Raw genomic sequence first — 57671 nt, forward strand, 5'->3', positions numbered from 1 at the left:
CCCGCCCGTCGAGACGACCCGGCCGTACCGGAGATCCCGCGGCCCTGAGCCGTCACCACCCACCCACCACGACGACCAGGTGCCGCCGAACACCCCGCGCCCCTGATCAATCGCCTCCCCACCCACCAAGACAACCCGGCGCCGCCAGACACCCCACCACGGCGAGCAGTCACCACCCCTCCCACCGGGACAGCCAGGCAGCGCCGAACGCCCCGCGCCCTTGAGCAATCGCCGCCCGCCCACCGAGACGACCCGACGGCAGCGGACGCCCCACGGCCCTGAGCCGTCGCCTCCCCCGCCCACCAAGGCGACCCGGGGTCACCGAACACCCCGCAACCTCGACCAGTCACCGCCCCGCCCGTCGAGACGACCCGGGGTCACCAGACATCTCGCCGCCGCGAGGTCACCACCCGACCCACCGAGACGACGGGCGCCGCCGAACACCCTCCAGCCTTGAGCCGCCACCTCCGCGCCCACCGAGGCACCCCGGCGGTACCGGACGCCCCATGGAGCAGTCACCACCTCGCCCACCAAGACGACCCGGGGTCACCGAACACCCCCCGCCCTTGAGCAATCACCCGCCTGCCCAACCGAGACAGCCCGGCGGCAGCGGACGCCCCCGGGCCCTGAGCAGCCGCCTCCCCGCTCACCAAGACGACCAGACGCCACCGAACACCCCGCAACCTCGACCAGTCACCGCCCCGCCCGTCGAGACGACCAGGGGTCACCGAACACCCCGCACCCCCGATCAATCGCCTCCCACCCACCAAGACGACCCGGCGCCGCCAGACACCCCACCACCGCGAGCGCCACCTCCCCGCCCTCACGGAGGCGACCGGCACTGTGAGGCGCCCTATGCCTTGGTGCCTCGCCTTGGTGCCAAGCGAGGCGGGTGGGTGGGTGGGCAAAGCGGGGGCGGACCCCAGGGGGGTCAGGGGGTTGATGTTGTCTCGGTGTTCTGGGGTGGCGTGTCGTCGGTGGAGGTGGACCAGATTCCGTAGCCGAGGGCGGCGACCAGGAGGGTGCCCGCGATTGTCAGGGTGAGTTTGCGGCGGCGGGCAGCCGCTCGGTGGCGGGCGGAGCCGGGGCGGGGGGAGCCGGAGGGGCGCGGGGCGCGAGCGGTTCCGTGGGCGCCGCCGGCGAGTTCGTCGGGGGCGGGGACGCGCATGGAGGTGTGGGTGTCGCGGTTGGAGTCGGGTCGAGAGCCGGGGACGAGGGAGACCGCGCCTCGGCGACGGACCGGGGAGGCGGCGGTGGGGAGCGGTTCCTCAGGGACCCCCTCCGCCTCCTCCGACTCCGGCTCGTCCACCTCCAGCGGGGGCAGCCCCGCCAGGGAGGGGAGCTGTTCGCGCAGGCGGGTGGCCAGTTCGGAGGCGCGGAGGCGGGACGCCGGGCCCTTGGCGAGGCACTGGACGATCAGTTGCCACAGTTCCTCGGGGATGCCGGGGAGCGGGACGACCGTCTCGGTGACATGGCGCCGCAGGACCGCACCGGGGTGTCCGCCACCGAAAGGAGTGAAACCCGCGAGGAGTTCGTAGAGCACGGTCGCCAGGGCGTAGATGTCGACGGCGGCGCGGGGCGGCAGCCCCTCGACGATCTCGGGTGCCAGATAGTCCGGCGTGCCGATGATCTTCGTGGCGCGGGTCCGCTTCGGGGTGTCGATGAGCTTGGCCACGCCGAAGTCGGTGAGCAGCGCGGGATGGGCGCCACCGGGTCCGAGGGGACCGCGCATGTCGAGGAGGATGTTCTCGGGCTTGACGTCGCGGTGGACGACACCCGCCGCGTGCGCGGCCGCGAGCCCGTCCGCCACGTCGGCGACGATCGCCACGGCCGCCTCGGGCGACAGGCGCCGTTCGCGCTCCAGACGGGTGCGCAGGTCCGTACCCCGGACGAGGTCCATGACCAGGGCGAGGTCGTTGCCGTCGACCACCAGGTCGCGCACGGTGACGATGTGCGGATGCTCAAGCCCGAGCAGTGCCGTGCGCTCCTGGACGAAGCGTCCGACCAGCTCCTGGTCCGACGCGAGGTCCTCGCGCAGCAACTTGATCGCGACGGGACCGTCCGGTCCCTCGCCCAGCCACACCGTCCCGGCGCTGCCCCGCCCCAGGATCTGGTTCGCGGTGTACCGGCTGCCGATCTTCCGTGCCAAGACTGCTCCTACAGACGCGCGTTGCCGCCGCCGCGGCATACCGGGACGCGGGGCACGCCGCGGCCCCGCCCCGGGCCCCCGGACGACACACGAGGACTCCAGAGCGACAAAACTACGCGTCCGACGGGCTCACCTTCACCGCGGAGCCGGAAATCACCCTCTGGATGTCGACAAGTCCCCAGAGTCGAGTGTCCGGAGTCACGTCCGGGCGGCTCAGTTGCCGCTGCCCGACGAACTGTCCGAGGAGCTGCCGAGGTTGCTCACCCAGTCGTAGGCGTTGCCCACCCAGTCGCTCAACTTGTGCCAATAGCCCTCGCCATTGCCGACCCACGTGTGCAACGGCGTCAGGTCCCAGATGAGCCAGCCCGCGACGAAGAGGATGACCAGCGTGAACAGGCAGCCCTTCAGGCAGCCCAGGCCGGGGATCTTCATGGGGTTGGCGCCGCGCTGTCGCGGTGCCCGGGGTTCGGCGGCGGGGCGCTGCGGAGCAGGCGGCGCGTAGCGCTGCTGGGGCTGCGGCGACGGGGCGTACTGCTGCGGCGGCGGGGCGTACTGCTGCGGCTGCGGCGTCTGGCGGCGCGGCTGCGGGCGCTGCTGCGGCTGCTGGACGGGGCGCGGCTGGTGCTGCGGGCGGGCGACCTGCCGCTGGGGGCGGCGGCGCAGCGGGTCCTCGTCGGGGTCGACGTACTGGATCTGGGTCTGCTCGTTGCGGTCCCGGGCGGCGCGCAACTGGGTCTGCCAGGGGTGCGGCTGGTCGGGCGGACCCTGCTGGTCCTGGCCGGGGTACTGGCCCGGCTGGTTCTGCGGCACCGGGGGCATGACCGCCGTCGGGTCGGCGGCGCCGGTGTGGGGCAGCGCGGTGGTGGGGTCGGCGGAGCCGGAGAAGCCGGTGTTCGGCAGGACGCTGGTGGCCGCGTTCGGGTCGTAGCCGCCGTACGGACCCTGGGCGGCGTTGGTCGGCAGCACCTGGGTCGGGTCGGCGGAGCCGGGCGCGCCGGGGACGGAGGCGGGTGCCGGGTCGGGGGCGAGCAGCGCGCCCACGCCCTCGGCGGCGGCGATCTGCGCGGGGTTGGCGTGCACCCCGACGCCCTCGGCGACGACGCGCAGCGCGCGGGCCAGGTTCTCGGCGCTGGGCCGCTCGGCGGGGTTCTTGCGCAGGCAGCGCTCTATGACCGTCCACAGCGGGTCCGGGACGGTGGAGGGGCGGCGCGGCTCGGCGCTCAGGTGCTGGTGGAGCACCTCAAGGGCGGTCGCGCCGGAGAACGGCGGGCGCCCGGTGAGCAGTTCGTAGAGCAGGATGCCCGCGCCGTAGATGTCGACGGCGGAGGTCTGCGGGCGCCCCTCGGCGGACTCGGGGGCGACGTACGCCGGGGTGCCGACGAACTCGTGGGTGCGGGTCAGTCCCGGGGAGTCGGCGAGGCGGGCGATGCCGAAGTCGGTCAGCATCGGGTGCATCTGCTGGTCGTACTGGCGCAGCAGCACGTTGGCGGGCTTGAGGTCGCGGTGGACCACCCCGTCGGCGTGGCTCGCGGCGAGCGCGTCGGCGACCTGCGCGGTGAGCAGAGCGGCGGCGACCGGGGAGAAGGGACCGTTCTCGCGCAGGTAGCGGTGCAGGTCGGGACCGTCCACCAGGTCCATGACGAGGGCGAGGAGGTCGCCCTCGACGACCAGGTCGCGGACCTGGACGATGTTGGGGTGGGTGAGCCGGAGCAGCACGGAACGCTCGCGCAGGAAGCGCATCACGATGTCCGGGTCGCTCGCCAGCTCCTCCTTGAGGACCTTGATGGCGACGGTCTCGCCGGGCGCGCCCGGCACAGCCGCCTCGGCGCCCGCGGTCTCCCTCTGCCGGGCACGCCAGACCGTGCCCGTGGCGCCGCGCCCGAGCGGCTCCTCAAGCAGGTATTTACTGCCGACTGGCCGCACGTCACGCGCTCCCTGCTGCTGGCTGGCTGCTTGCGCGCCGGTTCTCCCGGCGTTCCGACCCACTGTAGTGGGGCCCTCTGGGCAGTACGTGAGCGTTCCCGCCCATGTTCGGGGGAAAGACGCCCACCTCGGTCCTCCGGTTGCCCGGTCCTGGACGTGACCGATCTCAAGTGATCAACGAGGCGTTCCTGGTCAGGCACTTTTGGGGGCAGAGCTGACCAATCAAGATCACTTGGCGCCGGAGCGTGGGCGAGTGCCCGGCGACAGGTGCGAGGATGCCTCCAGTACTGGCCGAAGTGCCCGTGCGGGGGTGGGGGCGCCCGCGACGGGGCAGAAGGGACCGCTGACGGCGATGCAGATCCGGCTGACCGTCGTAGATCCGCTCGGCGCGTCCTCCCGGCGGGGCCGTGCCGCGAGCCGGGACGTGCTGGTCACGGCGCCCGTGGGCACCGACCTGGGCGCGGTCGCGCCCGCGCTGGCCGTGGCGGTCACCGGCGAGAGCGGCGCGGGCCGGGACGCGGGCGGCGCCCCGGTGGTGCTGTACGCGGGCGCGGAGCGCCTGGACACCCGCCGCCACACCCTGGGCGAGCCCCCGCTGGTCGACGGCGCCGTGCTCTCCCTGGGCGCCCCGGCGGCGACCGAGTCCGACCCCGAGCCGGACGGCGCGCCGACCCAGTTGCACGTGGTCGCGGGACCGGACGCGGGCGGGGTCCATCTGCTGCACGGCGGCCGGATAACGGTCGGCCGCTCCGCCGACGCCGATGTGCCCCTGGACGACCCGGACGTCTCCCGGCTGCACTGCGCGGTCACCGTCGCCGCCGACGGCCGGGTCTCGGTGACCGACCTCGGCTCCACCAACGGCACCACCCTGGACGGCACCCGGGTCACCGACCGTCCCCTGCGCTTCCCCGAGGGCGCCTTCCTGCGCCTGGGCGAGTCCGCGCTGCGCCTGACCCCGTCCGCGAGCACCGCCGCCCGGATACCGACGGTGCCGGACGGCGAGGGCTGCGTGCGCGTGCCGCTGGGCGCCGCGCGGGGGTCGAGCATCCCGGGCACGGGGTACGACGGCACGAACGCGCCCGCGTACGACGGCGCGGACACCGGCTACGGCACGGGCGGCGCCCCCCTCGCGGATGCCGCGCAGGACGCGCCCCACGGCCGCACCGAGCACGCCTACGGCGTCGCGCACCCGGTCGAACGGGAGCACCACCGCCCCGGACCGACCGTCCCGGAGCAGGCGGGCGCCCCGCGCATCGAGAGCCGCGACGAGGACCACCGCACCCACTACGCCACCGGCCCGCACGCCCCGGCGGCGTCCGGCACCCACGCCGGGCAGCACGGCGTCACGGAGCGGGCGGCGGACGAGGGACCGTACGACGCGCCGTACGACGACCCCTACGACGACGGTCCCACCCGCAAGAACACCCCGCTGCGCGGCACCGATCTGCCCCCGTCCGCCCGCCGCCGGGGCGGTATCGGCGCCTGGGCGCGCAAGCTGACCGGCGCACGCCCCGAGGAACAGCGGGCGGAGGAGGACGTGCGCGCCGTCCCCGACACGCTGGTCCAGGACACCCGGCGCCCCGAGACCTGGCCCGACCCCGCCGCGCTGCTGCTGACCGCGCTGGGTCCCGGACCCCGGCTGTGGGAGCGCGGTCCCGGGCACCCGGAGGCGCTGACCGTGCGGCTCGGCACGACCGACCGCCCCGCGCCGGACGGTGCCGGACGACTGCCCGCCGTACCGGTGACCGCCGCGCTGCGCGAGGCGGGCGCGCTGGGTCTCGCCGGACCGCGCCCCCGGCTCGCGGGACTCGCGCGCGCCGTGCTGGCGCAGCTCGCGGCGCTGCACTCGCCCGAGCTGCTGGAGATCGTGCTGATCAGCGCGGACCGCTCGCGCCCGCTGGAGGAGCGGCTCGCGGAGTGGGCGTGGCTGGGCTGGCTGCCGCACGTGCGTCCCGGTCATGGTCAGGACTGCCGGCTGCTGCTGGCGTACGACCGCGAGCAGGCGGCGGCGCGTACCGAGGAGCTGCTGCGCCGGGTGGAGGACCCGGCGGCGCCCGGACCCGTCGCGCACCCCGGTCCGTACACGGTGGTCGTGGTGGACGGCGACCCCGGCGGGGCGTCCCTGCGCGAGGCGGTGGCGCGGCTGGCCGTGACCGGTCCGCGCGCCGGGATCCATGTGGTGTGCCTGGCGGAGACGGCGGCGTGTTCGCCCGCCTCGCCGGTGGCGGGGACGTACGACGACGCGTGCGCGACGACGCCGACCTTCCGGCACTGCGGCGCGGTGGCGCTGCTCAGCGGGGACGTGGCGAGCGCGCTCAGGCTGATGCGGGTGGCGCCGGGCGGTCCGGTGGCGCCGGGCGCGGTGGCTGCCGTGGACGCGGTGTCGGCGGCGTGGGCGGAGCGGTTCGCGCGGGCGCTGGCGCCGCTGCGTCCGCAGGGTCCGGTGGGCGGTCCGCAGGCGCCGGTGGCCGTGCCGCTGCCCCGCTCCGCCCGGCTGCTGGACGAGCTGGGTCTGGCCCGCGCGACTCCCGCCTCGCTGATGGCGCGCTGGGCGGACGCGGCGGACGACACCGAGTCGCTGGGCGGGCGGGCGCGCGCGGTGCTCGGTGCCGGTCCGCACGGTCCGGTGACCGCCGACCTGGTGAGCGAGGGACCGCATCTGCTGATCGAGGGACCGCCCGGCAGCGGTCGTACCGAGCTGCTGCGGGCCGTGGTGGCGTCGCTGGCCGCCGCCGAACGCCCCGACCGGCTCGGGCTTGTGCTGATCGACGGGCGGGACGGCGTGGGCACCGGGGCGGGGCTCGGCGACGGGCTGCGGGTGTGCACCGACATCCCGCATGTGACGACCCATCTGCTGGCCAACGACCCCGTGCGGATGCGGGAGTTCGCGCAGTCGCTGAGCGCGGAGCTGAAGCGGCGCGCCGAGCTGGTGGGGACGGCGGACTTCGCGCACTGGCACGCGGGGCGCGCGGTGTCGGACCGGATGGTCGCGCAGCGCGCCCACGGCGGGCGCACCGGTGACCTGGAGTCGCCGCCGAGCACCACGCTGCGGCTGCGACCCGGCGCGGCGGCGCGGCAGCGGACCGAGGCGGCGCCCGCGCTGCCCCGGCTCGTGGTGGTCGTGGACGACCTGGACGCGCTGGTCTCCCCCGCGCTCGGCTCGCCGGGGCGCCCCGCCGCCGGTTCGGTGCTGCGCGCCCTGGAGGCGGTCGCCCGTGACGGCGAGCGGCTCGGCGTGCACCTGGTGGCGGCGACCGGCACCGACGGGCGTACGGCGCAGACGGAGCCGGTCCGCAGGGCTGCCCTGCGGGCGGTCCTCGACGCGCCGCCCTCCGAGCGCGGCGGGGACACCGGCGGGGAACCGGCGCCGGGGCGCGGCAGGCTGGCGTACCGGGACGGACGCGCGACCGGTTTCCAGGGCGGCCGGGTGACGGGACGCATCCCGCGCACCGCGACCCAGCGGCCGACCGTGCTGCCGCTGGAGTGGCAACGGATGGGCGATCCGCCCGCCCGCCGCCCGGTGCGCGAGCTGGGCAACGGTCCGACCGACCTCGCGCTCCTGGCGAGCGCGGTGGAGCGGGCGGCGCGGCAGGTCTCGGCGGAACAGGTGCCCTCGCTCCTCTAGCCCGCCCCGACTGGTCCGGTCCCGTGGTCCGCCCCCACTGGTGTGCCCTCGCGCGCATACCTCCACCGTCACGAGCCGGTCACGATGCGCGGCCGTACGGCGCACGCGCTCTTGCCGCTGCCGTACGGCCCGGCGTACACCGGAGCCCACGGGACCGTGTGCACGCGTGCACCGCGCGCGACGGCGGTCCGGCGTTCAACGGAGAACGACGAACGGGGAAGTGATGCGCCGCACGAGCGACACCAGCCGGACGAACCGGACCACGAACCGGGCCGCGAAGAGGATTCCCGCCGCGCTCGCCGCGCTGCTCGCGGGAGCCCTGGCGCTCACCGCCTGCTCCGGCGACGGCGGTGACAAGGACAAGGGGGAGAAGAGCGGCGGGTCCACCGGCTCCACCGTGACCCTGCCGAAGCTGGACGGCGCGCACCTGGAGGTCGCCGCCGTCTGGACCGGCACCGAGCAGAAGAACTTCAAGAAGGTCCTCGCGGAGTTCGAGAAGCGCACGGGCGCGAAGGTGACGTTCGTGCCCGCGCAGGACCCGATCATCAACTTCCTCGGCTCGAAGATCGCGGGCGGTCAGCCCCCGGACGTGGCGCTGCTGCCGCAGCCGGGCGCGATCAGGCAGGCGGTGGAGAAGAAGTGGGCCAAGCCGCTCGGTCCCGAGGCGCTGAAGGAGCTGTCGAAGAACTACTCCCAGGGCTGGCAGGACATCGGCAAGGTCGACGGCAAGAGCTACGGCGTCTACTACAAGGCAGCCAACAAGTCGCTGATCTGGTACAACGCGGCGGTCTTCGACAACGCGGGCGCGAAGGTCCCGAAGACCTGGCCGGAGCTGCTGACCAGCGCGCGGGCGGTCTACGACTCCGGGGTGACCCCGTTCTCGGTGGGCGGCGCGGACGGCTGGACGCTGACGGACTGGTTCGAGAACGTCTATCTCTCCCAGTCGGGTCCGGAGAAGTACGACCAGCTCGCCCAGCACAAGATCAAGTGGACCGACCCCTCGGTGAAGAAGGCGCTCACCACGCTCGCCGAGGTCTGGGGCAAGAAGGACTACGTGGCGGGCGGCGCGGACGGCGCGCTCCAGACGGAGTTCCCGGCGTCGGTGACGCAGACCTTCAGCGGCGGCGACCAGCCGAAGGCCGCGATGGTCTACGAGGGCGACTTCGCGCAGGTCAACATCGGTGAGACCAAGGCGAAGGTGGGCACGGACGCCAAGGTGTTCCCCTTCCCGGCGGTGGGCTCGACCGCGCCGGTGGTCTCCGGCGGCGACGCGGCGGTGATCCTGAAGGACTCCAAGGCGGCGCAGGCGCTGGCCACCTTCCTCGCCTCCCCGGACGCGGCGACCATCCAGGCGAAGCTCGGCGGCTATCTCTCCCCGAACAAGAACGTGCCGGACTCGGCATACCCGAACCAGGTGCAGCGCACCATCGCCAAGGCGCTGATCGCGTCCGGGGACGACTTCCGGTTCGACATGTCCGACCAGGCACCGCAGGCGTTCGGCGGCACTCCGGGCAAGGGCGAGTGGAAGGACCTCCAGGACTTCCTGAAGAACCCCAAGGACGTGGCGGGCACCCAGCGGCAACTGGAGAAGGACGCGGCGGCGGCGTACGGGAACGGGAGCTGACCGGTGACGACACCGGAAGCGGCGGCGGGAGCCCCGCCGGGCCCGGCCGTGTCCAAGGACAGGAGCAGCGGTCCGCGCAAGGGGCGCCGGAGCGTCACCGGCACCCGCAGAAGCGTCGCCGCCCTCTTCCTGCTCCCCGCGCTGGTGCTGCTCGGCGCGCTCGTGGTCTACCCCATCGGGTACTCGCTGGTCCGCAGCTTCTACGACGCCTCCGGCGACCACGCGGCGGGGTTCGACAACTACAAGGCGATCTTCACGGACGACGGCATCCGCACCGCCCTGAAGAACAACATCATCTGGGTGGTGTTCGCGCCCGCCGTTTCCACCGCGCTCGGTCTGGTCTTCGCGGTGCTGACCGAAAGGGTGCGCTGGGGAACGGCGTTCAAGCTGGTCGTCTTCATGCCGATGGCGATCTCGATGCTGGCCGCCGGGATCATCTTCCGCCTGGTGTACGACCAGGACCCGGACAAGGGGGTCGCCAACGCGGTCTGGGTGGGGGTGCACGACACCTTCGCGCAGTCCTCGGCGTTCCCGAAGGCGCACCCGGGGCGCGAGTCGCCGCTGGTCGCGCAGGGCGGCGGGTTCGTGACGAAGGACCCGGTGCGCGCGGGCACCCCGGTCTCCCTGCCGCTCGTCGGGGTCGCCCCGGACCAACTGCCGGACGACGTCAAGCGAGCCGTCGCCGCCCGCCCGGAGCCCGGTCGGGTCACCGGCACGACCTGGCAGGACTTCACCCGGGGCAAGGGCGTCGGGAAGCTCGGCGCGCCCGACCCCTCGGAGGTGGGGTACGCCGGGATGCGGATCGAGGCGGTGAAGGACGGCCGCGTGGTGGCGTCCACCAAGGCGGCAGCCGACGGCACCTTCAGCCTCCCCGCCGCCGCCGACGGAGCCCAACTAAGGCTTCCAGCAGGCAACTTCAAGGAGGCGTACAACGGCGTCGACTGGCTGGGACCGGCTCTCGTCACCCCGGCGATCATCGGCTCGTACGTGTGGATGTGGGCGGGCTTCGCGATGGTGCTCATCGCCGCCGGGCTCGCCGGTGTCCCGCGCGAACTCCTCGAAGCCGCCCGGGTGGACGGGGCGAGCGAGTGGCAGGTGTTCCGCAAGGTCACCGTGCCGCTCCTCGCACCGGTCCTGGCGGTGGTCACGGTCACGCTGATGATCAACGTGCTCAAGGTGTTCGACCTCGTCTACATCATCGCGCCGGGCTCGTCCCAGGACGACGCGAACGTGCTGGCCCTGGAGCTGTACCGCAAGGGCTTCGCGGAGGGGCAGCCGGGCATCGCGAGCGCCATCGCGGTGTTCCTGCTGCTCCTGGTGATCCCGGTGATGCTGTTCAACATCCGGCGGCTGCGGCGGGAGGAGCGGCGATGACGACGAGTGCCGAAAGCGTCCGGAAGTCCGCGGCGCCGGTCGCGGCGGCGCGGACCCCGCTCGGGGAGCGGCTCACCGCGCGGCTGGGCGGCTCTCTGGTGCGGGCGTTCCTGCTGGTGGTGGGCCTGTTCTGGCTGGTGCCGACCATCGGGCTGCTCATCTCCTCGCTGCGCTCGCCGGAGGACATGAGCGCGAGCGGCTGGTGGCAGGTGTTCGCCGAGCCCTCCCAGCTCACCGTGGACAGTTACCGCAGGCTGCTGGAGAACGGCGACATCACGCACTCGCTGGTCAACACCGTGCTGATCACGGTCCCGGCGACCGTCCTGGTGGTGCTGATCGGCTCACTCGCCGGGTACGCGTTCGCGTGGATGGAGTTCCCGGGGCGGGACTGGTGGTTCCTCGCCGTGGTGAGCCTGCTGGTGGTGCCGGTGCAGGTGGCGCTGATCCCGATCGCCGAACTCTTCGGCAAGATCGGTCTGTTCGGGTCGATCCTCGGGGTGATCCTGTTCCACGTCGGCTTCGGGCTGCCGTTCGCGGTGTTCCTGCTGCGGAACTTCTTCGCGGAGATCCCGCGCGAACTCCTGGAGGCGGCGCGGCTCGACGGTGCGGGTGAACTCCGGCTGTTCGCCCGGGTGGTGCTGCCGCTCGGGGGTCCGGCGATCGCGAGCCTCGGCATCTTCCAGTTCCTGTGGGTGTGGAACGACATGCTGGTGGCGCTGGTGTTCACCAAGTCCGGCTCGCAGCCGATCACGGTCGCCCTGCAGACGCAGGTACGGCAGTTCGGCAACAACATCGACGTGCTCGCGCCCGGCGCGTTCCTGTCGATGGTGATCCCGCTGGCCGTGTTCTTCGCGTTCCAGCGGCAGTTCGTGTCCGGCGTGATGGCGGGCGCGGTCAAGTAGCCGCGAGCAGAACGTTTTTGCGGAGCGGGGGCGGTCCGGTGCGGACCGCCCCCGTGACATGTCCCCCGTATGCCGTAGGGACCGTAACCAAGTCACCCGGACGGCCGTTGCCGCGGGCAGAAGGCCCGCGCCGAGCGACCCATGGATGTCCCTTGCCCAGGTTCAGCGTCATCGTCCCCGCGTACGAGGTCCAGGCGTATCTCTCCGAGTGCCTGGACTCGGTGCTCTCGCAGTCGTACGCCGATCTCGAACTGATCGCCGTGGACGACGGATCGCCGGACGCGTGCGGCACGATCATCGACGAGTACGCGGGGCGCGACGCCCGGGTGCGCCCCCTGCACCTCACCGCCAACCAGGGGCTGGGACCCGCCCGCAACGCGGGGATGGCGGGGGCGACCGGCGACTATCTGCTCTTCCTGGACGGCGACGACACCCTCACCCCGCACACCCTGCGCGCGGTCGCGGACCGGATCAGCCAGACCGGCGACCCGGACGTGCTGGTCTTCGACTACGCGCGCACCTACGGCGACGGGCGCGAGGTCCGCAACCGGGAGGCGGCGCGGCTGGCCGAGCGCGGTCCTGCCCCCTTCCGCCTGGTGGAGCGCCCCGGGCTGCTGCGGGTGCTGATGGTGGCGTGGAACAAGGCGTACCGGCGGGACTTCGTGGAGCACGGCGAGCTGGTCTTCCCGCCGGGCTACTACGAGGACACCCCCTGGACCTTCCCGGTGCTGATGTCGGCGGACACCATCGCCACCCTTGACCGGGTGTGCGTGCACTACCGCCAGCGCCACACCGGCTCCATCCTGCGCACCACCAGCGACCGGCACTTCGACGTCCTCGACCAGTACGAGCGGGTCTTCGCCTACGTCGACACCCGTCCCGAACTGGACTGCTGGCGACCTGAGTTGTTCAACAAGATGGTCGAGCACTACGCGACCGTCTTCAGCCGCCCCGACCGGCTGCCGCGCCGCAGCCGTCCCCGCTTCCTGCGCCGCGCCCGCGCCCACTACCGCCGCTACCGGGTACCGGCTCCCCGCCCCTCCCGGCGCGCCCGGGTGCGGCACGCGCTGGTCCGCTTCGGGCTGCACCGCACCTACCGCACCCTGCTGCTGGTCTCGGCGGTGCGCCGCCGCACCCGCGCCTGCGCCGCCGACCGGGTGCGGGCGCTGCGGGCCGCCGCGCTGCGGCTGCACTACCGGGTCCAGTTGCGGCTGCCGCTGCGCGAGGACGACGCGGTGTTCGCCGACTCCGGCGGCACGGGCGGCGACCCGGCGGCGCTCGCGGAGGCGCTGCACCGGCACGCCCCGCACATCCGCACCGCGTGGATCGCGCACCCGGGGCAGTCCTGTCCCGGCGGAACGCGACCGCTGCGCCCCGGCTCCGCCGCCTGCTGGAGCGCGCTGGCCCGCTCCAAGTACCTGATCAGCAACGGGGTGTTCGCGCCCGGCGTCCGCAAACGCCCCGGGCAGGTCTTCCTCCAGACCGGCGACACCGCCCCCTGGACGGCTCCCCCCGGCACCGGACCCGCGTCCGAGACCCGCCGCCCGCACACCCCGGCGCCCTGGGACTACGCCCTCTCCCCCGGCCCGCACACCGCCCCGCCCGCCGAGCGGACGCAGCCGGACCCCTGCACGACCCTGGTGTACGGGCGCCCGCGCAACGACGTGCTCCAGCGGGCGACTCCGGCCGACGTGACCCGGCTGCGCACCGCGCTCGGCATCCCCGAGGGCACGGTCGCGATCCTCTACGCCCCCGCCCGCCGGGACCATCCGTTCACCCGGCGTCCCGTCCTCGACCTGGAGCGGCTGGCCCGCGAGCTGGGTCCGCGCTTCGTCGTGCTGGTCCGCGCCGGTCGGGCACCGGTGCTCTGGCGCCGCGAGATCCCGGGCGTGCTCGACGTCTCCGCGCATCCGAGCGCGGCCGAGCTGTGCCTGGCGTCGGACGCGCTGCTCACCGACGGCGCGCCGCTGATGTTCGACTACGCGGGTCTGGACCGCCCGATCGTCGTGCACGCCGGGGACGGCTTCCCCGACGCCCCCGGCGAGGTCGCGCGGGGCGAGGACGAGGTGATCGGTCTGTTCGTCTCCGGCCGCTGGCGCGACCCCGGCGCGGCAGGACCCCGGGCGGCGTTCCGGGAGCGGTTCTGTCCGCTGGACGACGGGCGCGCCGCGGAGCGGATCGTGCGGCACGTGATGCTCGGCCGGGCGGACGGGCTGCCCGAGGTGATCCCGGTCGTGGACCGGCGCCCGGTGCCCTCCGCCGCCGCGCGCGCCCTCGCGCCACCGGTGACGGTGCCGGAACCCTCCGGTCCCGTCACCGACGGCCGCTGAACACCGTTGGATCTTCCGGGAGTTCCGATGCCCCGCTCCACGACCCGGCCCACCCCGAGCCGACCGTCCACCTGGCGCCCCGCAGGACGCCCCGGCCGCGCCCACCGCCCGACGGACCGCGCCCGCAGGACGCCAGCCCGCAGCCGCAGGACGACAAGCCGCCGCCCGAGGACGACAGCCCGCAGCCGGGGGACGACTGGCCGCCCCCCACCGGCCGACCGCCCGCCTCCACCAGGCGACCGGCCGCGTCCGCAAGACGACAGAGAGAACAGAATGCCCCGCTTCAGCATCATCGTCCCCTCGCACGGGGTCCCGGGCCGGCTGTCCCAGGCCCTGGACTCGGTCCTCGCCCAGTCCTTCGACGACCTGGAGCTGATCCCGGTCTGCGACGACGCCGAGTCCCCCGCCGCCCACGTCGCGGCCGAGTACGCCCGGCGCGATCCCCGGGTGCGCCCGGTGTACTCGCCGCCGTCCGCGGGGCTGAGCGGCGCCCGCAACACCGGGACGCGGGCGGCGACCGGGGCGTACGTGCTGTTCCTGGACGGCGACGACCTGCTGCTGCCCGGCGCGCTCGCGGCGGCGGACGCCCGGCTGACGGAGACCGCCGGGGTGGACGTGCTGCACGGCGAGTACGAGCGCGTGCCCTGGTGGGAGGGCGATCCTGCGAACCCGGCCGCCCCGCTGCTGGCCAAGGCGCCGAAGGGTGCCTACGACCCCGCGATGGTGGCAGAGCCGTTCGGTACGCGGCTGCCCGCCTGGAGCGCGGTGTACCGGCGCGCCTTCCTCACCGAGCACGAACTCGCCTTCCCCGAGGGTCACTTCACCGATCTCGGCTGGGCCGGGCTGGTGGCGGTGGCCGCGCGCCGGGCGGCCGTGCTGCGCCGTCCGCTCGTGCGGCACCGGGCGCGCCGCCAGGGCAGCAGGCTGAACCTGCCGGGCGCGCACCAGCACACCCTGCTGGACCAGGTGGAGCTGGTGCTGACCCGCGCCGCCGGGGCGGGGCTGCCCGCCGCGCGGGTGCGGGCGCTCTTCGACCAGCTCTTCACCGAGGTCCTGAAGACGGCTTCCCGCCCGCACCGGCTCCCCTCAGGACACCGCAGGTTCTTCCGCCGGGCCGCCCGCCTCTACCGCCGTCACCGCCCCGCCGGGCACCGCTTCCCCGAGGGCAGCCTCGGAGTGCAGCACCGGCTGCTCGCGGCGGGCGCGTACAGCGCGTTCCGGGCGCTGCGCGGCGCCAACCGCGCCGCCGCCGGAGTCCTCGCCCGGCTGCCCCGCCCCCGTATGGCGCGCACCCGGCTGCGCTATGCCCGCGCCCTGCGCCGCCCGCTGGACCCCAACCTGGCGGTGTACTGCGCTTATTGGGGCCGGGGCTACGCCTGCAACCCGGCGGCGATCCACGCCAAGGCGCGTGAACTCGCCCCGCACATCAGGTCGGTGTTCCTGGTGGAGGCGGGGCAGGAGCACACGCTGCCCAACGGTGTCGAGCACGCGGTGATCGGCTCGCACCGTTCCTGGGAGCTGCTGGCCCGCGCCAAGTACCTGGTGAACAACGCCAACTTCGCCGAGGGAGTCGTCAAGCGCCCCGGCAGCGTCCACCTCCAGACCCAGCACGGCACCCCGCTGAAGACGATGGGCGTGGACCAGTCGACGTACCCGGTGGTGGCGTCGCGCTCGGGGAGCTTCACCAAGCTGCTCGGGCGGGTGGACCGCTGGGACTTCAACCTGTCGTCCAACGCGCACTCCACCCAGATGTGGGAGCGCGCCTTCCCGGGCTCCTACGAGCAGTTGGAGTACGGCTATCCGCGCAACGACGTGTACTGCACGGCGACTTCGCAGGACGTGGCCCGCGTCCGCCGTGAGCTGGGCGTGCCCGAGGGCAGTACCGCCGTGCTGTACGCGCCGACCCACCGCGACTGGTCCGACGGCTTCGAAACCGGTCTGGATCTGGAGGAGTTCTGCCGCGCGGCGGGTGACGAGGTGGTGGTGCTGCTGCGCGCCCACTACTTCTACGACCGCGGCACCGCCCGGAGTTCGGACCGGATCATCGACGTGACCGCGCACCGCTCGGCGGAGGACGTGTGCCTGGCGGCGGACGCGCTGATCACGGACTACTCCTCGATCATGTTCGACTACGCCAACCTGGACCGTCCGGTCGTGATCTACGCCGACGACTGGGAGGTCTACCGCGAGACCCGGGGCGTCTACTTCGACCTGATGTCCGCCCCGCCGGGCCCGGTCGCCCGGACCCCGCAGGAACTGGCCCGGATCTTCCGCGAGGGCGAGTACGCGGGACCGGAGTCCCGGGAGCTGCGGGCTCGGTTCCGGGAGCGGTTCTGCCAGTTCGACGACGGGCGCGCCGCCGAGCGTGTCGTACGCCGGGTGCTGCTCGAAGAGCCGCCGGAGGCGCTTCCCCCGGTGATCCCGCTCGCGGAGCGTGTTCCCGCCCCCGCCGCCGCGACCCTCGTGAGGAGCTGACCCGCCGTGCCCCGCTTCAGTGTGATCGTGCCCTGCTTCAAGGTGCAGGGCTTCCTGCGCGAGTGTCTGGACTCGGTGCTCGGCCAGTCGTACGCCGACCTCGAAGTCATCGCCGTGGACGACCGCTCGCCGGACGGCTGCGGCGCGATCCTGGACGAGTACGCCGCCCGCGACCCGCGCGTCACGGTGCTGCACCTGCCGGAGAACGTGGGTCTGGGCCGCGCCCGCAACGCCGGGATGCCGCACGCCACCGGCGACTACCTCCTCTTCCTGGACAGCGACGACACGCTGACCCCGGGCGCACTCAAGGCGGTCGCGAACCGGCTGGACGAGACCGCGGACCCGGACGTGCTGGTCTTCGACTACGCGCGCACCTACTGGTGGGGCGGCACCCGGCGCAACGTCCTCGCCCATGTGCTGGCGGAGTCCGGACCCGGCACCTTCACGGCGGCAACGCGCCCGGAGATCCTCGACCTGCTGATGGTGGTGTGGAACAAGGTCTACCGGCGCGACTTCGTGACCGAGCACGGCTTCGCCTTCCCGCCCGGCTACTACGAGGACACCCCCTGGACCTTCCCGGTGCTGCTGAGCGCCGGGCGGATCGCCGCCCTGGACCGGATCTGCGTGAACTACCGGCAGCGCAGGCAGGGCAACATCCTGTCCACCACGAGCCGCAAGCACTTCGACGTCCACGACCAGTACGAGCGGGTCTTCGCGTTCGTGGCGGCGCATCCGGAGCTGTGGGTGTGGCGCCCGTATCTGCACCGCAAGATGGGCGAGCACTGCCTGGACATCCTGTCCAAGCCGGACCGGCTGCCGCCCGCCGACAAGGCGGAGTTCTTCCACCGCACCGCCGAGCTGTTCCGCGCGCACCGCCCCGAGGGCGCCGAGGTGACGGGCGAGACCGCGGTGCTGACCGGCGGCTACCGGGCGTATCTGCTGCGCCGTCAGGCGGTGCGGGCGGCACGGGAGGCGCGGCGGCGGGCGGGTCGGGTGCGCGGCGCGGCGGCCGTACGGTCCCGGCGCACCTGGACGGCGCTGCACGCGCGGCGCCCGCTCGACCCCGACCTGGTGGTGTACTCGGCGTCCTCGCACCGGGGGATGCTGGGCGACCCGGCGGCGGTGTACCGCGCGGCGGAGGTGATCGCGCCCCGGTTGCGCGGGGTGTGGGTGGTCCGGGACGAGGAGACGGCGGCGGGGCTGCCGGAGGGCACCGAGTACGCCGTCGTCGGCTCCCGGCGCTACGGCGAGGTCACCGCGCGCGCGACGTTCTTCGTCAACGACGTCAACTGGCCCGGCGATCTGGCCAAGCGGGACGGCGCCGTGCACATCCACACCCACCAGTGCACCCCGCTGAAGCTCCTGGGCGCCGATCTGCTGGACCGCCCGGGCGCCCGGCTCGGCTTCGACGTGCCGAGGATGCTGCGCCGCGCCGACCGCTGGGACCACAGCCTGGTCGCGAGCCGGTACGCGGAGCTGGTGTGGGAGCGCGCCTACCCCTGCCACTTCGCCTCGGCGCGCACCGGCAGCCCGCGCAACGACGTGCTGGTGCGCTCGGGCGCGCTGCGCGGCGCGGACTTCCGGCTGCGGCACGGCATTCCCGAGGACCACACGGTGGTGCTGTACGCCCCGACCCGGCGCGACTACCAGCGCAGTGGTCACGTGGACCGCCTGGACCTGGCGCGGTTCGCGGCCGGTCTGGGCGCGGGGCACACCCTGGTGGTCCGGCTGCATCCGACGCTCGCCGCCGGTCCGGCGCGCGGAATGGGGCTCGCGGAGCTGGCCCGGCGCGGGGTCGTGGTGGACGCAACCGACGAGCCGGACGCGGCGGAGGTGCTGCTCGCGGCGGACGCGCTGGTGACGGACTACTCGTCGATCATGTTCGACTACGCCAACCTGGACCGCCCGATCGTGCTGTTCGCGGACGACCTGGCCACGTTCGCCGCGAGCCGGGGCACCTACTTCGACGTCACGGCGGAGCCGCCGGGGCATGTGGCGTACACGGAACACGACTTGGTCCGGCTGTTCGCGTCCGGCTCGTGGCGGGACGCGGACGCGGCGGCGCTGCGGGGCGCCTTCCGGGCGCGGTTCTGTGCGTACGAGGACGGCAGGGCCGCCGAGCGCGTGGTGCGCACGCTGCTGCTCGGCGAGCCCATGCCGGATGCCCCGGCGGCGCGTGTCCCCCGTCCGGCGATGGGCGACGGGGTGCTCACGCCGTCGTCCTGAGACCGGAGGTCAGCGGAGTTCACCGGAGTGCACCGAGGTTCACTCGACGACGAGGTCGACCTCGATGTTGCCGCGGGTGGCGTTGGAGTACGGGCAGACCTGGTGGGCGGTCTCGACCAGCTTGCGTCCGGTCGCGGCGTCCACGGTGTCGGGCAGCTCGACGCGCAGCGTCACCTTCAGGCCGAAGCCCTCGCCCTGCTTGCCGATGCCGACCTCGGCGGTGACGGCGGCGTCGCTGACGTCCACCTTGGCCTGCTTGCCGACCAGCCCGAGCGCGCTGCCGAAGCAGGCGGCGTACCCGGCGGCGAAGAGCTGCTCGGGGTTGGTGCCCTGGCCGTTGCCGCCCAGTTCCGCCGGCGCGGCCAGGGCGAGGTCGAGCCGGCCGTCGGAGGAGACGGCGCGGCCCTCGCGGCCGTGGGTGGCAGTGGCGACGGCGGTGTAGAGCGCGTCCATGGGGACCATCCCTCTCAGGAGTCGGGTGCGGCGGCGGTCCGCCGCCCTCACGGTTTCGAGTAGAGCACGCAATTAAATTGTGCGCAACCGAATGACGTCTGCCCGGCTATCCTGGTCCCATGACCGCCTCGCCCACCCCGCCCGCAGGCAACGCGCCGAGCGCCGACACCGCCCCGCCCGCCGCCGAGGCGGACTGGCTCCGGCTCGACCGGCAGATCTGCTTCTCCCTGCACGCCGCGTCCCGCGCGTTCAACGGCGTCTACCGGGTCCTGCTGAAGGACCTCGGGCTCACCTACCCGCAGTACCTCGTGATGCTCGTGCTGTGGGAGCGCGGGGATCTGCCGGTCAAGGCGCTCGGGGAGCATCTGCGGCTCGACTCGGGCACGCTGTCCCCGCTGGTCAAACGGCTGGAGTCGGCCGGTCTGGTCCGCCGGGAGCGCAGCGCGCTGGACGAGCGCTCGGTGCGGGTGCGGCTCACCGGGGAGGGCGCGGCGCTGCGCGAGCGGGCGCTGGAGGTGCCCCGCCGGATCGCGGTCGCGACCGGTGCCGACCCGGCGGAGATCGGCGAGCTGCGCGACCGCCTCGACCGTCTCACCTCGGCACTGGACGCGGCGGTAAGGGACCTGGAGGCGTCCCCGGAGCCCCGCTGACCCCGGTCCGCCGCACGTACAGCCGCACGCTCGCGTCCGGACTCAGCGACTCCTCGACGGGCGTGAACTCCGTGGCCAGCAGCGCCATCTTGGCCCGCTCGGCGGCTCCGGCCGGGCTCCAGCGCCCCTCCATCAGATCCCGGTCGGCCACGACCCACACCCGGTCCAGCCGCGCCAGCCGCGCCCGCAGCAGCGCCGGGTCCGCCTCCTGTCCGTACAGCGTGCCGGAGGCGGCGACCGGCGACATCAGCGCCACGTCCCGTACGCCCCGGAAGGCGTCCGGGTAGGCGAGGGCGGCGTTGCGGGCCTGCGCGGGCAGGAACAGCACCGGCTGTCCGGGGCGCACCGCGTGCTCGGCGACCCGGGCGACGGCGCCGAGGTCGTCGGGGCGGTTCGCCGGGTCGCGGTCGGCGCGCAGCAGCGGAAGCTGGCAGGAGTAGCCGAGCGCGACGAGGGCGACGCCGAACGCGGCGACGAGGGAGGACCGCCACCGTCCGCCGCCCGTGGGCAGCGCCCGCCGCGCGAGCCGGACCACCGTGTCCGCCCCCGCCGCCACCAGCAGCGGCGCCCCCGACAGGGCGTAGAGCACATACCGGTCGACGTACAGCGGGGACAGTTGCGAGGCCAGCATCAGGGCGGCGGGCGGCACCACGGTCAGGGGCAGGCACAGGCGCGCGAGGGTGAGCCGTCCGCGCGGTGCGGTCAGTCCCCCGAGACCGAGCAGGGCGAGCGGCAGGCAGGTCCAGTAGAGCGGGTCGCTCTCGCCGAGGAAGGCCCGCAGCAGACCCTGGGCGGTGTGCCAGGTCGGCGGTCCGAGCCACGCCAACTGGGCCGACTGGGCGTGCGAGACCAGCGCCATCGGCAGCAGCGCGAGGACGACCGCGCCCGCCGCGCGCCCCCAGCCCCGCCAGACCCGTCTCTCCGCGCGGGCCAGCGCCAGCGAGACCCCGTGGGCGAGCAGGAGCAGGACCGCGAACTCGTGCAGCCAGCAGGTGAGTCCGAGCAGCAGACCGTAGGAGCGCCAGGAGCCGGTGCCGACCGCGCGGGTCAGGAGCAGGGTGGCGCCGGTGGCACCGGCGGCGACGAGGGCGTAGGAGCGACCCTCCTGCGCGTAGTGCCCGGCCATCGGCGTGATGGCGTACAGCAGTCCGGCCCACAGCCCGACGCGCGGACCCGCGAGGCGGGCGCCGAGCGCGCCGACCAGGGCGGCGGTCACCGTCGCCGCGCACACCGAGGGCAGCCGCAGCAGGACCTCGTCGGGGCGGACGGCGAGGACGGCGTGCATGAGCAGGTAGTAGAGCCCGTGCACGGCGTCCACGCTGTGCAGCAGCCGCCAGATGTCGGGCACCCCGCGCCGCGCGACCTGGAGGGTGACGGCTTCGTCGCGCCACATCCCGCCCCGGTCCACGCCCCACAGCCCGAGCGCGAGCATCACCGCCGCGGGCACGAGCGCGGCGGCGGTCCGCGCGCCGCGCCCCGGCGTCCGGACGACCGCGCGCCGCGCCAACCGCACCGGTGCGGCAGCCGCTGATCCAGCCGCGTCGAGCGGCTGCGGTTCCACAAGAGGCCCGACGTTCACCACGGCCCGATCTTTTGCGATGAGACAACCTTTTATGACCATTGACGGCGTATCGGCGCGGATACACCATCCACCCGGATTACGCTCCCCCCTCGATGAAGCGCCTTGGTGTCACCCCCGGACCGTTCCTCGCCCTCACCGCCGCCTGGCTCGCCACCCGCGCCCTGATGCTGTGGCTGCTGGCCCACTCCGCCGCGCCCCTGCTGGGCGGGGGCTCGGTGACGCGGGAGGTGTCGCGGCTGTACTTCCACTGGTACGGCGTGCTGTCCAACGGCGCGTTCCCCACCCAGGACACGATGTGGCAGTACCCGCCGGGCGCCGGAGCGGTGCTGCTGGCCCCCGGCGCGCTGCCCGGACTCGACTATCTCCAGGGGTTCGTGACCCTCACCCTCGCCACGGACGCGCTGATCACCGCGCTGCTGGTCGCCGCCGCCCGCCGCCCGGGGCGGAGTCTGAAGGGCGCCGCCCTGTGGACCGGCGGCGTACCGCTGCTCCTGCACATCCCGCTCTGCCGCTACGACGTGCAGGTCACCGCGCTCGCCGTGCTCTGCCTGCTGACCCTGAACCGGTCCCCGCGCCTGGGCGGGGTGTTCGGGGCGCTGGGCGCGCTGGTGAAGGTGTGGCCCGCGCTCGCGCTGCTCGGTGTGCCGAGGGGACGGGCGACCCGGACGGCGTGGGTCTGGTCGGTGGGCGCCGGATGCGCTGCCCTCGCGCTGCTGGCGGTGTTCTTCAGCGACCCGCTCTCCTTCCTGGGCGAGCAGAGCGGGCGGGGTGTGCAGATCGAGTCGCTCGGCGGCACCCTGCTGAACCTGGCCCGGCACGCGGGCTGGCCAGGGCGGGTCCGCTACCAGTACGGCGCGACGGAACTGGTCGGACCCGGGGTGCGCGCCGTCGCCGGTGTCTCGCTGGCGCTCACGGCGAGCGCGTTCGCCCTGCTGCTGCTGTGGCGGTGGAAAGCCCGGCGCTGGAACCCGGCGACGCCCTACGACACCGCGCTCGCGGCGGTGCTGCTGTTCACCGTGACCAGCCGGGTGATCAGCCCGCAGTACCTGGTCTGGCTGCTCGGTCTCGCCGCCGTCTGCCTGACCTCCCGGCACACCTCCCAGCGCCCGGTGGCGGTGCTGGTCCTCGCGGCGAGCGCGCTCAGCAGCCTGGTCTTCCCGGTGTTCTACGGTGAGGTGACCGGCGGAAGCTGGGCCGGCGGTCTGCTGGCGCTGGCCCGCGTCGGGCTGCTGGTCGCCGCGGCGGCGCTGTCCTTCGTCCGGCTGTGGCGCTCCACGCGCCCGGCACCGGGACCGTCCGTGCCGCCGCCCGCCCCCGCGACGGCACCGTCCGCGACGGAACCGCGAGCCGATTCCGACCGTCTTCCGGAACGACCACTGAGTATCTCTTAACAGGGTATTACTGAATATTCCTACGCTCCCGGCTCATGGACCTCATGCTTCCAGCACCGCAGGACCCGCATCCCGCGCCCCGGGTCGCCGTCGTCGTCATCGGGTACGACGACGCCGCCCATGTGGCCGACGCCGTGCGTTCGGCGCTCCGTCAGGGACCCGCCGTCGGTGAGGTGATCGCCGTGGACGACTGCTCCACGGACGGCAGCGCCGAGCTGCTGGAGCGGCTGGCCGGGCACGACCCCCGGCTGCGTGTCGTACACCGGAGCGAGAACAGCGGCGGCTGCGGCACCCCGCGCAACACCGGGATCGACGCGGTGACGCTGCCGTACGTGATGTTCCTGGACAGCGACGACGTGCTCCCCGCGGGTGCGGTGGACACGCTGCTGCGGGCGGCGGTCGCGGCGGACGCCGAGGTGACGTCCGGGCTGTGCGTGCGCCGGGAGCTGCCCTCGGGGCGCGAACAGCCCTGGCAGCCGACGCTCTACGCGGCGCCCGCCGTCTTCGCGCGCCCCTCCGAGCGCCCCCGGCTGGTGGACGACACGCTGTGCGTCAACAAGCTGTATCTGACCTCGTTCCTGCGCGAGCACGGCATCCGCTTCCCCGAAGGGCGGTTCCTCTACGAGGACTTCGTCTTCACCGCGCGGGTGCTGGCCGCCGCGCCGCGCGTCGCGCTCGTCCCGGACCGGGTCTACACATGGAACGTGCGCCGCTCCGCCGACCGGCTCTCGCTCTCCCTGGACCGTGACGGCATCGACAACTGGCGCTCCCGCACCCGCGCCTGCGCCCTGGCGCACGAGATCCTGCTGAGCGCGGGCCAGAAGGTGCTGGCGCGAGCCGCCCGGGTGAAGTTCCTCGACCACGAACTGCGGATGTACGTCCGCGAGTTGCACCTGCGCAGTCCGGAGTACCGGCGCGCCTGGTGGGAGCACACGCGGGAGTTCCTCGGGCACTACGACGCCGCCGACTGGGAGCCGAACCCCGCGGCGCCGGGCCGCCTGATCGGCCGAGTGATCATGGAGTGCCCGGAGCCCGCCGACCTGCCCCGCCTCCGGGAGCTGGCGGCGCGTCCGGCGCGCCTGCTGCCGCCGTACGTCCGCGCCGCCGACGGCACGCCCATCTGGTCGGCCGCGCTGCCGCAGGTGAACCTGGCTTCGCTGCTGACCCGTCCGGCGAGCGGACTCCCCGTCGCGGTGGACGCCGAACTCCTGGTCCGCACGCGCACGTCCCGGCTGCGGCTGCGCCTGCACGAGCTGTACGGCAGGGTCGCCGCGGCGGAGCCGCTCGCGGTGACCGTGGAGTGGCGCTTCCGCCCGACGGGCCGCGTCGCACGGCGCGCCACGGTCCCCTTCGCGCCCACGGCACCCGAGCTGTGGACCGCCGAGACCCCGGTGGACCTGACCGCGCTGGGCGCGGGCGTCTGGGACCTCTGCCTCACCCTGCACTTCAAGGACGGCACCAGCCGCGAGGCGACCGCCCACGCCCGCAGCTCCCCGCACCTGCGCCGCCGCGCCCTGCCCAACCCGCACCATCTGCTGCTGCTCGCCCACCCCTACGCCACCCACTCCGGCGCCCTGGCGCTGCGCGTGGCCACGGGTCCGCTGGGGGCGGCGCGGGTCGCCAAGGGCAGGCTCCAGCGCCTACTGCGCTGACCGCGCGCGCCGCGCCCCGCCCCCGGAGCACCGCGCCGCGCCCTCAGAGCGCCTTGAGCGCCCCGGCCGTGGCGCGGGCCAGGCTCGCCAGATAGCCCTTGGGCAGCTTCGGCGTGCGGATGACCACAGCGCGCCAGTACAGCGGACCGGAGATCAGGTCCAGGACCAGGTCCGGGTCGATGCCCGGAGCGACCTCGCCGCGCTCCTGCGCCGCCGCGAGGATCCGGCTGGCGACGCTCTCCTGGCTGTCCCGCAGCGCCTTCTGGAAGGCGTCGGCCATCTCGGGCGTCCGCGCCGCCTCCGCCTGGAGGTCGGGGATGATCTGCGAGACCACGGGGTGGCGCAGCGCGCGCGAGGTGACCTCGTACAGCAGCCGCAGGTCGCCCTCCAGGGAGCCGGTGTCCGGGACCGGCAGGCCGAGGACGGCCATCGCGGAGACCACGTCGAGCACCAGGTGCAGCTTGGAGCGCCAGCGCCGGTAGACGGCCGTCTTGCCGACTCCGGCCCGCCGGGCGATGCCCTCGATGGACATGCGGGCGTACCCGACGGCCGCCAGCTCCTCGAAGACGGCGGCGCGGATGGCCTCGGTCACGTCCTCCCGGAGCACGGCGGCCCCGGCCGGAGCCCGGCGGCGCGGGCGCGCCGGGGGTTCGTCGGCGTTGGTGGTCATGCGTCCAGCATAGGGCGTGACGACGAAACGGTTGCGTTGCGACGTCGCTTGGGCCTACTCTCGCGTTGCGACGATACGGTCCCGTTCCGACGTAAGAGAACGTGAAGAGAAGCGTAGGGAAACGCCGGGCGACGACCACGCCCCGGCGCGGGCCGGGCGAGCGCACCCCCCTCCCCCCGAGCGAAAGCAGCGGATGTGAGCCAGGTCCTCGACACACCGCCCCCGACGCGGGTCCCGGCCGACGACACCGACCTCGCGGCCCTGGCCGCCCGGCACGGCCTCACGGTCAGCGGCGCCCGCCCCTCCGTCCCCGCCTACGTCCGCCAGTTGTGGGCGCGGCGCCACTTCATCACCGCGTTCGCCACCGCCAAGCTCACCGCCCAGTACAGCCAGGCGAAGCTCGGCCAGGTCTGGCAGGTGATGACCCCGCTGCTGAACGCGGCGGTCTACTACTTCATCTTCGGCGTGCTGCTCGGCACCAAGCACGGCGTCCCGGACTACATCCCGTTCCTGGTCACCGGCGTGTTCGTGTGGACGTTCACGCAGAGCTCGATCATGGCGGGCACCCGGGCCATCTCCGGCAACCTCGGTCTGGTCCGCGCCCTGCACTTCCCGCGCGCCGCGCTGCCGATCTCGTTCTGCCTCCAGCAGTTGCAGCAGTTGCTGTTCTCCATGGCCGCGCTGCTGGTCATCCTGCTGTGCGCGGGTGTGCCGGTGTCGCTGTCCTGGCTGCTCGCGATCCCCGCGCTGTGCCTGCAGTTCACGTTCAACGCGGGCGTGGCGATGGCCATGGCCCGGCTCGGCGCGAAGACCCCGGACATCGCCCAGTTGATGCCGTTCGTGCTGCGCACGTGGATGTACGTCTCCGGCGTGATGTGGAGCATCAGCAGGCTCACCGAGGACAAGGGGCTGCCGCACTGGCTCGTCGTCGCGCTGGAGACCAACCCGTCCGCCGTCTACATCGACCTCATGCGGTTCGCGCTGATCGACAGCTTCCACTCCAGCCAGCTCCCGCCGCACGTGTGGGCGGCGGCGATCGGGTGGGCCGTGGTCGCCGGGATCGGCGGATTCATCTACTTCTGGAAGGCTGAGGAGACCTACGGCCGTGGCTGAGCAGACCGACGCGCAGGAGCAGGTCTCCGCGCACAGCGAGAAGATCCCCACCGTCGTCGCCGACCGGGTGGACATCGTCTACCGGGTCAACGGCACCGGCGCGGGCCGTGGTTCGGCCACCGCCGCCCTCAACCGCATCCTGCGCCGCGAGCAGGCGGAGAAGGCGGCGGGCGTGCGCCGCGTCCACGCGGTCAAGAAGGTGTCCTTCGTCGCGTACCGGGGCGAGGCCATCGGTCTGATCGGCACCAACGGCTCGGGCAAGTCCACCCTGCTCAAGGCGGTCGCGGGACTGCTCCCGGTGGAGAACGGACACATCTACACCGGCGGCCAGCCCTCCCTGCTCGGCGTCAACGCCGCCCTGATGAACGACCTGACCGGCGAGCGCAACGTGCACCTCGGCGGACTGGCGATGGGCATGTCGCGCGAGCAGGTCCGGGAGCGCTACCAGGACATCGTCGACTTCTCCGGGATCAACGAGAAGGGCGACTTCATCACGCTCCCGATGCGGACGTACTCCTCCGGCATGGCCGCCCGGCTGCGCTTCTCCATCGCCGCCGCCAAGGACCACGACGTGCTGCTGATCGACGAGGCGCTGGCCACCGGCGACCGCTCCTTCCAGAAGCGCTCCGAGGCGCGCATCCGCGAGCTGCGCAAGCACGCGGGCACGGTCTTCCTGGTCAGCCACAACAACAAGTCCATCCGCGACACCTGCGAACGGGTGCTCTGGCTGGAACGCGGCGAGCTGCGCATGGACGGACCCACCGAGGAGGTACTCAAGGAGTACGAGGCTTTCACGGGTGACAAGGGCGACAAGAAGGCGAAGAAGCCCGCGCCCAAACCCGCTCCCGCGAAACCATAGGCACCGGGAAGCCGTCTTCCGGGGTAAGAGGGGGTGAAGGCGCCGCGCCTCCGTTGACCCCGGTCGCGATTATCCCTTTCATCGCTCTAATGACAGTATGTTATGAAAGGTGCCCTCTCTGAGACGACGAGCCGAAGGAGTCCTCCGCGATGCCTCACCTCAGCCTGATCGTCTACGGGCCGAACACCCAGGGGCATCTGACGGAGCTGCTCGACTCGCTGGCGACCCACCCGCTCCCGGACGCCGAGGTGATCGTCGCCGCCGTCGGTGACTGGGCCCGGGAGACCGCCGAGGGGCACACCCCCGAGACGGTCACCGTGCCGCTGCCCGAGGGCACCACCGACGCGGCGGCCCGGGCGGCGGGCGCCGCGCGGGCGCGGGGACGCTGGCTGCAGTTCGTGCACGCCAAAGACGGCGTACCCGCCGGAACGCCCCGGCTGGTCGCCGAACGCACCGCCGAACTCGACCGCAGCGGCGAACACGCCGACGTCCTGCTCCTCGACCACGTCACCACCACCTGGCGCACCACCGCCGCCCCCTCCCGCGACGGCCGCGTCCTGGCCGCCGCCGGGCGCTCCGTCCTCACCCTGGACGAGAACCCCGCTCTGCTGCGCCTGGAGCCCCTGCTCGGCACCCACGTGCTCAGCGCCGCGTTCTGGCGGGCCCACGAGGACGCCCTCACCGCCGACGACGAGGCACGCGCCGCCCACACCGCCCTGCTCCGCGCCGACCGTGTCGCCTGCCTCAACCAGGTGGCGTACGAGAACCGCGAGCTGCGCCCGGAGAGCCTGCCGCCGCTCGCCCCCGAGTCCCGGCTCGCGCTGGTCGACCGCTACGAGTCGCTGCTCCCGCTCACCGAGGGGCGCCGCGCCGTCCGCGCGGTGCTCTACGACCTGATGGTCCGTGACCTGCTGCGCACCTTCGCCCGCGAGGACATGCCCGAGCCGATCGCGCGCGCCTTCTTCGCCCGCGCCTCGCAGGCAGCCGTCCGCTGGCGCCCCGAGGGCCACCGGCGCCCGAGCGGTCTTGAGGGCGTACGCCACACGCTGCTCGAAGAGGGCGCCTACACCCGCTACCGCGCCTTCCAGGCAGCCAACCGCACCCGGCGCGCCGCCAAGAAAGCCGTCCGCGCCCGCAAGCGCCAGGCGGGCGCCAAGCTCCGCGACCACTACTACCGCAGGGCGCTCGCCCGCCCCGTCGACCCCGACCTGGCCGTCTTCTCGGCGTACTGGGACCGGGGCGTGGCCTGCAACCCTGCCGCCATCGCCGCCAAGCTCGCCGAACTCGCCCCGCACATCCGCCCGGTGTGGGTGGTGAGCAAGGAGAACGAAGCCCTGCTGCCCGCCGGCACCGACCACGTCATCCCCGGCACCCGGAGCTACTGGGAGACGCTGGCCACCGCCAAGTACCTGGTCAACAACGTCAACTTCCCCAACGCGGTGGTCAAACGACCCGACGCGATCCACCTCCAGACCCACCACGGCACCCCGCTCAAGCGCATGGGCCTGGACCAGCGCGACCACCCGGCCGCCGCCCAGGGTCTGGACTTCGCCGCCCTGCTGTCCCGCATCGACAAGTGGGACTACAGCGTCAGCGCCAACAGCCACACCACCCGCATGTGGGAGCGCGCCTACCCGGCCCGCTACACCTCGCTGGACCACGGCTATCCGCGCAACGACGTCTTCTACACCGCGACCGCCGCCGACGTGCGCGCCGCCCGCGAACGCCTCGGCATCCCGCCCGGCCGCACCGCCGTCCTCTACGCGCCCACCCACCGCGACTACGAAGCCGGGTTCACCCCCCGCCTCGACCTCGCCACCCTGGCCGACCGGCTCGGCGAGGACACCGTCCTGCTGGTGCGCGCCCACTACTTCTACGGAGGCGCCGCCTCCCCGCTCAGCGGACTGCGCCGCTCGGGGCGGATCATCGACGTCTCCTCCTACGACCCGGTCGAGGAGCTGTGCCTCGCGGCGGACGCGCTGGTCACGGACTACTCCTCGATCATGTTCGACTACGCCAACCTGGACCGCCCGGTCGTCGTCTACGCCGACGACTGGGAGACCTACCGCACCACGCGCGGCGTCTACTTCGACCTGATGGCCGAGGCGCCGGGGCACGTCGCCCGCACCCAGGAGGAGCTGACCGAGATCCTCACCTCCGGCGCCTGGCGCGACGAGAACGCGGCGAAGGCACGCACCGCCTTCCGGCGCCGGTTCTGCGAGTTCGACGACGGCCGCGCCGCCGAGCGCGTCGTGCGCCGGGTGTTCCTCGGCGAACCCGAGGAGGCGCTCCCGCCCGTGCTCCCGCTGGAGGAACGCACCCCCGCCCCGACCCCCGAGGAGGCCCAAGGATGACGACCCCCGATGTCACGGTCACCGTCATCAGCTACAACGACGCGGCCCGGCTGCCCCGCGCGGTCGCCTCCCTGCGCGCCCAGACCCACCGGAACATCGAGATCGTCATCAGCGACGACCACTCCACCGACGACACCCCCGAGGTGGCCAGGCGGCTCGCCGCCGAGGACTCCCGCGTCCGCTATCTGCGGCTGCCCGAGAACAGCGGCGGCTGCAGCGCCCCGCGCAACCGCGCCATCGACATCGCCCGCGCCCCCTATCTGATGTTCCTCGACAGCGACGACGAACTCCCGCCCCGCGCGGTCGAGTCGCTCCTCGCCGCGCACCGCGAACGCGAGGTCGACTTCACCATGGGCGCGGTGACCCGGGTCCGCGTGGACAGCGGACGGCGCACCACCTGGATGCCCCACCTGGTCGGCGAGCGCCGCACCCTGGACGGCATCACCGCCGACCCCCGGCTGCTCTTCGAGCACCTGTCGACCAGCAAGATGTACGCCCGCGCCTTCCTCGACCGGCACCAACTGCGCTTCCCCGAGGGCATCCACTACGAGGACCAGCTCTTCTCCGCGCAGGCGTACTGCCTGGCCGAGGCGTTCACGATCATCCCGGACCCGGTCTACACCTGGTACATCGAGCCGTACGCCGCCGCCGCCTCCGCCTCCATCTCCAACCAGCGGCACAAGATCTCCAACGTGGCCGACCGGGTGCACGTCCAGCGCCTGATCGACGACTTCCTGGTGGAGAGCGGGCACGCGGGGCTGCGCGAGGACAAGGACTACAAGTTCCTCAAGCACGACTTCCGGATGTACGCGGGCGACCTGCCCTACCGCGACGACGCGTGGCTCTCCGCCTTCGCCGAGATCATGAACCCGTACCTCGACAGCCTCGCCGACGGCGCCTTCACCCGGCTCCCCCGGCCCGAACGGGTCGTCCTGGAGCTGCTGCGCGAGGGACGCCTGGATGACCTCCGGCTCGCCGCGCGCGGGCTGGGCCAGCCGGTGGCGCCGAGGGAGGTCACCACCGACGACACCGGCACCTACTGGGGCGGTGCGGTGCCGTCCTCCGCGCGGGGGCGGCGCGAGCTGGACGTGTCCGACCTGGACCTGGAGACCCGGCCGTTCCCCAGCGCGTACTTCCGCCACGAGATCACCGAGCTGACACCCGGTCCCGGCGCGACGCTCACCCTCACCGTGCGGACCTACGACCCCGGACTGCGGCTGCCCGTCGGACCGCAGCGGGCGGGACTGCTGCTGACGCCGGGAAAGCGGCGGATGACGGTGCCGTTCCGGCTCGATCCGGTCCGGCCCGGTGTCTTCGAGGGACGGGTGCGGGTGGATCTGAGCGAGGCGCGACTGCCGGTGCAGGGCTTCGCGGGGGTACGGCATCCGCTGGTCCGGCTGCAGCAGCAGGGGCTCGCCAACGGGGGGCTGCTGCTGGCTCCGCTGTCTTTTCCCTCGTTGACGGCTCGGGTGGAGTACCGGTCGGGTGCGGCGCCGCACGAGGTGGTCGTGGAGCCGGAGGGGCGGGGGGCGGGGCGGTTGCAGGTGCGGTGGCGTCCGGTGGGGGCGTCGTTGCTGTTGCGGCGCGTTGTGCGGCGGGTTGATCATCCCCGGGTTCGGGGGGCGGCGCGGCTTGTGTCGAGTGTGCTGCGGTGAGTTTTCGGGCGCGGGTGCGTTGTGGCTGGTCGCGCAGTTCCCCGCGCCCCTAAAAGACTCACGGCTTCCCCTCGTATCAAGGCTCGACCTTGTACAGGACCTGGTCTCCCGGTCCTCTCGTCACCTCTTTCAGCCAGGGTTCCGCCGTGTCCGGTGAGCCGATCACCCAGTGGACTCCGTACCGGCGGGCTATGGCCAGGCGGGTCGCGGAGTCGGTGGTGGGGGCGTAGTAGCGGGTGACCGCCTGGTCGCGACCCGTTTCGTCCGGGAGGAAGAAGTCGGGGTAGCCGGGGGCGACGGTGTAGGGGCCGTAGGCGGGGATCTGGCGGGACGGGGTGGTGCGGGCCATCACCACGTCGCCGTAGCGGACCCAGGGGGTGATCCAGTGGTAACCGACCCACGGGGTGCGGTACTTGGCGGCGACGGGAGCCGGGAGGTCGTTCCGGTCGATCACATAGCCGAGCGTGCCCGCCTGCGCCCACGCGCCGACCGCGAGGGCGATGCCCAGCAGGCACGCCCAGAGCAGCCGTACCCCCCGGCGTGACGCGGAGACCGTCTCCAGCGCTGCCGCGAGCTGGGCCGGGATCAGGGCGGCGGGCAGGGCGCGTCCCCAGGAGTAGTGGCCGGTGAGACCGCCCGCCGCGAAGAGCAGCGCGCCGAGGACGAAGAAGAGGACCAGGACGTCCCGGTGGTCGCGGCGCCAGCGGAACACCAGGGCGACCACGCCGAGCAGGACCAGTCCGAAGCGGGGCAGCAGGTCGCTGTAGAGGGGGCGGTGGATCGCCTCCAGGTCGGCGCCCGCCGAGAACAGGGCGAAGAAGTCGTAGTACGGCCAGAGCGCGAGCAGCAGGACGCCCGCCACCAGTGCCGCGCCGAGGCGCAGCAGGGTCGCGCGGGCGGGGCGCGCCGCGAGGACCACGGCGAGGGCGCCGAGGGAGGCGACCACGCCGGAGAACTGGTGGCACAGCAGGATCAGCGCCCACAGGAGCCCGAGTCCGATCCAGGCGGGCCACCCGGTGTCGGCGCGCAGCGCCCGGGTGAGCCACGCCCAGAAGTGGAAGGAGAGCCCGAGCGCGAGCACGCTGGGGTACGAGACCGTCAGGGCAAGGGAGTTGAGTCCGAGGAAGCCGCTCCAGTTGAAGACGTCCGGACCCCACAGGAAGACCACGCAGAGGATCGCGAGCGCGGGGGCGGCGCGGTGGGCGCTCAGGGTGCGGACGTAGCTCCAGACGCCGGTGAAGAGCAGCGCGAGTCCGACGAGGGCGCCGATGCGGAGCACCACGAACACCGACAGACCCGTGACACGGGCGAGGAGCCCGAGCAGCAGCATCCACGGCGAGTAGTAGGGGCTCGGGGTGTCGGCGTCGACCAGCGGGTTGCCCGGGTTGAGCAGGCTGTGGCGCAGCCGCTGCACGGTCGCCGCGTGCATCCCGAGGTCACCGGCCCAGGGCAGCCGGACGATCACCAGGAGCATCAGCACGGTGACGAGCGCGGCGGCGGCCCAGGGCAGCGCGCGCCCCGCGCTCGCCGGGCTAGGCGGGGCGGCGCGCATCGGGCCGGGCCTCGGTGCGGTTCAAGGTCACAGGCACGAGCCAGACCCTATCCGAAAGGGACCGATTAGCAGGAAACGGTAAATACGCCACAGGTTTTTCCCTAGGCGGAGGCAAGAACCCGAGCGGGGCGGAGACCCGGATGCGGGGCGGAACACGGGTGCGCCGCGGAAACAAGGATGCCCCGGAACCGTTTCTCCGGTTCCGGGGCATCCTGTGTCTCCTCGCGTCAGGAGTGCGTGCGCAGCAGCGTCCGCATCGTGCGCATCGCCACCGAGAGGTTGGCGAGGTCGAACGCGTCCGAGCTACGGATCTCCTCCAGGGTGGAGCGCGCCCGGCTCAGGATCGGCGCGTTCTTCTCCTCCCACGCCTTGAAGCGCTGCTCGGGCGTCGAGGTGCCGTTGCCCACCGCGAGCACGTCCGCCGTGAGGGCGGCGTGGGCCGCGTAGAGGTCCTCACGGATGGAGGCGCGGGCCATGGACTGCCAGCGGTCCGCGCGGGGCAGCTCGATGATGCGGTCCATGAGCTGCGTGATGTACAGCCGGTCCGCGAGGTCGTAGTAGACCTCGGCGACGTCGAGCGGCTCCTTGCCCATGCGGTCGGCCACCGAGACGATGTCCAGCGCCGGGAAGGCGGAGGAGAACCCGGCGACCCGCGTGGCGAGTTCGTCCGGGACACCGGCCGCGGACAGCTCGTCGTACACGTGCTGGTACCACTCCAGGTCCGCGCCGCGCAGCAGCTTCGGCATCTGCTGCCAGACCTGCTCGACGCGCGCCGCGAAGAACTCGACGGTCTCGGCGAGCTGGAGCGGCTGCGGGCGGTTGTTGAGCAGCCAGCGGGTGCCGCGCTCGACGAGGCGGCGCGAGTGCAGCCGGATGCGGGTCTGGACGGCCGCGTCGACCTTGTTGTCCAGCTCCTCCACCGCGTCCCACACCGGCGCCGAGCAGAAGATCGCGCGGGCCGCGGTCTGGGCGCGGACGATCTCCTCCAGGGAGGCGCCGGTCTCCTCGCGCAGCCGGTGCAGATAGGTCGTACCGCCCGTGTTCACCGTGTCGTTGACCAGGACGGTCGTGGTGATCTCGCGGCGCAGCGGGTGGCTGTCGATGGACTCCGCGAACCGCTCGCGCAGCGCCGACGGGAAGTAGGCGTGCAGCAGGGTGCGCAGGTAGGGGTCGTCGGGCAGCGAGGTGCGCAGCAGCTCCTCGGCGACCGTGATCTTCGTGTACGCCAGCAGGACGGCGGTCTCGGGGCTGGTGAGCCCCTGCCCCTGGGCCAGCCGCTCGCGGATCTGGCGGTCGGTGGGCAGGAACTCCAGCGCCCGGTCGAGGTGACCCTCGCGCACCAGGTGGCGGATGAAGCGGGCCTGCGCGTGCAGCATGTCCTTGGACTGCGCCAGCGCGTTGGCCAGCGCGGTGTTCTGCGCGTAGTTGTTGCGCAGGACCAGGGAGCCGACCTCGTCCGTCATCTCCGCGAGCAGCTTGTTGCGCTGCTTGACGGTCATGTCGCCGTCCGTGACCAGGCCATTGAGCAGGATCTTGATGTTCACCTCGTGGTCGGAGGTGTCCACACCGGCGCTGTTGTCGATCGCGTCGGTGTTGATCCGGCCGCCCTGGAGCGCGAACTCGATGCGGCCGAGCTGGGTCAGACCCAGGTTGCCGCCCTCGCCGACGACCTTGACGCGCAGGTCGGCGCCGTCGACGCGGATGGCGTCGTTCGCCTTGTCGCCGACGTCCGCGTTGGACTCCGCCGAGGACTTCACGTACGTGCCGATGCCGCCGTTCCACAGCAGGTCGACCGGCGACTGGAGGATCGCCTTCATCAGGTCGGCGGGGGTCATCTTGGAGATCTTCTCCTCGATGCCCAGCGCCTCACGGATGTGGCTGTTGAGCGGGATCGACTTGGCGCTGCGCGGGAAGATCCCGCCGCCCGCCGACAGCAGCGAGGTGTCGTAGTCGGCCCAGCTCGAACGGGGCAGCTCGAACAGGCGGCGGCGCTCGGCGTAGCCGGTGGCCGCGTCCGGGTTCGGGTCGATGAAGATGTGCCGGTGGTCGAAGGCGGCGACCAGGCGGATGTGCTCGGAGAGCAGCATGCCGTTGCCGAACACGTCACCGGACATGTCACCGATGCCGACGACCGTGAAGTCCTCGGACTGCGTGTCCACGCCCAGCTCGCGGAAGTGCCGCTTCACGGACTCCCAGGCGCCGCGCGCGGTGATGCCCATGCCCTTGTGGTCGTAGCCCGCCGAGCCGCCGGAGGCGAAGGCGTCCCCGAGCCAGAAGTCGTACTCCCCGGCGACGCCGTTGGCGATGTCGGAGAACGTCGCGGTGCCCTTGTCGGCGGCGACGACCAGGTAGGTGTCCTCGCCGTCGTGGCGGACCACGTCCTGCGGCGGGACGACCTCGCCGGCCACCATGTTGTCGGTGATGTCGAGCAGCGCCGAGATGAACGTCTTGTAGCTGGCGATGCCCTCGGCGAGCCAGGCGTCCCGGTCCACGCTCGGGTCGGGGAGCTGCTTGGCGACGAAGCCGCCCTTGGCGCCGACCGGCACGATGACGGTGTTCTTCACCATCTGCGCCTTGACCAGACCGAGGATCTCGGTGCGGAAGTCCTCGCGCCGGTCCGACCAGCGCAAGCCCCCGCGCGCGACCTTGCCGAAGCGCAGGTGCACGCCCTCGACACGCGGCGAGTACACCCAGATCTCGTACGCCGGGCGCGGCGCGGGCAGGTCCGGGATGGCGCGCGGGTCGAACTTCATGGAGACGTAGTCGTGCGGCTTGCCGCCCTCGGTCTCCTGGAAGAAGTTGGTGCGCAGGGTCGCCTTGATGACGGTCAGGAAGGAGCGCAGGATGCGGTCCTCGTCCAGGCTCGCGACCTGGTCGAGCGCGGCGTCCAGCTCCTCCAGGAGCGCGTCGGTGATCTCAAGACCGGCGGTCTGCCGGTCCGGGGACATCCGCGCCTCGAAGAGGGAGACCAGGAGCCGGGTGGTGTGGACGTTGTTGCGGAGGGTGTCCTCCATGTAGTCCTGGCTGAAGGTCGAGCCCGCCTGGCGCAGGTACTTGGCGTACGCGCGCAGCACCATCGCCTGCCGCCAGGTGAGACCGGCGCTCAGGACGAGGGAGTTGAAGCCGTCGTTCTCCGCCTGGCCGGTCCAGGTCGCGGCGAACGCCTCCTGGAACCGCTCGCGGCCGTCCTCGCCGAGGTGGTCGCCGCCGCCCGCGGGGCGCGGCATCCGCAGACCGAAGTCGTAGACCCAGGCGGTGGTGCGGTCGGCGCGGCGCAGCTCGTAGGGGCGCTCGTCGACGACCTCGACACCGAGCCGGTTGAGGACCGGCAGCACGGCGGAGAGGGAGACCGCGTCGCCCGTGCGGTAGATCTTGAAGCGGCGCTCACCGGGGGCGGCGCCCACCGGCTCGTACAGGCTCAGCGCGAAGTCGCCGCCGTCCTCGCCGTCCTTGCCGTCCTTCTGCTTCAGCCGCTCCAGGTGGACCAGGTCGGCGACGGCGGCGCGCGGGGTGTGGTCGGCCTTGTAGCCCTCGGGGAAGGCATTGCCGTGCTGGTAGCGGCGCAGCAGCTCGGCGGCGCGCTCCTCGCCGCACTCGGCGTTCAGCGCCTCGGTGAAGCCGTCCGCCCAGGAGCGGGTGGCCTCGACCAGGCGGACCTCGATGCGCTCCTTGTCGGCGTCCGACAGCTCGGGCAGCTCGGTGCCCTGCGGGACGCGGACGACGAAGTGCAGCCGGGAGAGGATCGACTCGGTGTTCCAGGCGGTGAAGTCGACGCTGGTGCCGCCCAGCTCCTCCTTGAGGATGTCGATGATCCGCAGCCGGACGCCGGTGGTGTAACGGTCGCGCGGGAGGTAGACGAGGGCCGAGTAGTAGCGCCCGTACTCGTCCTGGCGCAGGTAGAGCCGCAGGCGGCGGCGCTCCTGGAGGTAGAGCACGCTGGTCGCGATGGACTGCAGCTCGTCGACCGGGGTCTGGAACAGCTCGTCGCGCGGGTAGGTCTCCAGGATCTGGAGCAGGTCGCGGCCGTCGTGGCTGTTGGGCGAGAACCCGGCGCGCTCCAGGACCTCCTCGACCTTGCGGCGGATGACCGGCACCCGGCGCACCGACTCGGTGTACGCGGCGGAGGAGAACAGGCCGAGGAAGCGGCGCTCGCCGACCACGTTGCCCTGGGCGTCGAACTTCTTGACGCCGATGTAGTCCAGGTAGGACGGGCGGTGCACGGTGGCGCGGCTGTTGGCCTTGGTCAGCACGAGCAGACGGTGCTCGCGGGCCTTGGCGCGGGCGTCGGCCGGGAGCCGCTCGAAGGAGGGGCTGACCGGGTGCTCGTCCTGCTCGGAGTGGTGCGGGTCGGAGCGCAGGATGCCGAGTCCGGTGCCGGGCACGGCGCTGAGCGAGTCGTCGCCGCGGAGCTGGTACTCACGGTAGCCGAGGAAGGTGAAGTGGTCGGCGGCGAGCCAGCGCAGCAGCTCGCGCGCCTCCTCGGCCTCGGGTCCGGGCAGGTCGGCGGGGCGGGGCTCGCTCTCCAGGCCGTCCGCGATGCGGATCGCGGTCTCCCGCATCTTCTCCCAGTCCTCGACGGCCTCACGGACGTCGGACAGGACGCGGAGCAGGTCGGCGGAGATCTGCTTGAGGTCGGCGCGGTCGGTCTCGCGGTCGATCTCGACGTGGATCCAGGACTCGACGTGCGCGTCGTGGGGCAGCTCGGCGCCGGGTGCCGGCTTGGGCAGCACCTCGATGAGCTTGCCGGTGACGTCCCGGCGCACGACGAACTGCGGGTGGATCACGACGTGGATGCCGCGGCCCTGACGGGTCAGCTCGTTGGTGACCGAGTCGACCAGGAAGGGCATGTCGTCGGTGACGACCTCCACGACGGTGTGGCTGCACGTCCACCCGTTCTCTTCCACCGTCGGGGTGTGCACCCGCACGCTGGCGGTGCCCTGGGGGCGGTTCTCGGCGAGCCGGTAGTGGGAGAGCGCGGCACCGAAGGCGTCGACCGGATCGCGGTCGGTGAGGTCTTCGGGGGCCGTGTGCAGGTAGTAGCGCTGGAGGAACGCGAGCACGGACTCGCTGTCGGGGGCCTCGCTCGTGGTCCCGGTCGGTAGGTGCCCCCCGACCGGACTGTTCTCAGCTACCCGGGCCGCCCGATCGAGCAGCTCGGCCTTGGCTTCGTCCAGCTTGGTCTGCATTGTCCTCTGGCTCCTGTCGCGCGCCGTTGCGTGACGTAGAAGGAAGTACGGTCTCTTTCCCTCCGGTATGACGCCACGGCCCGGGGTGTCCGGTCCGTTCCGACGCTATGCCGCGAGGTGAGATGGGCGGGAGGAATTCGGCCATTGTCGACGCGTCTGTCGGGTGCGACGCTGCGCCCAGTGCCGACGTGTCCCGTGCCGTTCCCGGCGTCCTGGAGGCTTCGGCGCCTCTGTCGCGCCCGCGAAGACCAGCGACCGCCGCCCGGTCACGGAGGTGTTCCGTGCGAACCGGGCGCAGGGCAGGGGCGGTGACGCCCCCGCGAGATATCGCGCTGATCACGCCACAAGGCTATCGCTCCTGACCCCGGGCCCGTCATGAGCCGTATGTGTACAAAACCGGGGGGTGAAGTTTGACGTTCTGCACAGCGGCATCGGCGCCGGGAGCGGGCTATGCCCGGGCCGGGAGCGGGGCTATGCCGCTATTCGGTGCGCCTCTTCGACCGCCTCGGCCAGGGTGTCCACCACCGGCACACCCGCCTCGCGGAGACTGGCCGGACCGTGGGAGCCGCCGGTGTACAGCACCGCCCGCGCGCCCACGTGGCGGGCCGCCAGGGCGTCGTCCACCGCGTCGCCGATGACGACGGTGCGCTCGGGTGCCACCAGGTCCTCCAGCGACGTCAGGTGGCGGACCATGTGCTCGGCCTTGGAGCCGCCCGAAGGACCCGTACGCCCGTCGATCCGCAGGAAGTGGGACTCGATGCCGAAGCCGCGCACCAGCGGCAGCAGCTCCTCGTGGCCGTACATGCTCAGCAGCGACTGGCTGTGCCCCGCCGACCGCCAGCCCGCGAGCAGGTCGGCGGCGCCCTCGGTCAGACCGCAGCGCGTGCGCCACTGGGTGTAGTGCCGGTGGAAGGCGCCGTCCATCACGTCCCACTCGGCCTCGGTCGGCAGCCGGCCGAGCAGCCGCTCGTAGAACTTCGGCACCGGGACGCAGTACAGCGCCCGGTACGTCTCCAGCGTGATCGGCTCAAGACCCAGCTCGGCGAACGCCGCGTTCGTCGCCCCGATGATCGCGTCGATGTCGTGGAACAGGGTGCCGTTCCAGTCCCAGACGATGTGCGCGTTCCCCTGCTTCCCCATGTCCGAAACCGTACCCACTCCCACTGACAATCGGACATCGGCGGTGTATCGCCGCAGGTCAGGTGGGGGTCAAGGCGAGGTCAGGCGGAGGTCGGGGCGGGGTCAGGACTCGCTTACGAGGGCGGGGATCTCCTGGGTCGCGTACCAGAGCAGCTCGTGGTGGTCGGCCGTCTCCACCGCCGCCAGGTCGTGGTCGTCCCCGGCGTCCGCCTCCGCCAGCGCCGCCGCGGCAGCGGCCACGTCCGGCTCGGCGTCCTCGGCGTCGGCGTGCACCGCTGCCGCCTTGGCGAGCGGCACCTCGGCGGTGACCATGACCTCGCCCAGCTCGGCCGGCTCCGCGTCCTGGTCGGAACCCGGCTTGACGGCGCGGTCCGGCACGTCGGCGGCGACCACGACCCGGCGCGGGGTGGCCGACTGGTCGGCCGCGAGCAGCCGCAGCGAGGCGAGGGCTGCCTGGCCGAGCGCCGCGTACTCCAGCTCCTCCAGGTCCTCCGAGCCGCACCACTGGCGCAGCTCGGGCGTGACGGCGTAGGCGACGAAGGAGCCGGTGCCCAGCACCCCCGTGCGGTGCGCCTCGGCGAGCCCGGGCAGGGTCAGGGGTACGTAGACGCGCATTCCGGCCGCTCATTTCCTGGTCAGAGGCTCTGCTGAAAGGGCCTCCAGAATACGTGCGCCCGTCCTCTTTCGGGCGCCCGCCCACCTGCCCGGAGGCGTCCACCCCACGCCCTCGATGTCACCCGGTCCCGCCCCGAGCCCTCGGGCTTTCCGCCCCGCGCCGTCACCCGGATAAGTGAACCTTCCTGCCCTCCGCCACGACCCCCGCCCTCCTTGCCGACCCCGCACCCACCCCCGTACAAGATCCCCACCACCGAGTTACCGCCCGGTATCCCGGGCCGCTCCCGAACGGGACCCCCCCACATGAACAAGGTCATGAGCCGCAAACCCCACCCCCGCCACCGCCCTCCGACCCGCCACGACCCCCGCCGCCCCGGCTCACCCCCACCCCGCACCCCCCTGCGCCCCCGCCCGGAGGCGACGACGGACCGGGGCGTGACCGGCGCCTCGGAGCCCCTGGTGACCCCGCGCACGGCCCGGGAGACGGCGGCCCACCTGGACGCCCCGGCGCCCGGCAAGGCGGCGCACGCGGGGAACCCGACGCCTGACACGACGCCCTGCCCGGCCACCCCGGCGCCCGACCGCGCCGCCCCATCGGGCGCCGTAGCCCCCGGCGGGGCTGCCGGGGCACGCCCCACGACCCCCGCGACAGCAGCACAGCCGCCTCGGGTGCCCCGGCCAGGTGCGGCAGTGCCCGGCACCACCGCAACAGCCCCCCGGCCGGTCCTCAGCCCCCCGACCTCCGCCCCCACCGACCGGCCACGCCCCCAGCCCCGCCCCACCGACCTCTTCGCCGACCGTCTCGTAGCCGTCCTGAGCGGGCAGCGCCCCGTGCACTGGATGCTGCGGCACACCGCCGGGCAGGCGTACGACGATCTCGCGCGGCTGGCCGAGCGGAATCCGTTGCGGGCGCCCGGGGTGCGGCCCGTCGTCAGTGATCTCGGGTACTTCGTACCGAGGGACGGCGCGCTGGAGGTGTTCGCGCGGATCGCCGCCGGGGACCGGCTGCGGGCGCTGGCGTTCCGGCTGGAGCGGGGGCGGGATCTGCGCTGGCGCTGCACCGCCGTGGAGCTGGCGGGCCCCCGCCCCGCGCGCGGGGACACCGGCTGAACCCGGACACGGCGAAGGGCCGGACCCCTCACGAAGAGAGACCCGGCCCCTAAGTCAGCCGCTCAGGCACGTCAGCCGTTCAAGGCTGGCCGGCAGGCGACCGTCACTTCTTGCGGCGACCCCGCGCCTTCGCCTGCTTGCGCCGCTCCGCGCGCGTGAGGCCGTCGGCCTCCGAGCGCACCGGCTCGTCGTCCTCCAGGTCGCGCTCGACCACGCCGCCCTCGCCGTCCACCGTGGGCGCGGAGAAGTGCAGCTCGCGCCGCTGCGGAACGTCCAGCCCCTTGGCCCGGATCTCCGGACGGGCACCCGCGGGAACCTGCGCGGGCACGATGTCCTGCACGCCCCCGCCGACCGGCTCGGCAGCCTCGACCTCGACCTCCTCGACCTGCTGCTCGACCTGGACCTCCAGGTTGAACAGGTAGCCGACGGACTCCTCCTTGATGCCCTCCATCATGGCGGTGAACATGTCGAAGCCCTCGCGCTGGTACTCCACCAGCGGGTCCTTCTGCGCCATCGCGCGCAGGCCGATGCCCTCCTGGAGGTAGTCCATCTCGTAGAGGTGCTCGCGCCACTTGCGGTCCAGGACCGACAGCACGACCCGCCGCTCCAGCTCACGCATGATCTCGGAGCCGAGCTGCTCCTCGCGCGCCTCGTACTGCGCGCGGATGTCGTCCTTGATGGACTCGGAGATGAACTCCGCGGTCAGACCGGCCCGGTCGCCCGCGGCGTCCTCCAGCTCCTCGATGGTGACCTTCACCGGGTAGAGCTGCCGGAAGGCGCCCCACAGCCGGTCCAGGTCCCAGTCCTCGGGGAAGCCGTCGGCGGTCTCGGCGGCGACGTACGCGTCGATCGTGTCGTCCATGAAGTGCTGCACCTGCTCCTGCAGGTCCTCACCCTCCAGGACGCGGCGGCGCTCGCCGTAGATGACCTCGCGCTGCCGGTTGAGCACCTCGTCGTACTTCAGGACGTTCTTACGGGTCTCGAAGTTCTGCTGCTCGACCTGCGACTGCGCGGACGCGATCGCGCGGGTCACCATCTTGTTCTCGATCGGCACGTCGTCCGGGACGTTCGCCATCGCCATCACGCGCTCGACCATGGCGGCCTTGAACAGGCGCATCAGGTCGTCGCCGAGGGAGAGGTAGAACCGGGACTCGCCGGGGTCGCCCTGACGGCCGGAACGACCGCGGAGCTGGTTGTCGATACGGCGCGACTCGTGCCGCTCGGTGCCGAGCACGTAGAGACCGCCGCTGCGCTCGACCTCCTCCTTCTCGGCCTTGACCGCCTGCTCGGCGCGGGCCAGCGCGGCGGGCAGCGCGGCCGCCCACTCCTCGATGTGCTCCTCGGGGTCCAGACCGATCTGGCGCAGCTCCGCCTCGGCGAGGTCCTCGGGGTTGCCGCCGAGCTTGATGTCCGTACCGCGCCCTGCCATGTTCGTCGCGACCGTGACGGCGCCCTTGCGGCCCGCCTGGGCGACGATCGACGCCTCACGCTCGTGGTGCTTGGCGTTCAGCACCTCGTGCTGGATGCCGCGCTTGCTGAGCTGCTGGGAGAGGTACTCCGACTTCTCGACGGACGTGGTGCCGACGAGGATCGGCTGGCCCTTCTCGTGCTTCTCGGCGATGTCGTCGACGACCGCCTCGAACTTGGCCACCTCGGTGCGGTAGATCAGGTCGGACTGGTCCTTGCGGACGAGCGCCCGGTTGGTCGGGATGGGCACCACACCGAGCTTGTAGATCTGGTGGAACTCGGCGGCCTCGGTCATCGCCGTACCGGTCATGCCGGAGAGCTTGCCGTAGAGGCGGAAGAAGTTCTGCAGGGTGATCGTGGCGAGGGTCTGGTTCTCGTCCTTGATGTCCACCCCTTCCTTCGCCTCGATCGCCTGGTGCATGCCCTCGTTGTAGCGGCGGCCGGCGAGGATACGGCCGGTGTGCTCGTCGACGATCATGACCTCGCCGTCGATGACGACGTAGTCCTTGTCCTTCTTGAACAGTTCCTTCGCCTTGATGGCGTTGTTCAGGTAGCCGACGAGGGGGGTGTTCACCGACTCGTAGAGGTTGTCGATGCCCAGCCAGTCCTCGACCTTGGACACGCCGGACTCGTGGATGGCGACGGTGCGCTTCTTCTCGTCGACGTCGTAGTCGCCGGTCTCCTCCACGCCCTTGAGCGGGTTGCCGGGCTCGCCGCGCTTGAGGCGGGTGACCAGCTTCGCGAAGTCGCCGTACCACTTGGTGGCCTGGTCGGCCGGGCCGGAGATGATCAGCGGCGTACGAGCCTCGTCGATGAGGATCGAGTCGACCTCGTCGACGATGGCGAAGTTGTGGCCGCGCTGCACCAGCTCGTCCTGCGCCCACGCCATGTTGTCGCGCAGGTAGTCGAAGCCGAACTCGTTGTTCGTGCCGTAGGTGATGTCGCACGCGTACTGCTCACGGCGCTGGGCCGGGGTCATGTTGGCCAGGATGCAGCCGACCTCGAGACCCAGGAAGCGGTGGACGCGGCCCATCATCTCGGAGTCGCGCTCGGCCAGGTAGTCGTTCACCGTGATGAGGTGGACGCCGTCTCCGGAGAGCGCGTTCAGATAAGCGGGCAGGGTGCCGACGAGGGTCTTGCCCTCACCGGTCTTCATCTCGGCCACGTAACCGAGGTGGAGCGCGGCGCCGCCCATGAGCTGGACGTCGTAGTGCCGCTGCCCGAGGACGCGCTTGGCGGCCTCGCGGACGGTGGCGAACGCCTCGGGGAGCAGGTCGTCCAGGCTCTCACCGTCGGCGTACCGCTGCTTGTACTCGTCGGTGAGGGCCCGCAGCTCGGCGTCGGAGAGGTCCACGAAGTCCTCTTCGATGGAGTTGACCTGGTCCGCGATGCGGTGCAGCTTGCGCAGGATCTTGCCTTCGCCTGCACGCATGATCTTCGAGAGGACGGACACGGGGGGTGGTCTCCTTGCCGGTCGGGCCTGGGACGGTCTGTTTTCCATGTGACTTGCTGAGCAACGGCCATCGTATGCGAGGACCCCGGCGCGCCGGGAGGGCCTGGCGACCCGGTGCGCGCCTCACTGTGGACAACGGACGAACGCACCGGATAGTGCCGCCCCGGATCACGGATGTGCGCGAACCGTGACCCCGCCCTCACCCACCGCGAAAAGCCGTGGCGGCGCCGCCGGCGGACTGCCCAGAATCGGGCGATGGACCCCGTCATCCTCACCACCGACCGCCTCCGGATGCGCGCCCCCGCCCCGGCCGACGCCGAGGCGGTGCACGCCGCCGCCCAGGACCCCGCGACCCAGCGCTGGATCTCTTCCTTTCCCTCTCCTTACCTGCGCGAGCACGCCGACGCGTTCATCAACGACGTGGTGACCAAGGGCTGGGCGGACGATTCCGAGTACCACTTCGGCCTGTTCCTGCCCGACGGCGCGCTGGCGGGCGTGCTCGGTGTCATGCGGCGCGGTCCCGGCGCCGCCGAGGTCGGCTTCTGGGCCACCCGCGAGCACCGCGGCCGGGGTTACATGACCGAGGCCGTGCTCGCGGCGGCCCGCTGGGCGTTCACCGAGCTGTCCGTGGACCGGCTGGAGTGGCGCGCCGAGGTGGGCAACCTGCCCTCCCGCGCGGTGGCCGAACGCGTCGGCTTCACCATGGAGGGCACGCTGCGCGCGGCCGTCGAACACCGGGGCGTACGGCGCGACTCGTGGGTCGGCTCGCTGCTCCCCTCCGACCTCGGGCTGACCCCGGTCGCGCCGTATCTCGCCGCGCCCGATCCCGCGGTCACCACCTGACCTGCGGGAAGTCCCGGGCGGGCGGCCACTGTCAGTGCCACCCTCTATCGTCGGCGACCATGACGACCCTGCCGCGCCCCGCCACCACCCTCACCGCGGACGACGCCCGCCGTATCGCCCTGCGGGCCCAGGGACTGCTGGGCGCGCCCGACCGGCGGGCGGGGGTGAGCGGGGTGCTGCGGCACCTGGGCGCGGTCCAGCTCGACACCATCTCGGTGCTGGCCCGCTCCCACGAACTGGTGCCGTACGCCCGCCTCGGCGCCGTCGGCCGCCAAGCCGTGGAGTCGGCCTACTGGCAGGACACCCGCGCCTTCGAGTACTGGTCGCACGCCGCCTGCGTCCTGCCCGTCGAGGAGTGGCCCCACTTCGCCTTCCGCCGCCGCGCCTACCGCTCCCGCCCGCACTGGAACCACCAGTTGCCCGAGGGCACCTACGAGCAGGTGATCAAGCAGCTCCAGGCCGAAGGACCGCTCACCGCGACCGAGTTGGGCGGCGCGAAGCGCACCAGCGAGTGGTGGGACTGGTCCGGCACCAAGGTCGCCGTCGAGCGCGCGCTGATGTACGGCGAGGTGGTGTGCGTCGAGCGGCGCGGCTGGAAGCGGGTGTACGACCTCGCCGAGCGCGCCATCCCGGACGCCCTGCTGCACGACGAGCTGGACGACGCCGAGTGCCTGCGCCGCCTGGTCCGGCTGGCCGGTGAGTCGCTGGGCGTCGGCACGCGCGCGGACATCGCGGACTACCACCGCCTCAAGGCCGAGCAGGTGGAGGCGGTGATCGCCGACTCGGGTCTGGTGCCGGTCGAGGTCGAGGGCTGGTCCAAGCCCGCCTGGGCGGACCCGGTGGCCCTCGCCACGCCGCCGCGCGGGCGCCACCGTACGACGCTGCTCTCCCCGTTCGACTCGCTGATCTGGGAACGGGCCCGTACGGAGCGCCTGTTCGGCTTCACCCATCGCCTGGAGGCGTACGTCCCCAAGCAGAAGCGGGTCCACGGCTACTTCGCGATGCCGGTGCTCTCCGGCGGGCGGCTGGTGGGCCGGGTGGACCCCGCGCGCGAGGGGCGCACGCTGGTGGCCCGGCAGGTCACGCTGGACGGCCCGAAGGCGGTGGCGGCGGTCGCCGACGCGCTGATCGAGGCGGCGAGCTGGGTGGACTGCACGGACGTCCGCGTGGAGCGCGTGACGGAGCCCGAACTCCGCGCGCCGCTGGCCGCCGTACTGGCCCGCGCGCTGGCCTGAGCACCGGCGGGCGCCGGTCGGTAGTCACTGGCCCGGGGTCGTCGGCCCGGGGTCAGCGGATCTCGAGGATCTTCTCCCGCATCGCGTAGACCACGGCCTCCATCCTGGAGTGGAGCTGGAGCTTCTCCAGGATGTTGCGCACGTGGTTCTTCACGGTGTTCTCGGAGATGAACAACTCCTTGGCGATGTCCCGGTTGTTCATCCCCGTGGCGACCAGCTTGAGGACCTCCAGCTCCCGGTCGGTCAGCCGGGGCGCGGGCACCAGTCGGCGCTCGTCGGTGCGCTGGATCATCGACTTGAACTCGGTGAGCAGCTTGGACGCCATGGACGGGCTGATCTGCGACTGCCCGTCGGCCACCGCGCGAATGGCCGTGGCCACCTCGTCGGTCGAGATCTCCTTGAGGAGGTAGCCGGTCGCGCCCGCCTTGATCGCGTCGTAGAGGTCGGCCTCCTCGTCACTGATCGTCAGCATGATGATCTTGGCGCTGGGGGCGACCTCCTTGATGGAGGTGCACGCCTCGATCCCGCCGCGCCTTGGCATCCGCACGTCCATCAGCACGATGTCCGGCAGCAGGTCGGCCGCCTTGTCCACTGCCTCGGCGCCGTCGCCCGCCTCGCCGACGACCTGGATGTCCTCCTCGGCGGCGAGCACGATCTCCAGACCTCGGCGGAAGAGGGCGTGGTCGTCCACGACCAGCACTCTGATCGGCTCCGCGCGCGGGGCACCCGCATCAGGATCCCGGCCGAGGTCACCGTGGTCGGCGTCCGGGTCACGCATGGGTCCGAAGGTGTCCGCCATCGTTCCTCCCCCTGAAGGCTGTGGCCTGTGGTCCTGCCATCGCCAACCCAAGGCAGCGGCCCACCGGTTGGGCCGGTGCGGTCATGATTTCATGCCCGGACGCCGCCGCGGTGCCGAGCGGGGCGTGAAGTGGTCGCACACCGGTGCCCCTGGGGGCGCACACGCGCTCCAGGGGCACCCGCTCCGCTTCGCCGGGCCGGATCAGCCGCCCAGCGTGCCGCCCGCCGCGGGCGGCTGCACCTCCGCCACCATCGGGTCCGTGCTGAGGTGGATGACGCCGTAGTCGTAGGCGTGTCGCCGGTAGACGACGCTCGGCTCCTTGGTCTCGGAGTCGACGAACAGATAGAAGTCGTGGCCGACCAGTTCCATCTCGTAGAGAGCCTGGTCAAGGGTCATCGGAGAGGCGACGTGGGTCTTCTCGCGGACGACGAGCGGGCCCTCGCCCGTGACCTCCAGCGAGCCGATCTTCCTGGTCGGCACACCGCCGTCGGACTCCGCGGGCGGAACCGGAACGCCGTCGGGGTAGAGCGTCGCCACGCCCGGCACGACGTCGGGCACCTCGGCCGCCGGGATGCGTCGTGCGCCCCGGCGCACGACTCGCTTGTCGTGCTGCTTGCGCAGCCTTGCCTCCAGCTTCTCCGCGGCCATGTCGAGTGCCGCGTACGGGTCGCTGGCGGACGCTTCCGCCCTGATCACCGGACCGCGGGAGCGGAGCGTGATCTCCACTCGGTCACAGCGGTCGGCCTGGCGGGGGTTCGGCTCCTTGGACACCTCGACGTCGAGGCTCATCACCTTGCCGTCGAGCTTCTGGATCTTCTCCAGCTTCAGCTTCTCGGCCACGTGCTTGCGGAACCGCTCGGGCACCTCGGTCTTGCGGCCCTTGACGACGATGTCCACGCAGAACTCCGTTCCCGGATAGCCCCGCAGCAGCGGCGGAGCATCTCCCTTTTGCACCAGGTCCCGGTGGGCCCCGGAACCTTCGGACTCGGTGACGTCCACCTCCTCCTCCCCCGTGGGCGAGATCTCCATCCCGCCGGCGCGGGTGATTGCGGAAATCACGCGGCGCGGCATTCGGATATGCGAGGTCTGGCCTGCGCCTTTCCTCACAACCGAACATATCTCGCCCGGACGTATGTCGTCACCCTCTACTGCGGCGTACCTCCGTTCAGGTGAATTTCCGCTCCTGCTACCTGCAACGACGCTGGTAGAAGCTCAGTTCCTGGCTATTTCGAAAGAATCCGGGGGCGCGGCGATCACCGCCGCCCGGAGTGCCACTCCGGTGGCCTTCGGTGCCGTCTTTTCCGGTGCACCCTGCACCGAGTTTCCGCTCTCCGATCGGGCCCCTGTCTCTCGTTTCCACCTTCCTTCCCGAGTTCCGCCGGGGTACACGGACGTTCTCTCTCCGCGATGCGAACCGGCCGCCTCCCGCAGCGCCCGCGCCGCCTCCGCGAGGGTCGCGCCCGTGGTCATCAGGTCGTCGACGAGCACGACCCGTCCCGCGCCGAGCAGCCGCGCCCCGCCCGCCGTCACCTCCAGCGCGCCGGCCAGGTTCTCCCGGCGCTCCCGCGCGTCGAGTCCCGCCTGGTCCAGGACCGCCCGCCGCTGCCGCAGGACGGCCGCCACCCTCGCCGGTGTGCCACCGCGCCGCAGCCGCCCGGCGGCGACGAGCGCCATCCGCCGCACCGGATCGTGCCCCCGCGCCCGCACGGCCGCCCGCGCGGAGGGCAGTGGCACGAGGATCACCGGACCCGGTGGTCCGTGAGCCGTCTCGTGCGGCGGCCCGAGCTGTGCTCCTCCCTGTCTCACCCGTCCGAAATCCGTCGACCCGAACCCCGTCAGCCCGAGCCCCGCCGACCCAAGCCTTGCCGACCCGAGTCCCGGCGGCCCTAGTCCCGCCGACCCGAGTCCTATCGACCCAAGTCCCGTCGGCTCCAGCCCCATCGATCCCAACCCCACCCGCACGGCCTCTGCCAAAGCCGTACCCAGCGCTCCCGTGAGCGCCAGCGCGCCCCGCTCCTTGTGCGCGAGGATGAGCGAGCGCACCTCCCGGGCGTACGGCGCCACCGCGTGCACCACCGGCAGCCCGGGCGGCTCGGGCGACGGCCGCACCCGGCGCGGTGCCGCACCGCCCAGCGCCCTCCGGCACCGTGGGCACAGCACCGTGCGCGGCGCCTCGCAGCCCTCACAGTCGGCCGGAAGCACCAGGTCCGTGAGGTCCCGCCACCATCCCCGCATGGCTCCACTGTGCCGAGCCTCCGGCCTCCCGGCCACCCCTGTGGACGACGCCCTGTGGACAACCGAAGCCCCCGCCCGACAGCCCTCACCCGCACGAGTGAGAAGCACACACGAAACCCCGGCCGGACACGAAAGCGGCCCGGACCCCCCACGGGAATCCGGGCCGCTCACGAGCCGTAGCCGGACCGCTCACGGGTCGTAGGACCCGCCTCACCCCGGATAGACCGGCGCCGTCCCGTCCTTGTCGACCTTCTGCCACTGCGCACCCGAGGGCAGCCGGACGATGCCGTCCTCCGAGGAGGCGACCAGTGGCGCCCGTTCGTCCTCGGCGGCGGCGATCGCCGTCACCCGGGACAGCGCGGCGGGCGCCGGACCCTCCAGCGTGGAGCCGTCGACCTGGACGTACCGCATCTGGTGCACACCGCCCTGCTCGCGGCCGACCACAACGAGCCTGCTGTCCCCGGCCCAGGTCATCGCCGTGACCAGCTCCATGTCGGGCGCGGCGGGACGCGTGTCGACGACCGCCGGGGCGTCGCCCGCGTCGTCCCCGCGCTCGATCCGCCCGATGAGCAGCGACTGCTTGTCGTCCTTCGAGGCCACGACCAGCGCGACCCGCACCCCGTCGGCGGCCACCCGCACATCGGTGATCCGCCCGCTCAGCTTGGGCAGCGTCACGGTCACCGGCTTCCCGGTGTCCTGGTCCACGACGTACAGCCGCGGTCCCGCCGGGTTCAGGTCGGCCACCCACAGGTCACCGCGCGCGTCCCAGCTCGGCCGGGTCAGCCGCGCGTCCTCGGTCGCCCCCATGCTGGTGACCACGGGCTCCCCGAGCGTGCCCGCGGCGGCCAGCGGCGTGACGTACAGCGCCCGACCGTCTGCCGAGATCCCGGCCACGGTGTGGTCGTCCCGCGAGACGGCCACCGACCGCATCTCCTTGGTGCCCTCGCCGAAGGCGCCCGGCACCGGGGTCGCGCTGGTCCCGCCCGCGCCCGTCGGCATCCGCACCAGCCGGTGCTTGCCGTCGAGGAAGTAGAGGTACTGCGGGCTCTGCGCCGAGGCGCGCCAGGCGACGTTCTCCGCCCCGTCCTCGTCCAGATCGCACAGCCGACGCTCGCCGGGTCCCTCCAGCTCGACCGTCTCCAGGGTCGGCGCGAGGTTCCGCAGGGTGAACAGCAACTGGGTGGCCATCTCGCGGCAGCGGGCCCGTCCGACCTGCGCCGCCTTCGCGTTGAGCGGCACGACCAGGCGGTTCTGGTCGTCGGGCGCCAGCCCCGAGACCCCGCGCTGCAGTGCCGTACCGGTCGGGAAGCTGGACCTGGCCACGGGTTCGAGCCAGGTGGTCGGGCCCTTCAGGATCGAGCGCACCATCTCGGTCATCGGGTCGACCTTGCTGCGCACGAACACCGGGTCGGCGACCGCGACCGGACGGCCGTTCGAACCTGCCCGGGTGTGGGTCGCGAAGTAGTACTTGTCGACCGAGGTGTAGTTGCGCTGGAAGTCGGACTTGCCCATGACGACGCCCATGGGCAGCGCGTCGATGCGCCACTGGCCGCTCTTGGGGTCCTTCGACAGATGCACCTTGCTGCGATAGGCGCCCGCCGCGGGCTTGTACGCGTGGTCGCCGTCGACCGAGGCGACCTTGCGGCCCTCCAGGACATAGGTGTCCGGCTGGTGCCCGGACTGCTCCGGCGCGGTCGGCAGGACGCTCGGACCGTCGGCGAGCACGGTCGCCCGCTCCGGCCGCCAGGCGCGCGCGGCCGCGGGCGTCAGATACTTGCGGGCCGTGTCGTACTGCGGATCGTCGCTGGTCAGAGCCTCCAGGAAGCCCTGCACGATCGCGCTGGACGACGCGCCCTGGGCGGGCGGCACCGCGAAGACCCGCACCCCGGTGTCCTGCCGGGGCGTGGACTCGACGTTGCGCAGATCGCCGCTGTCGGGCATCGAGGCGCATCCGGACAGCAGGACGGCCCCGCATACGGCGTACGCCACCGCGCGTCCCGGCCGGCGCCGGGCGCCCCCCTCGCGGTCAGCGACCACTCACTGCCTCCCCTGACTCGGACGAGTCCTGCTGTGCGGCCGCCCCCGGAGGACCGCTCTCCGCCTCGGGCGCCGGGCCCGGAGCTCTGTCGTCGGTGCGCCGGGCGCCGTTCGCGGGCCGGGGCACCACCCGTGCGCCGTTGCCGTTGCCGGGCAGCGCGGTCGGGTCGGCCGTGGCGACGGCCTGGCGCGGCGGCAGCGGCGCCCGCTGCGTCTCGGTCGCCTGCGCGGGCACGGTGGCCCGCTTCTGCGCGGCGCGCTCGCGACCGGTCTCCCGGTTGCGGCGCGAGTCCTTGGGTTCGAGCGGGATCGGCGAGCCGCGCAACGGTTCGTCGGCGGTCCGGGGCAGCGTCAGCCGGAACTGCGAACCGCCGCCGGGCTCGCCCCACGCCTGCAGCCAGCCGCCGTGCAGCCGGGCGTCCTCCAGGGCGATGGACAGACCGAGACCGGTGCCGCCGGTGGTGCGCGCGCGTGCCGGGTCGGCTCGCCAGAAGCGGCTGAAGACGCGGGTGGCCTCGCCGGGCTTGAGCCCGACGCCGTAGTCGCGCACCGCGACGGCGACCGCGCCGCCCGCCGCGGCCAGCTTGACCACCACGTCCTTGCCCTCGCCGTGCTCGACGGCGTTGACGACCAGGTTGCGCAGCACCCGCTCCACGCGCCGGGCGTCCGCCTCGGCCACCACGGGCTGCGCGTCACCGGTGACGCGTATCCGGGTGCCCTTGCGCTCGGCCAGCGGCTCCGCGCCGCCGACCACGCGCCGTACGACCTCGCGCAGGTCGATCGGCTCGGCCTCCAGCGCGGCGGCTCCGGCGTCGAAGCGGCTGATCTCCAGGAGGTCCGCGAGCAGCGACTCGAAGCGGTCCAACTGGTCCGCGAGCAGCTCCGCGGAGCGCGCGGTCACCGGGTCGAAGTCCTCGCGCGCCTCATGGATGACGTCGGCGGCCATGCGGACGGTGGTCAGCGGGGTGCGCAGCTCGTGCGAGACGTCGGAGACGAACCGCCGCTGCATCCGCGAGAGGTCCTCGAGCTGCTGGATCTTGAGCTGGAGGTTCTGCGCCATCTTGTTGAAGGCTTCGCCCAGGCGCGCGATGTCGTCCTCGCCGGTGACCTTCATCCGCTCCTGCAGCCGCCCTGCGGACAGCCGCTCCGCGACCCCGGCGGCCATCCGCACGGGCGTGACGACCTGCCGTACGACCAGCCAGGCGATGGCGCCGAGCAGGACGACGACGAAGAGCCCGGCGGTCGCGAGGGTCCCCTTGACCAGGCTGAGGGACTTCTCCTCCTGGGTGAGCGGGAAGAGGTAGTACAGCTCGTAGGGGTGGCTGTTCGGGTCGTTGACCTGCTTGCCGATGACCAGCGCGGGCTGCGACTCCTTGCCGTTGCTGTAGACGATGCGGGTGTAGCTCTGCGCGGCGGTCGTGCTGCCGTTGACCCGCTCGCGCAGGGCCGCGGGCACGCTGTCGGTCGGGCTGACGTACCCGGAACCGCGCGGGCTGCGGCCGCCGCCGGTGTCGTCGCCCACGGGCAGCGTCACCACGTCGAAGGCGCCCGCGCCACCGCTGGAGAGCGACTCCACGAGGTCGCTCATCCACTGGATGACGTTCTGCGAGGGCTGTCCGTCGGTGCCGGAGACGATGTCGCCGCCGCTCCCGGTGCCGGTGGCGCCCGCGGCGGCCTCGTCGGCCTGCTGCCGTGCCACGGCGAAACCGCCGGTGGCCTGGCTCTGGGACGCCTTCACCTTCGCGTCCAGCAGACCGTTGCGCACCTGCCCGATGACGACGAAGCCGAGCAGCAGGACGACGCCGAGCGACATCAGCAGGGTCGTGGCGACGACCCTGAGCTGGATGTTGCGTCGCCACAGCCGCATGAGGGGCAGCAGCGGACGGCGCACCCAGCGGATGAACAGGCGCACGAACGGGCTGCGCTGGAGCCCGCCGCGCAGCAGACGCGCACGGCGCGAAGCCCCCGACACGTCAGCTCGGTCCGGCCTTGTAGCCGACGCCGCGCACGGTCACCACGATCTCGGGGCGCTCCGGGTCCTTCTCGACCTTGGAACGCAGCCGCTGCACATGGACGTTGACCAGCCGGGTGTCGGCGGCGTGCCGGTAGCCCCACACCTGCTCCAGGAGCACCTCACGGGTGAACACCTGCCAGGGCTTGCGCGCGAGCGCGACCAGCAGGTCGAACTCCAGCGGGGTCAGCGCGATCGACTGCCCGTTGCGCTTCACGGAGTGCCCGGCCACGTCGATCACCAGGTCACCGATGGTGAGCTGCTCCGGCGCCGGCTCCTCCGACCTCCGCAGCCGCGCCCGGATACGGGCGACCAGCTCCTTCGGCTTGAACGGCTTGACGATGTAGTCGTCGGCACCTGACTCCAGGCCGACGACCACGTCGACGGTGTCGCTCTTCGCCGTGAGCATCACGATCGGCACCCCGGACTCCGCCCGGATCAGCCTGCAGACCTCGATGCCGTCCCGTCCGGGCAGCATCAGGTCCAGCAGCACCAGATCCGGCTTGGACTCCCGGAAAGCGGCCAGCGCCTTGTCCCCGTCGGCTACGAAAGACGGCTCAAAACCTTCACCACGCAGCACGATGCCGAGCATCTCGGCCAGTGCGGTGTCGTCGTCGACGACAAGGACTCGTCCCTTCATAAACGACATCATCCCATTCTCGTAACGACGACAGAGGCGCAGGTGAGGCAGCTCACTGGCCTGTGACGATAGTCGTACCGAGGGGTCACTGTCTGCCCCTGTCCGTGGGCGTTGATGTCAGGGGTGGATGTCAGCTACGAGCAACCCACCTCAGCGGCCGTGATGTCCGTACACCCCTGTAGTGCGCCCCGATTCCACGAGCCTCTGAAGTCTCTCCTAAGCCTCAACGGCCGCCCACGCCTGTTCAGGGGCGGGTCTGAGGCGTTCAACCTTGCATCTCGCCCGTTTGTTCGACGCCAGAGCGCGACGCACGCACCTCCATGAAGCCCGATCGGGACGCAAATACCGTGCATTCCAAGGTCAGACTTGCCTTACCTAAGGCGATTAACGGGCCACACGCGAACGCCTCGTTTAAACGTTGCCACCCGCGCGTTCAGATGTGGTACCGTAAGGATCATGGGAGAGAACCAGGCGCTATGGGACGCATTGGGGGTGGCGAAACGGCAACTCGTCGAAGCTGAGGCTGAGCTTCACGAGGCGCAGCGCCGTGTGCACCACCTGCGATCCATCGTGTATGGACTCAAACAGATCGTGGAGCCGGGAGACACCGGTCAGACCGTGGAGCTACAGCCCGCCGTCGAGAACTCCGGCGCCTCACCGCTGGGCGATGCCCCCGCAACGCGCAGACGGGGAGAACCGTCCCTGTCCGTCCGCCGGGCCGCGCAGATCTTGATCGAGGCTCAACGGCCGATGCGCATGCCCGAGATCATTGAAGAGTGGAAGCGTCGAGGCTGGGTCGATCCGAACTGGCGGACCCCAAAGTCCGCCATCAACATGATCTACCAACGGGCACTCAAGGCTGGCCTAGTTGGCCGCATGCCGGATAGGTCATGGGTTCCGAAGGCCATGGTCTTGGATTCCCTCGAAGGGGAGAGCACCACAGGGGGCGGTGTTGAAGATTAGCGTCGCCCTACCGAGGAGCCCACGGAATCCCACACTCCATACAGTGGGGCTGTCCTGCGTACCCGGAGATCGAGCCATCGGAGCGCATACAGACAGCGCCTTGCTTAGCGCTGCCAGGCACGCGCAGCTCGAACCAGCCGCTTCCACACACGCACGTAGCGGAGGTCGTTTCGCCCTGAGTCGTGGGCCTCCGCGTGTTCAGGTCAACGACGTTCACCGAATCAACTCACAGAAAAGAAGCGACATGAACCGACGACACGGGCCGAAGGGCCCCAACGGGGAGTGGAAGACCGGCCAGCGCGTTCCCGCGACCGGCATCTACTCCGACCAGTACGGCGTTTCCACCTTTCACGAGGTGGGTGCCACGTTCCCGCCGTGCATCGACCGCAAGGGCGAATGCGCCTACCGGACGCCGAGCCAGGCGCGTACTGCCTAGCCAAGGCGCTTTGATGGTTGCAGCCATCTAGCGCCAGTTTTACCCGCGAGGGGTGGAGGGCCATCGGCCTTTCACCCCTCCTCCGTTTGCCCTTGCGGTCGAGCGTTCAGCCGTCCAGAGGAGTGTCATTGGACCGGATCGCGGCTTCTCTGTCCAGAGGGCCACGGCTCCCTCACTCGAACGAATCCCGTAGGCGCGCTCTCAGCGTACGACGCTACGCTGATCGCCAGCGAATCGGGGCAGGGAATAGCGCTTCCCTCAGCCACCCCCTTCCCCAGCTCCCGTCCCGTACGCCGTCGACCCACACACCGTGGAGCGGACGTGGTTCATGGCGTCCAGGTGGAGCGCGCCACTGTACGAACGACCTGGACGCCATGGGCCGCGTCTGCTCGGCTCTGCCTGGGTCGATGGCGTACGGGACGGGAGCACCTTGCGCACGCCACTACGCGCCCGCGGATGGGAACGGCGCCCCTCTCCCCCCGGTGCCGGCCGATCCCCCGCCGGGGGCATTGCCTTGACCGTGCCCCCGCTGTGCGGTGCTCGCCTCATGGCCTTTGCCCCTTCCCTTGCGTGGGCGCGCGTCGGTGCAGCGTGCGCGGAGCGGGCCGAAGGCAGGAGCGCAGCGCGCAGCGGAGCCGGGAAGCGCGCCCGGCGGAGCGGAGCGCAGCCGGGGCTTGATGAGGTAGAGAAACCTGTAACAACTCCTGGCTGATCTGGTCCTGGGCAGACAAGCCGCCTTCGTGGTCGTCTTGCAGCAGCGCAGCGACGTGTGAGGGGGCAGGGTGCAGCCATTGCCGGATGACTTGGCGCGGAACCGGCCGGGCGACGCGGTGCGCCGCAAGATCTGCGAGCTACAGCCGAACCCCGTGCTGAGACTGATCGACCGGTGGCGCCCCCATTCGGAGATCTCCAACTGGGTGTCCGGACTCAAGGGCGAACAGCTCACCGCCAGGCGGCTCAAGAGACTTCGGGGCCACGGCTGGCTCACTCTGCACGCAGTCCAGTGGGCCACCGGCACGGACATCGACCACCTCGCCATCGGCCCGGCCGGCGTCTTCTCCATCAACTCCAAGCGGCACCCGGGAAAGACCGTCTGGTACGGCGACAGAGCCGTCACCGTGAACCGCGCTCCCACCCGCCACATCGCCGCCAGCCAGTCCGAGGCACGCAAAGTCGCTCGCGTCCTGGCTGCGCACTGCGGTTTCGAGGTACCCGTGCGGCCCGTGATCTCCGTCGTGCACGCGGCGAAGCTCACCGTCAAGATGGCCAATCCGCCGGTGCTCGTCCTGGAGGTCGACCACCTCGACCGGGTGCTGTCCGGGCTGACGCCGACCCTCTCGGCCGATCAGGTGTCCCGCATATACGAGGTGGCGCGACGCGCTCGAACCTGGTCCGGCTGATCAGGCGTCGAAGTCGTACTCCAGGATGTACGAGGCAGCGTCCAACGTCATTTCGTTGACCTCTACGGGGCGTCCTTCGTCCGCGAACGCGGTGCGGCAGATGAGGATGACCGGCGTGCCTGCGGACATGCTCAGCCGTGCGGCCTCGTCCTTCGACGGCATCCGGGAGCGGATCTCCTCGCGGAAGTGCACCGGCTTGTGTCCGAGTTCGGCAAGCCTGGCATAGGTGCCGCCCGGCCCGGTGTCCTCCTGGGTGATCGCGGACCCGGCGACCACCGACATGGGCAGATAGCTGGTGGCCAGCAGCACGGCCTTTTCGTCAAGGACGAAGCGCCGCCGCCTGACGCACACCGTGTCGTCGTCGCCCAGATCCAGGACAGCGCTGATGTGGTCCGGAGCCGTCTCCTCGGACACGGTGACCTGGTCGACTTCCAGAGCGCGGTTCTCGATGTCTGCGGACCAGATGGACCGGCCGCTGCCCCACTGCTCTTGCGACAGCCGCTGGATGCCTCGGCGTCGAAGCGGGCGGAATGCTCGAACGAAGACGCCGGCGCCCTTACGGGCCTCGGCCACACCCTCGTCACGGAGCACGCTCAGTGCCTGTCGGGCGGTCATGCGGGCCACGCCGTGCGCGGCCATCAACTCGTTCTCCCCCGGAAGCCGATCACCCGGACCGTACTCGCCCGACTGGATCGCCTCCCGCAGGGTGTCCGCGATCCGCTGGTACTTCGGCCGACGGTCGTCGTCGGTGTTGGCCATTCCGGAGCCCTCCTCTCTTCTCTAGACAGCCTAGGCCATAGCTAGGTCGCCTGCTCTTTGCGTGTGACCGCGATCGAGGCCAACCAACATCTCTATACATCTCTCTTGACATCTCTAGACAGGTGGCGCCAAGCTAAAGATGTCTAGAGAGGCTGCGAAGGGTGGCCTCCCAGAGCGAGGGATGTGCTGTATGCCGTCGTTCAAGATCGACGTTTCGACCGCTGTGGTGTTCGTGGCGACCGCGCCGACGCCGAAGCTGGCGAACGCCAAGACCGGTGAGCGCGCGATGGACCGGGAGACCGGGGCCCCGCTCTCGACCGTGGGTCTGCTGGTCTCCGACGAGGGGGAGGGCAACCTCTACCAGGTCACCATCCCGGAGACCGGTTGCCCGGAGGGCCTGACCCCGGGTACCCCGGTGCGGGTCGTCGGGCTGAAGGCGCGGGACTGGGAGAACGAGTTCAACGGGCAGAAGCGGCACGGGATCTCGTTCCGCGCGGTCGCGATCACCCCGGCGGTCTGACCATGACCGACCTGTCCACGGTGCTGGAGACCACTGGTGTCCTCGCGGGCGCTGGCGGTCTCGGGTACGCGAAGGTGTACGCGCCGCGCGTGTACTGGTCGCTGGTCGGGCTGCCGGTCACCTGGGGCCGGTTCACGATCTCCTACCAGTCCACGATGGACGTGTGCGGGCTGACGGTTCAGCCGTCCCGCCTCCGGGCGTTCCTGGCCCGGAACGTCGCCCACACCGAGGTGCAGCCGGTCCCGCCGAAGGTGCGCCGGGTC

General features: G+C 72.2%; 39 protein-coding genes (1 of these 39 running past the window's edge). 22 read left to right on the plus strand and 17 right to left on the minus strand.

Annotation, left to right across the window (positions count from 1 at the left end; genetic code table 11):
• Positions 1 to 931 precede the first annotated feature (931 nt).
• Together IF655_RS29025 and IF655_RS29030 are read right to left on the minus strand one after the other, a co-directional pair.
• Positions 932 to 2149: a serine/threonine-protein kinase gene (locus IF655_RS29025; protein ID WP_199588125.1), complete on the minus strand. Its 1218-nt coding sequence runs from the start codon at positions 2147 to 2149 to the stop codon at positions 932 to 934.
• A gap of 213 nt (positions 2150 to 2362) precedes the next feature.
• Positions 2363 to 4072: a serine/threonine-protein kinase gene (locus tag IF655_RS29030; RefSeq protein WP_199588126.1), complete on the minus strand. Its 1710-nt coding sequence runs from the start codon at positions 4070 to 4072 to the stop codon at positions 2363 to 2365.
• Between the two features lie 352 nt (positions 4073 to 4424).
• Here IF655_RS29030 and IF655_RS29035 point away from each other — a divergent pair, with 352 nt between their 5' ends.
• From IF655_RS29035 to IF655_RS29065, 7 genes are all read left to right on the plus strand, one after another.
• Positions 4425 to 7697, plus strand: coding sequence for an FtsK/SpoIIIE domain-containing protein (locus IF655_RS29035; protein ID WP_199588127.1), 3273 nt, complete (start codon positions 4425 to 4427; stop codon positions 7695 to 7697).
• 223 nt (positions 7698 to 7920) lie between these two features.
• Complete coding sequence (locus IF655_RS29040; RefSeq protein WP_199588128.1) at positions 7921 to 9321, plus strand: ABC transporter substrate-binding protein; 1401 nt, start codon at positions 7921 to 7923, stop codon at positions 9319 to 9321.
• A gap of 48 nt (positions 9322 to 9369) precedes the next feature.
• Positions 9370 to 10695: a carbohydrate ABC transporter permease gene (locus tag IF655_RS29045; protein ID WP_199588173.1), complete on the plus strand. Its 1326-nt coding sequence runs from the start codon at positions 9370 to 9372 to the stop codon at positions 10693 to 10695.
• Positions 10692 to 11597, plus strand: a complete 906-nt coding sequence (locus IF655_RS29050; RefSeq protein WP_199588129.1) for a carbohydrate ABC transporter permease — start codon at positions 10692 to 10694, stop codon at positions 11595 to 11597. The genes IF655_RS29045 and IF655_RS29050 overlap by 4 nt, the downstream gene beginning before the upstream one ends.
• A 152-nt stretch (positions 11598 to 11749) precedes the next feature.
• Positions 11750 to 13927, plus strand: a complete 2178-nt coding sequence (locus tag IF655_RS29055) for a CDP-glycerol glycerophosphotransferase family protein (RefSeq protein WP_199588130.1) — start codon at positions 11750 to 11752, stop codon at positions 13925 to 13927.
• Between the two features lie 273 nt (positions 13928 to 14200).
• The gene (locus IF655_RS29060) at positions 14201 to 16402 is read left to right on the plus strand and encodes a bifunctional glycosyltransferase/CDP-glycerol:glycerophosphate glycerophosphotransferase (protein WP_199588131.1); all 2202 of its coding nucleotides are present in this window, start codon (positions 14201 to 14203) and stop codon (positions 16400 to 16402) included.
• A gap of 6 nt (positions 16403 to 16408) precedes the next feature.
• Positions 16409 to 18628: a bifunctional glycosyltransferase/CDP-glycerol:glycerophosphate glycerophosphotransferase gene (locus tag IF655_RS29065; protein WP_199588132.1), complete on the plus strand. Its 2220-nt coding sequence runs from the start codon at positions 16409 to 16411 to the stop codon at positions 18626 to 18628.
• Between the two features lie 39 nt (positions 18629 to 18667).
• Here IF655_RS29065 and IF655_RS29070 read toward each other — a convergent pair whose 3' ends face one another.
• Positions 18668 to 19081 carry an organic hydroperoxide resistance protein gene (locus tag IF655_RS29070; protein ID WP_199588133.1) on the minus strand — a complete coding sequence of 138 codons (414 nt, stop codon included), beginning with the start codon at positions 19079 to 19081 and terminating at the stop codon, positions 18668 to 18670.
• A gap of 119 nt (positions 19082 to 19200) precedes the next feature.
• Here IF655_RS29070 and IF655_RS29075 point away from each other — a divergent pair, with 119 nt between their 5' ends.
• Complete coding sequence (locus IF655_RS29075) at positions 19201 to 19731, plus strand: MarR family winged helix-turn-helix transcriptional regulator (protein WP_199588134.1); 531 nt, start codon at positions 19201 to 19203, stop codon at positions 19729 to 19731.
• On the opposite strand, the gene IF655_RS29080 is transcribed toward IF655_RS29075, so the two are convergent.
• Complete coding sequence (locus IF655_RS29080) at positions 19673 to 21313, minus strand: glycosyltransferase family 39 protein (RefSeq protein ID WP_307815099.1); 1641 nt, start codon at positions 21311 to 21313, stop codon at positions 19673 to 19675. The two genes, IF655_RS29075 and IF655_RS29080, sit on opposite strands and share 59 nt — an antisense overlap.
• Before the next feature lie 92 nt (positions 21314 to 21405).
• On the opposite strand from IF655_RS29080, the gene IF655_RS29085 reads away from it, so the two are divergent.
• Together IF655_RS29085 and IF655_RS29090 are read left to right on the plus strand one after the other, a co-directional pair.
• Complete coding sequence (locus tag IF655_RS29085; protein WP_199588135.1) at positions 21406 to 22704, plus strand: glycosyltransferase family 87 protein; 1299 nt, start codon at positions 21406 to 21408, stop codon at positions 22702 to 22704.
• A gap of 35 nt (positions 22705 to 22739) precedes the next feature.
• Complete coding sequence (locus IF655_RS29090) at positions 22740 to 24356, plus strand: glycosyltransferase family 2 protein (protein ID WP_199588136.1); 1617 nt, start codon at positions 22740 to 22742, stop codon at positions 24354 to 24356.
• A 43-nt stretch (positions 24357 to 24399) separates the two neighbouring features.
• On the opposite strand, the gene IF655_RS29095 is transcribed toward IF655_RS29090, so the two are convergent.
• The gene (locus IF655_RS29095) at positions 24400 to 25026 is read right to left on the minus strand and encodes a TetR/AcrR family transcriptional regulator (protein ID WP_199588137.1); all 627 of its coding nucleotides are present in this window, start codon (positions 25024 to 25026) and stop codon (positions 24400 to 24402) included.
• A 195-nt stretch (positions 25027 to 25221) separates the two neighbouring features.
• Between IF655_RS29095 and IF655_RS29100 the strand changes: the two genes are divergently transcribed.
• From IF655_RS29100 to IF655_RS29115, 4 genes are all read left to right on the plus strand, one after another.
• Positions 25222 to 26139, plus strand: a complete 918-nt coding sequence (locus IF655_RS29100; protein ID WP_199588138.1) for an ABC transporter permease — start codon at positions 25222 to 25224, stop codon at positions 26137 to 26139.
• Positions 26132 to 26998 (plus strand): ABC transporter ATP-binding protein, encoded by an 867-nt coding sequence (locus IF655_RS29105; RefSeq protein ID WP_199588139.1) that lies wholly within the window; start codon positions 26132 to 26134, stop codon positions 26996 to 26998. The genes IF655_RS29100 and IF655_RS29105 overlap by 8 nt, the downstream gene beginning before the upstream one ends.
• 149 nt (positions 26999 to 27147) lie before the next feature.
• Positions 27148 to 29352: a CDP-glycerol glycerophosphotransferase family protein gene (locus IF655_RS29110; RefSeq protein WP_199588140.1), complete on the plus strand. Its 2205-nt coding sequence runs from the start codon at positions 27148 to 27150 to the stop codon at positions 29350 to 29352.
• Positions 29349 to 31007 (plus strand): glycosyltransferase family 2 protein, encoded by a 1659-nt coding sequence (locus IF655_RS29115; RefSeq protein ID WP_199588141.1) that lies wholly within the window; start codon positions 29349 to 29351, stop codon positions 31005 to 31007. The genes IF655_RS29110 and IF655_RS29115 overlap by 4 nt, the downstream gene beginning before the upstream one ends.
• 76 nt (positions 31008 to 31083) lie before the next feature.
• Here the strand turns inward: IF655_RS29115 and IF655_RS29120 are convergent, their stop codons facing one another.
• The 4 genes from IF655_RS29120 to IF655_RS29135 all read right to left on the minus strand — a co-directional run bounded on the left by IF655_RS29120 (position 31084) and on the right by IF655_RS29135 (position 39500).
• Complete coding sequence (locus IF655_RS29120; RefSeq protein ID WP_199588142.1) at positions 31084 to 32559, minus strand: hypothetical protein; 1476 nt, start codon at positions 32557 to 32559, stop codon at positions 31084 to 31086.
• A gap of 227 nt (positions 32560 to 32786) precedes the next feature.
• Positions 32787 to 37745, minus strand: a complete 4959-nt coding sequence (locus IF655_RS29125; RefSeq protein WP_199588143.1) for an NAD-glutamate dehydrogenase — start codon at positions 37743 to 37745, stop codon at positions 32787 to 32789.
• A 471-nt stretch (positions 37746 to 38216) separates the two neighbouring features.
• On the minus strand, positions 38217 to 38885 hold the full coding sequence (locus IF655_RS29130) for an HAD family hydrolase (protein WP_199588144.1): 669 nt from the start codon (positions 38883 to 38885) through the stop codon (positions 38217 to 38219).
• A gap of 102 nt (positions 38886 to 38987) precedes the next feature.
• Entirely contained in the window at positions 38988 to 39500 is a 513-nt protein-coding gene (locus IF655_RS29135) for a hypothetical protein (RefSeq protein WP_199588145.1), read from the minus strand.
• A gap of 315 nt (positions 39501 to 39815) precedes the next feature.
• On the opposite strand from IF655_RS29135, the gene IF655_RS29140 reads away from it, so the two are divergent.
• Positions 39816 to 40610 (plus strand): Rv3235 family protein, encoded by a 795-nt coding sequence (locus tag IF655_RS29140; protein WP_242488983.1) that lies wholly within the window; start codon positions 39816 to 39818, stop codon positions 40608 to 40610.
• 103 nt (positions 40611 to 40713) lie between these two features.
• On the opposite strand, the gene secA is transcribed toward IF655_RS29140, so the two are convergent.
• On the minus strand, positions 40714 to 43530 hold the full coding sequence (gene secA / locus IF655_RS29145; protein ID WP_199588147.1) for a preprotein translocase subunit SecA: 2817 nt from the start codon (positions 43528 to 43530) through the stop codon (positions 40714 to 40716).
• Positions 43531 to 43785: 255 nt separating this feature from the next.
• On the opposite strand from secA, the gene IF655_RS29150 reads away from it, so the two are divergent.
• Positions 43786 to 44373, plus strand: a complete 588-nt coding sequence (locus tag IF655_RS29150) for a GNAT family N-acetyltransferase (RefSeq protein WP_199588148.1) — start codon at positions 43786 to 43788, stop codon at positions 44371 to 44373.
• A 59-nt stretch (positions 44374 to 44432) separates the two neighbouring features.
• Entirely contained in the window at positions 44433 to 45608 is a 1176-nt protein-coding gene (locus IF655_RS29155; protein ID WP_199588149.1) for a winged helix-turn-helix domain-containing protein, read from the plus strand.
• A 52-nt stretch (positions 45609 to 45660) separates the two neighbouring features.
• Here IF655_RS29155 and IF655_RS29160 read toward each other — a convergent pair whose 3' ends face one another.
• The 6 genes from IF655_RS29160 to mtrA all read right to left on the minus strand — a co-directional run bounded on the left by IF655_RS29160 (position 45661) and on the right by mtrA (position 53342).
• The gene (locus IF655_RS29160; protein WP_199588150.1) at positions 45661 to 46407 is read right to left on the minus strand and encodes a response regulator transcription factor; all 747 of its coding nucleotides are present in this window, start codon (positions 46405 to 46407) and stop codon (positions 45661 to 45663) included.
• 201 nt (positions 46408 to 46608) lie between these two features.
• Positions 46609 to 47304 carry a ribosome hibernation-promoting factor, HPF/YfiA family gene (gene hpf / locus IF655_RS29165; RefSeq protein WP_199588175.1) on the minus strand — a complete coding sequence of 232 codons (696 nt, stop codon included), beginning with the start codon at positions 47302 to 47304 and terminating at the stop codon, positions 46609 to 46611.
• Positions 47305 to 47619: 315 nt separating this feature from the next.
• The gene (locus IF655_RS29170) at positions 47620 to 48642 is read right to left on the minus strand and encodes a ComF family protein (RefSeq protein WP_199588151.1); all 1023 of its coding nucleotides are present in this window, start codon (positions 48640 to 48642) and stop codon (positions 47620 to 47622) included.
• A 210-nt stretch (positions 48643 to 48852) separates the two neighbouring features.
• Positions 48853 to 50679: an LpqB family beta-propeller domain-containing protein gene (locus tag IF655_RS29175; RefSeq protein ID WP_199588152.1), complete on the minus strand. Its 1827-nt coding sequence runs from the start codon at positions 50677 to 50679 to the stop codon at positions 48853 to 48855.
• Positions 50669 to 52651 (minus strand): MtrAB system histidine kinase MtrB, encoded by a 1983-nt coding sequence (gene mtrB / locus IF655_RS29180; protein WP_307815100.1) that lies wholly within the window; start codon positions 52649 to 52651, stop codon positions 50669 to 50671. The genes IF655_RS29175 and mtrB overlap by 11 nt, the downstream gene beginning before the upstream one ends.
• A 1-nt stretch (position 52652) precedes the next feature.
• Positions 52653 to 53342, minus strand: a complete 690-nt coding sequence (gene mtrA, locus IF655_RS29185; protein WP_190045392.1) for a two-component system response regulator MtrA — start codon at positions 53340 to 53342, stop codon at positions 52653 to 52655.
• Between the two features lie 444 nt (positions 53343 to 53786).
• On the opposite strand from mtrA, the gene IF655_RS29190 reads away from it, so the two are divergent.
• The 3 genes from IF655_RS29190 (at position 53787) to IF655_RS29195 (ending at position 56129) form a co-directional block, all read left to right on the plus strand.
• Positions 53787 to 54293: a hypothetical protein gene (locus tag IF655_RS29190; RefSeq protein WP_199588153.1), complete on the plus strand. Its 507-nt coding sequence runs from the start codon at positions 53787 to 53789 to the stop codon at positions 54291 to 54293.
• A 244-nt stretch (positions 54294 to 54537) separates the two neighbouring features.
• Positions 54538 to 54729 (plus strand): hypothetical protein, encoded by a 192-nt coding sequence (locus IF655_RS30900; RefSeq protein WP_206776602.1) that lies wholly within the window; start codon positions 54538 to 54540, stop codon positions 54727 to 54729.
• A gap of 791 nt (positions 54730 to 55520) precedes the next feature.
• Positions 55521 to 56129, plus strand: a complete 609-nt coding sequence (locus tag IF655_RS29195; protein ID WP_242488984.1) for a nuclease-related domain-containing protein — start codon at positions 55521 to 55523, stop codon at positions 56127 to 56129.
• Here IF655_RS29195 and IF655_RS29200 read toward each other — a convergent pair whose 3' ends face one another.
• A complete protein-coding gene (locus tag IF655_RS29200) occupies positions 56130 to 56888 on the minus strand; it encodes a GntR family transcriptional regulator (protein ID WP_199588154.1) in 759 nt (252 codons plus the stop codon). It lies immediately after the preceding gene.
• Between the two features lie 190 nt (positions 56889 to 57078).
• On the opposite strand from IF655_RS29200, the gene IF655_RS29205 reads away from it, so the two are divergent.
• Positions 57079 to 57408, plus strand: a complete 330-nt coding sequence (locus IF655_RS29205) for a hypothetical protein (protein WP_199588155.1) — start codon at positions 57079 to 57081, stop codon at positions 57406 to 57408.
• 2 nt (positions 57409 to 57410) lie between these two features.
• A protein-coding gene (locus IF655_RS29210) for an FtsK/SpoIIIE domain-containing protein (RefSeq protein ID WP_199588156.1) crosses the window boundary here: on the plus strand, positions 57411 to 57671 show its start. The gene runs 1080 nt beyond the window's last position; only the first 261 of its 1341 coding nucleotides appear in the window; it begins with the start codon at positions 57411 to 57413; the stop codon falls past the right edge of the window.

It is taken from the genome of Streptomyces sp. DSM 110735 (genome assembly GCF_016482685.1).
Lineage (GTDB): Bacteria > Actinomycetota > Actinomycetes > Streptomycetales > Streptomycetaceae > Streptomyces.

Excerpts from the sequence above, each read along its gene's own strand:
- IF655_RS29035 (WP_199588127.1), top strand. The coding sequence starts at position 4,425 with ATGCAGATCCGGCTGACCGTCGTAGATCCGCTCGGCGCGTCCTCCCGG.
- IF655_RS29040 (WP_199588128.1), top strand. The coding sequence starts at position 7,921 with ATGCGCCGCACGAGCGACACCAGCCGGACGAACCGGACCACGAACCGG.
- IF655_RS29050 (WP_199588129.1), top strand. The coding sequence starts at position 10,692 with ATGACGACGAGTGCCGAAAGCGTCCGGAAGTCCGCGGCGCCGGTCGCG.
- IF655_RS29060 (WP_199588131.1), top strand. The coding sequence starts at position 14,201 with ATGCCCCGCTTCAGCATCATCGTCCCCTCGCACGGGGTCCCGGGCCGG.
- IF655_RS29070 (WP_199588133.1), bottom strand. The coding sequence starts at position 19,081 with ATGGACGCGCTCTACACCGCCGTCGCCACTGCCACCCACGGCCGCGAG.
- IF655_RS29075 (WP_199588134.1), top strand. The coding sequence starts at position 19,201 with ATGACCGCCTCGCCCACCCCGCCCGCAGGCAACGCGCCGAGCGCCGAC.
- IF655_RS29085 (WP_199588135.1), top strand. The coding sequence starts at position 21,406 with ATGAAGCGCCTTGGTGTCACCCCCGGACCGTTCCTCGCCCTCACCGCC.
- IF655_RS29090 (WP_199588136.1), top strand. The coding sequence starts at position 22,740 with ATGGACCTCATGCTTCCAGCACCGCAGGACCCGCATCCCGCGCCCCGG.
- IF655_RS29095 (WP_199588137.1), bottom strand. The coding sequence starts at position 25,026 with ATGACCACCAACGCCGACGAACCCCCGGCGCGCCCGCGCCGCCGGGCT.
- IF655_RS29110 (WP_199588140.1), top strand. The coding sequence starts at position 27,148 with ATGCCTCACCTCAGCCTGATCGTCTACGGGCCGAACACCCAGGGGCAT.
- IF655_RS29115 (WP_199588141.1), top strand. The coding sequence starts at position 29,349 with ATGACGACCCCCGATGTCACGGTCACCGTCATCAGCTACAACGACGCG.
- IF655_RS29120 (WP_199588142.1), bottom strand. The coding sequence starts at position 32,559 with ATGCGCGCCGCCCCGCCTAGCCCGGCGAGCGCGGGGCGCGCGCTGCCC.
- IF655_RS29125 (WP_199588143.1), bottom strand. The coding sequence starts at position 37,745 with ATGCAGACCAAGCTGGACGAAGCCAAGGCCGAGCTGCTCGATCGGGCG.
- IF655_RS29130 (WP_199588144.1), bottom strand. The coding sequence starts at position 38,885 with ATGGGGAAGCAGGGGAACGCGCACATCGTCTGGGACTGGAACGGCACC.
- IF655_RS29135 (WP_199588145.1), bottom strand. The coding sequence starts at position 39,500 with ATGCGCGTCTACGTACCCCTGACCCTGCCCGGGCTCGCCGAGGCGCAC.
- IF655_RS29140 (WP_242488983.1), top strand. The coding sequence starts at position 39,816 with ATGAGCCGCAAACCCCACCCCCGCCACCGCCCTCCGACCCGCCACGAC.
- IF655_RS29150 (WP_199588148.1), top strand. The coding sequence starts at position 43,786 with ATGGACCCCGTCATCCTCACCACCGACCGCCTCCGGATGCGCGCCCCC.
- IF655_RS29155 (WP_199588149.1), top strand. The coding sequence starts at position 44,433 with ATGACGACCCTGCCGCGCCCCGCCACCACCCTCACCGCGGACGACGCC.
- IF655_RS29160 (WP_199588150.1), bottom strand. The coding sequence starts at position 46,407 with ATGGCGGACACCTTCGGACCCATGCGTGACCCGGACGCCGACCACGGT.
- IF655_RS29170 (WP_199588151.1), bottom strand. The coding sequence starts at position 48,642 with ATGCGGGGATGGTGGCGGGACCTCACGGACCTGGTGCTTCCGGCCGAC.
- mtrA (WP_190045392.1), bottom strand. The coding sequence starts at position 53,342 with ATGATGTCGTTTATGAAGGGACGAGTCCTTGTCGTCGACGACGACACC.
- IF655_RS29190 (WP_199588153.1), top strand. The coding sequence starts at position 53,787 with ATGGGAGAGAACCAGGCGCTATGGGACGCATTGGGGGTGGCGAAACGG.
- IF655_RS30900 (WP_206776602.1), top strand. The coding sequence starts at position 54,538 with ATGAACCGACGACACGGGCCGAAGGGCCCCAACGGGGAGTGGAAGACC.
- IF655_RS29200 (WP_199588154.1), bottom strand. The coding sequence starts at position 56,888 with ATGGCCAACACCGACGACGACCGTCGGCCGAAGTACCAGCGGATCGCG.
- IF655_RS29205 (WP_199588155.1), top strand. The coding sequence starts at position 57,079 with ATGCCGTCGTTCAAGATCGACGTTTCGACCGCTGTGGTGTTCGTGGCG.